We start from the raw sequence: 49851 nt of genomic DNA on the forward strand, positions 1-49851 counted from the left end.
CAAAGTAAAAGTGAAAGGGGAGGGACTTGATGCCTCCCATGTCATGTCATAAATGACTATACTTTTACCAGCTATTATGAATTAAAATTCAGCAGCCAAAAGCCTGTATAAGTCATGCCGCTATCATCGGGCTGCACTAACAAAAAATGCAATCCTTTACTCGATTGCTGGCGCTGTTGGTAAATTTCAGCCGCCGCCTTCACCTCGCTATCTTCAAAAGTAGCCACAACCCACCTATCTGCTAATCCAGCTTCCAATATCAATCCGTCGGGAGCTCCGGCGATATAATTCAATGCGAAAGGTTTGGCCTCCTGAAGCCATCTAGCCAAGCGCATTGACTGTCGCCCGCCGTCAATGACAACTCCGGGCACTGGAACTGTTGAGGCTAAGCCTAAGTTCAGGGGTAACAGCAATTCTGGCATTTCCAATATTGGTAGGGGACGCCCTGTGAAAGCTTCTTCGATGTCGCCGGCCCGTAGGGAAGCAAAACGCCAGCTATCGCCCCAGAGGTTTTCGGGTAGGGGGATGGGTGGCGGTGTGTCAAGGGCGATCGGTCTGTAAGCTTCGCCTGTATAATTAGGCAGACTGGAATATTCTTGGGCGCGCTGTTGCAGCAGGGCTTTCAGAGCGGCAGTGCGCCGAGTCGCTTCTACTTTGACACCCAAAACTTTGCCCGCAGCTTCGATTAAGCCCAGAGACTGAGGTCTAAATACTTGGATTGTGTCGGGCAATTTCTGGGTTTGAGCTTGCTGCTGGAACTGGGCGGCGAGCCAATTAGAGTTTGCTTCCGACTGGCGGCAAACGGCGCTAAATTGAAAAGTTTGTGCCGAGTCGCAGATGAGGAGTTCCCACAATGGTTTGCCGGTTTCGTCTTGGAGAGGGCGGCGGTAGAAATCGGCTTGCCAAATACGCATGGGAATTAAGAGTTAATGTCAACGTAACTCGATTATTTTAATCTGGTTTCGATTCGCCATCGGGATTTATGGGTTTTCTCACGGAAGCTTACGTTGTACGGTTGTTTCAAGCCGTAGACCGGGAAATATGGGTTTTCCGGCGCGGTTTTCCCGCTAGTCGCTTCCCTATGGGAAATTGTAGTTTCAATCCCTGATAGGGATTTATGGGTTTTCCGGCCTGGTTTACTTCTTTAATGGCGGCCAGTTTTGCTGGGTTGTTTCAATCCCTGATAGGGATTTATGGGTTTTCCGGCCGCTGGCATTTGAAACCCTTGCGGTATTTAGTTTTCAACGTTCGTTTGCGTCAGACAAATTAAAAATACCATTTCAGCCTCTACCTGTCAATACCAAATTTTGACTTGTGCCTTGAAACTCTTATCAGATAAAGGCTTCAGCAATTGCGTCTGGCTTTGGTTCCCGCTTGGGGCATCAAACCCTTACAGTAGTTGAATTACAGCCGAAAAATTCAAGCCCTCAATTTTTACACCCACCAACAGACGCACTTTTAGAGAAAAAATATAGTTCCCTCTACGCCCCAGCATCCATAAAACCCATCAACCAATTAGCCATCGTCGCCCTGCGAGTCTGTCTCGGCCCGAATTCCCCAATCTTATACCCCTTAAACCCCAATTTTTCCTTCAGCAACTGCTTGTTTTCTGGAGGAGTCGATCGCGTCAATTTCACCGTCGCAGGCCTAGAATCAATAAAATCCGGGGGTTCTGGATAATCTTCGCGCCACTCGCTAGCAACATCAGCGCTGTTCCACTTACCAGTCTCCGCATCAGGGCGGTAGCCCAGATACAGCCAAACTAATCGGTTGACAGCAGCATCGTCCATTTCTTCGTTGAGGATAGCCCAAATAGTTTCGTTGTTGAGCGGTGGCAGTTCAGACATAATTCGAGTTGGAGTGCGATCGACAATAACAACAATTTAACCTATGGCGGTCTACCGAGATGGTAGGTTCGGCGCGGGAAAATCTGGATTTATTGGTGCTTGCATTCGATCGCCCCGCCGAACCACCCTACAATACTACTTACCCAAAAGTCCGTCCTTCTCGGCCATCGACAGCATCAAATCAATCACGCGGTTAGAATAACCCCACTCGTTGTCATACCAGGAAACAACTTTGAAAAACTTAGAATTCAGTTCAATACCCGCACCAGCATCAAAAATGCTCGATCGGGCGTCGCCCTGAAAATCCGTCGAAACCACCGCATCTTCAGTATATCCAAGAATACCTTTTAGTTCACCCTCAGACGCTTTCTTCATAGCTTCGCAAATTTCTTTGTAGCTAGTTTCCTTCCCCGTTTTGAAAGTAAGATCCACTACAGACACATCCGGAGTCGGCACGCGCAAAGCCATTCCCGTCAATTTTCCTTTCAATTCCGGCAACACCAAACTAACAGCTTTCGCCGCACCAGTCGAAGAAGGAATAATATTTTGAGCCGCGCCGCGTCCTCCCCGCCAATCTTTTTGGCTCGGGCCGTCTACAGTTGGTTGAGTAGCTGTCATTGCGTGAACTGTCGTCATTAAACCTTCTTCCAAACCAAAGTTATCGTCGATCACTTTGGCAATTGGCGCTAAACAATTCGTAGTGCAGCTAGCATTAGAAACAACTGTATCTTTGGCCGAGTCAAATTTGTGGTGGTTGACGCCAACTAGAAAAGTTGGAACTTTTTCCGGGTCTTTTGTCGGTGCTGAAAGTATTACTCGTTTTGCTCCCGCCGTCAAGTGTTTTGATGCGCCTTCAAAATCCGTAAACAATCCGGTAGATTCTACAACATAATCTGCACCGACTTTATCCCAAGGCAATTCTGTCGGATTTCTAATCGAAGTACAGGGGATAAAATGTCCGTCTACGACAATCCCGTCTGGTTTCCCTTCAACTTCGCCGTCGTAGATGCCGTGGGTGGAGTCGTATTTGAAAAGATAAGCTAGGTTTTCTGGCGAAACTAAGTCGTTAATGCCGACAAATTCGATGTTGGGGTTTTTGATGCCGGCACGCATGACTAGCCGTCCGATGCGACCAAATCCGTTGATGCCGACTTTTAATGCAGCCATGTTTAAACTCCTATTGAAAATATCGCTATGTCGATCGCGCGATCGTCTGTTGTCGCTTAGAATTTACCACGCTCGCCTGTTTTTGTAACTTATTCTTTTCTATATCTTAATAATTCTGAATTCTGCCCGCGCGGCGAAGGGCAATTAATCCTGAAATGACCGTTGACTAATGGCTGATGGCTGATGATTGTAAATTTGTAAAATTGCTATAATAGACACAGATTATTTTCAACAATGCTTTTTTTAGATCGCGCTAAAGTAATCTGAAAAAACTTACGCAAAAGCTCGCTCGGCGTTTATGTGGGAGAAATCGCTGATTTCGAGCGGGTTAAATGTGCCATAGGCTAGGGATTCAGAAACCCGGTTTCGAGAGAGAAACCGGGTTTCTAATGACTAATCACCAATAACTAATGACTACCCGACGCACCTAGTAATTAGCAATTCCACCGCATCGGAAATAAAACACGACCCACCAAATTTATTGAGCACTGGTCTAATGTTTTCTGCAACTGCTGATACTTGAGCTGGTGAACAAAAAGCAAGCACATAAATGTTATCCAGTGCCGTCATTGATGAACCACGGGAAACGTGATCCCTGGTGCTTTTTCCCGCGACATCACGAATCACCGAATAACCGGGTACCCCCGCTTTGTCTAAACCGTCTAAAATCTTGCCGAGTTCCACTGAGTGGGCTATGATTTCTACTCTTTTGACTGACTCCATCATCTCACCTCCAAAACATATTGATTCCGTATAGATACATGGGAATGCCTACAATGATATTAAATGGAAATGTCACTGCTAAGGCAGTTGAAATGTAAAGACTTGGATTCGCTTCGGGAACAGTTAGGCGCATGGCTGCTGGTACTGCTATATAAGAAGCACTCGCGCACAATACGGCAAACAGCAAAGTGTCTCCCTGCGGCAGTCCGATTAATTTCGCTATTAGCAAAGCAATTACTGCGTTGAGTATGGGAATTAGGATTGCAAAGCCGATCAGAAAAATTCCTGCTTCTTGCAAATCTTTAATTCTGCTGGCCGCAACCAGCCCCATGTCTAGCAAGAAAAAAGTCAGAACGCCGTAAAACAAATCTTGGGTAAACGGACTCATAACTTCCCAACCGTGTTCTCCTGTCATTATGCCCATAATTAGGCTGCCGATGAGCAGAAAAACTGAACTGTTTAGGAATGCTTCTTGCAGCACTTCTGGCCAAACTATTTCGCGTTTTCCTTCTTCGCCGCCGAATACACTGACGAGAATTAGACCGACTATAATTGCTGGGGATTCCATTAATGCTAGCGCTGCTACCATGTAACCGTCAAAGTCTATCCCCTGTGCTGTGAGGAAGGAGGTTGCGGTGATAAATGTGACGGCGCTGATGGAACCGTAGGTGGCTGCGATCGCTGCGGCATTGTAAGAGTCGAGTTTGATCCTCAATATGAAAAAAGTATAAACGGGTACGAGCATTGACATCAGCATCGCTGCCACAATTGTCAGGGCAACTTGCTGGTCAATTCCGCTTTTGGACAGTTCGACGCCGCCTTTAAATCCGATCGCGAACAGCAGGTACAGCGAAAACAGCTTGGGGATGGGTGCCGGAATTTCCAAGTCGGATTTCAGAAAAATTGCCAGCATTCCCATAAAAAAAGCTAATATTGGGGGATTTAAGATATTTGACGCTACTAAACTCAAATCCACGATCGTTCACTCCCATTTCTTGCGTTTTTAATATTACTTCCCCAGTAATTGTTGCACGAGAATGGATCGATCGACCGATCGAACTCTGGGAATGGCGATATATCTTCCTAAAGACGGTTGCAGGTGCGCAGCGCAAACCCTACAACGAGTAAGGTGTGCGCTGCGCACCCACAGCCTAAGTATTTTTCCCTAACTAAGCGACTGCCAAATAAGACTCTAGAGCTTCCGAACCACCGATCAGCTTGCCGTCGATAAACACTTGCGGCACGGTGGTAGCGCCAGTCACGGCCCGGAGCGATCGGGTTGTGACATCCCGGCCCAAGACGATTTCTTCATAATCCAAGCCCTTTTCACTCAGCATTACCTTAGCCTTAGCGCAGAAAGGACAGCCCATTTTTGTAAACAGCGAAACTACCTTCGGCTTAGCTGCTGCGGAGTTGATGTAGTTGAGCATCGTCTCGGCATCGGACACCTTGAAAGGATCGCCCGGTTCCTCCGGCTCAATAAACATTTTTTCAACCAAGCCATCTCTGACCAGCATCGAATAGCGCCAAGACCGCTTCCCAAAGCCTAAATCTGTTTTATCTACCAGCATTCCCATGCCTTGAGTAAACTCGCCGTTACCGTCGGGAATTAACGTCACATTATCTGATTCTTGGTCTTTTGCCCACTCGTTCATCACAAAAGTGTCGTTGACGGAAATACAAACGATTTCATCTACGCCATTTTCTTTGAAAACTTTCGCCAATTCGTTGTAACCCGGGAGGTGCGTTGACGAACAAGTGGGAGTAAAAGCTCCCGGCAGAGAAAAGACTACTACGGTTTTGCCTGCAAACAAATCATCGGTGGTGACATCCACCCACTCGTTGTCTTTGCGAGTGCGAAAGGTGACTTTGGGTACTCTTTGACCTTCTTGGTTCGTCAGCATGATTTTGAATCCTTGGGTACTTGGGTTAAATTCCTTTGCTTACTTTAGCGTACTCATAACGAGTATGACTTGTCAAGGGGCAGCGGGTTTTTTCCTGGGACGTGGGCGCGGGGCAGTCAGAAACCTGGTTTCTGGGCAATACAGCACTTTTTGGGTAGGTGAAGTACAAAAGAAGCTGTTTTGATCGAGCGATCGAAATATATATTTACAAATATGACTTTTATGACTTGATGAATTTATATTCTGAATTTTATGACTTTTATGAATTGACGATATCGAAAGTTTATTTGATGATGTCAATTACAATTTTTAATCGGGGAATACATCATGGTTTTACTAACAGACCCATCAGAACCGCGCCGCTTAATTGGCGACAATACATCGGAAAGCGTTACTTTGTCTATCGCAAATGCAAATAATTTCCCTTTCGGAGTCTGGATGCTCGAAGGCGACGATTCAGTCGCCGGCTCAGCAGCTAACGATTTGGTGTATGGCAATGAAGGAGAAGATTTTATCTCCGCAGGGTTTGGTAACGATTCCTTATTCGGAGGAAGGGGGAAAGACTACCTAATTGGAGATGCTGGAAATGACTATCTCAGCGGAGGGCAAGATACAGACATTATTGGTGGCGGCGGGGGAAACGATATTGTATTGGGGGGTAAAGGCAATGACTGGTTAGTCGGCGGTAACGGGTACGACACTATAATTGGAGGTTTAGGGCGAGATTTTTTAACTGGCCTGGATGACAATTTATCTTCCCTTAAAACCATCGGCAGCAATTTGTACGTCCTGCAAGACGAACCAGGAGTTACAGACATCAATAATGCCGATATGATTGTACCTTTCAAAGTTGGTGTTGATAGAATTGGATTAGCAGGTGGTTTGACTGCCAGCGATGTAGTTTTGGAAAACTTGACAAATGTGACAGTTGTATTCGGGTTGGACGCACCACAAGCTGTGAAAAATCTTGACACGCTAGGTATATTCGAGCCTAAACCGCTTGTGAGTTCAGGAACTCTCATCAAAGTGAAAAATTCCAGCGATATATTAGGCTATGTTCCAAATGTAACGCCGGCCCAGATTCAAGGCAGTATTATCTCGGTTCAAGGATTCTAATCTCAAACGACAAGACGGTACTCAGTTTAGGGGCGGGAGTTGTCACATACCTTATTCCCAATCAAATTTTATCCCCAAATACTCCTCTAATTCCTGATTGTAAGGTCGAAAATAATCCCTCAACGAGTCGCGAACTGACTCATTTACCCGCTGATAAGAACCAGGATTAGCATTTTGGTATTCAGACAATTGATATTCCGGCAGCTCTAAAAATGCTAAAACTTGCTTGACAATCTCCGCCGCACCTGCATACAAATCTTCGCTTTTCAAAACTAACAACTGTTCTCGCGGAAAGAAAGCCAGCCAATTTTTAATAAATTCTATATACCTACCGCGAGCTAAATAATTCCCCGGTTCTTCGCCGATGATGTATTCTGGGTTTTGATTCAACCGTTCAACTTCATCGCTAATTGCCCGATCGAGCGATCGCGCTTCCCAATTCAAGCCCTTTAAGCGGTAAAAATGAGAAATCGCGCGATCGACCGGATTTCGCAAAAGCACAATCAGTTTCGCCTCTGGACACGCGCTGTAGAGACGTTCCGGGGCTTCCCGAAAGTCAAAATAGCTCGGACTTGCCTCACCCGTTACAAACTGCTCTCCCTGTGGCATTAGCGGAAAATGAGCCAAATACCAATCAATTCCCCTGTCAAAGTGCCACGAGAAAAAATCCATCTCCTTTTTAATCGGAGTCAAAATTTGCGGGTGTTGAGCTAAATAAGTGTACAGAGAAGTCGTGCCGCACCGCTGAGAACCAATAATTATAAACTTAGGAAATTTGACTGTATTTTGTTGTGGCACAGGCATCTTGCCTGTATTATTGCTAAGAATAGATGCAAAAGTTTGTTGGTAACTGACCGTTTGATAACAGCAAATCGCCTCAGCAATTTTTCCTTGTCTCGTCAAAACTTCCCCCAAATTCAAATAAGGCCAAAAAGCCTCCGGTTTAGCATCAACAACTTCGCCGCACAACTTCTCAACTTCATCCAGCTTGTTTTGCTCGATCAAAACTTCCCATAAATTGTAATAAAACCACCAAGGAAGATCGGGATTTATTTGTATTGCTTGCAAAAAAGCCGCCGCTGCTTCCTCCCCATATTTTTGGTGGCTCAAAACAGCACCTAAATTGTAATAAGACCAGCAATCATCGGGTTTTTGGGCGACTGTGGCGCGAGCTGAGGCTAAAGCGCGATCGTCTTCGAGGGCAACGCTTACGCACTTTTCTTGCTCCTGCAACAACTCCTCTAATTCCGGTGAGGCTTCGCCATAATTCGGCAGAAATGTCAAGAGGATTTTGTAAAAAATAATAGCGCTTTTTGGGCCGCGATACTTTACTAAACTTCTTCCTAAATTCAAATAAAATTTCTGATTTTCCGGTGTAACTTGCAATTGAGATTGTTTTAAGACTAAATTTAAATCAGAATCTGTTTGTCCGAGAGCATATCCCAACTTATCGTAAATTCCCGGCAAATCTCCGTCAATTTGAATAGCTTTTAAATACGCGGCGATAGCTTCATCCCAATATTCTAGTTTAGTTAAAGCGTCGCCTAAATTGCAGAAAGACCAAGCAAAATCCGAGTTGAGCGCAATCTCGCAGCGGTAAGCAGCGACAGCTTCCTTCCAGCGTTCCAATTTCAGCAAAGCATCGCCCAAATTGTGAAAAGACCACGAAAAATCAGGATTTAACTCAACAGCTTTTTTGTAAGCAGCGACAGCATCCTCCCATTTTTCAAGTTTCAGTAAAACATCGCCCAAACTGTGATAAGACCACGAAAAATCCGGCCTTAATTCAACAGCTTTGCGGTAAGCAGCAACAGCCTCATCAAACTGACCGCTTTCTTGCAGCGAACTCCCCAAATTGTGGAACTCATTATCCATGAAAAACTCCTGCAAGATTTATTAGCTTCTCCAGCGAGTTCAAATCCACCCGCATATCTTTATGTCCCGGATATTTCTGAGTTGGGTCATCCACCAAATCGCCAAGTAAATAGTAATGTTCCAAACCGCACAAATTGCTAATCATCCAATAACAATGCGGAACGTAAAGGGGAGAAAAAATTTCAATTACCTTGGTTCCCGGACTGCAAAAAACTAGATTAGTCAATCCCCCTCCGTGGGGTGCGACAACTACTTTAGCAGCAGCCAAACACCGGGCTTGTTCCGCTACCGACATCGTTTCCAATTTGACACTGCGAAACCCAAATTTTTCTACTAAGTATTTAATTACCTCTTCATCGTTGACGATGCGCCGATAGGATGCTTGTTGGCGGGTGATATAAATTCGCTCTGAATAGTCTGTATTTAGTAGCTGTTGTTCATTTAAAAATGTCTGTTTTAGATATTCACACTTCCATTTAGAAACTGCTCCCGACCCGTCATAAAATATTGACGGAACTATTAATTTATCTGCTGTAATGTGTAAATTGCAGCGACTTTCTAAAAGTTTATATTGAGAAATTCCTAAAGTCTCTAAAGTTTCTGCTTGATAGGAAGAATCCCTGGCATTGACAACAAACTTATCTATAGTTTCTATCAATCCGCTCCGCTGCAAAAGATCAAATCGCGTAATCACATCAAACATCCAATGAAAATAAGCGGCTCCACCCCAGCGAGCTGATAAAAAAGCTACATTTCCATCGACGTGTTCAGCGGGAGGCAATTTGTCGGAAGTGATTACCAATTCAGCACAACCCATTGAAATATCAGGAACAAGTTTATTGTCTGAAGTAATGACGGCGGTAGTCACAACATCTGCCCAAGCTCGTCCGTTTGGCAATACGGCAACAAAAGCTTTTCTGGAATGACTTTGATGTTCCCAAAATCTGCGGCTGCTGTCGATTGTTTTGGAATCAGATAAATTGATTTGACTCGCAGGATGGATGTCAATGCAGGTGAGGTTAGGATTTGATTCTGGTGCAACGGTCAAATCTTCTGTAAACCCACAGTATTTCTTGAGAATACTTAAGGGTAAGATTTGATTACTGCATTTTGCCCGATCGCTCTCATCGACTTCTCCTTGTTGTTCCAGAGCGTACCCTATATTATCGTAAGCTTCAAACAAATCGGGTTTAATTTGCAGCGCTTGAACTAAATTAGTGATTGCCGGTTCCCACTGCTGTTGTGCAATTAAACTCAAACCCAATCCTTCGTAACACCAGCAGGATTTTGGATCGAGATTGATGCCTTTTTCGTAAATTGCGTTAGCGGAGCCCTCGAAGAGGATCGCCCTTTCCAATTCCCCTTGATTCCGCAAAGCATCACCCAACTTTTTGTACAGCCAACTGTGCTCCGGTTCCAAATCAACAGCACGACCAAAAGCAACTGCGGCTTCGGGCCAATTTTCTTGCTTTTCCAGAACTTCCCCCAAACTATTGTACAACCAACAATCATCGGGATTTAACTCAATAGCTTTGCGGTAAGCCGCCGCCGCTTCCTCCCAGTTTTCCACAGCAACTAAAGCCTTCCCTAACCTGTCGTAAGACCAACAAAAATCGGGATTTAACTCAATTAACTTGCGGTAACTAACAGCAGCTTCCTCCCACTCAGAAAGCTCCACCAGCACATCGCCTAAATTATTGTAAGTCCAACAAAAATCGGGATTTAACTCAACAGCTTTGCGGTAAGCAGCAGCGGCTTCGGCGTATTCCTCGATCGCCTGCCAAGTTTCGCCCAAAAAGTGGTAAGACCAGCTAAAATTAGGGTTGAGTGCGATCGCCCGTTGGTAAGCCGCCGCAGCGTCGTCAAACAGTTCTTTCTCCTGCAAACTTTTACCCAACTTGTGGTAAGTAGAGTAATTGCCCGACTTAATTTTAATAGCAGTTTGATAGCGTGCGATCGCCTCATCCACATAACCAGAATTTGCCGCAGCATCGCCCAACTTTTCCCAACCTAGAGACAGCAGAGTTTGCTCTTCCCCCAAATTTTTATTATCAGTTTTTTTAACAATCAGTTGATAGCCTTTGTGAACTACTTCTAACTGACTTCCAAACATCTCCAGAAAAACATCGATCCCGATTTTAGTATCTTGCTCCGGGCTGTCGGGAAACGTAAACTCGTAATCGTCAAAAATCATCAATCCCCCAACTTTCACCAACCTCCAAGATAAAATCGCATCTTGCAGAGCGCTGGTAGGTTTGTGACAGCCGTCAACGTAAGCAATATCGTAAAATTCTGAATCCAAGTTTACTAACAAATCTTGAGAGTAACCTTCCAATTCAATTACTTTCTCGGCACCTCCCGTTTTAACAATATTGCCCTTAAAAGTTTCTTGGAAATACAAATCAATGCAAGTAATGTTTGCCGTCGGATGAGTTAAAATATTATCCAGCAGCCAGCAAGCCGACATTCCTTGAAAACTGCCGATTTCCACAACTTGAAAATCCGCAATTCCCGCCAACTGCTGCAAGTGCCGTTGCCAAATAGGAATATTGTGGGTAAACCAATCTTGGGTAAATTGATAATCTTTCGCCGCACATTCAGGCCAACCCCTCAATTCGCTCGCTTTTTGGTGGCAAACGATCGCTTCTTCCAATTCTCCTAATTGCGGTAAAATATTGCCGAGATCGTTGTAAGGCTTAGAATTGCTCGGATCTCTTTCAATTTGGTGGCGGTAAGTAGCGATTTGTGCGTACAACTCCTGTTGTTTCGCGCGAACTTCCTTGAGTTGGGCGACAACTTCCGCAGCATTCGGTTCAATTTGCAGTGCCATGCTATAAAATACGATCGCACCTTCGAGCTGCTTCTGTTTCGCTAAACTATTACCTAGATTTATAAAAAACTCGGTTCCCTCTAACTCAATTCCCAGCAATTTGTGGTAAAATTTTCCGCTGGCCAGTAGCTCAATCCCTTGACAATAAGTTGCGATCGTGCTGTCTAAACCAGATTCGCTGCGCTTGCGCAAAACATATCCCAACCTCTGATTAATTCCCCTCAAACTCGGTTCAAGTTGAATGGCGTGCAGGAAAGCAGCAACAGCTTCATCCCAGGATTTGTCGCAGGTTAAGGCCATTCCCAAATTGCAATAAAACCAAGGAATATCAGAATTTAGTTCGATCGCTTTGCGGTAGCAAATAACAGCTTCTTGCCACAGCTTTTTGTGAGCTAAAGCTTCGCCTAAATAATTGTGAGCCCAATAGGAATTATCATTAATTGCCAGAGTCTGGCGGTAACATTTAATTGCTGCATCAAAGTCGCGCTTCTGCACCAAAACATTGCCCAAACCAAGGTAAGCGCGGGCGTAATTCGGATTGAGATCCAGGCTTTTGCGGTAACAGGCGATCGCCCGATCGCATTCTCCTCGCTCCGCCCAAGTTTTACCCAAACTGTGGTAAGATTCAAAAGACTCTGGATTGATGGCAATGGCTTGTCGGTAATTGGCGATCGCCTCATCCCACCGTTTCTGTGCGACCAGCATTTCTCCCAAATTGTGATAAGCTGTTGCCAGCTTCGGGTTTAACTTAATTGCCCCCGAATAACACTCGCTTGCTTGCTGAAACTTTCCCAATTCAACTAAACTATTTCCCAGAGTGACGTGTTCGTCAGCAGTTGCCCATTTCGGTTCGATATTAAAAGCTTGATACCAACACTCAGCAGCCTCTTCTTGCTTCTGCAACTGCGTCCAAACTCTCGCCAACTGCCGGTAAGCAGCCGCAAAATTCGGTGCAAGGGCGATCGCTTTTTCACAATTTGCGATCGCCTTTTGCCACTGTTTCCCATGAGAATACAAACTGCCGAGATTAGCATAAACTTCCGGCAAATTGGGATTGCGATCCAGTGCCGCTTCATACCACTGCTTAGCCTGCTCGATTTCACCTCGAACCTGCATCACCTTTCCCAGCGTCTGACAAGCTGCTGCCAAATTCGGTTCAATTTTCAGCGCTGACTCGCAAGCAGCAACTGCCTCATTCAACCTCCCCTCGGCTAAATAAACTTCGGCTTGCCGACTCAAATCAACCGCTGCTTTTTCCATCTTCTCAATCGAGGGCATAATTAAACTTACTCCAGACACTAGCTAACCCAAACCCACCACTTCAACCATCCTTTTCAGCGAACTCAAGTTCACCAAAATATCCTCAGTCAGCGAATTCTGATACATCAACTGCCTAATAGGATAGCATTCAAAAGCCTCGCCCGCCAAAAAGTAATGTTCCAACTGCAAATATTGACTGATTCCCCAGTAATAATGGCTGATATAATGAGGCGACATCAACTCAATTACTTTAGTTCCCCGCCTGCAAAAAATTGTATTTGTCAACCCGCTGCCGTGGGCGGCAACTATCACCTCAGCGCGCTCAAAATGAGCAATTTGCTCAGCCAAAGACATCGATTCAGGCAAAATAGAAACAAAGCCAGATTGTTCCAAAACCTCAACCACATCTTCCTCATTCAAAACTCGGCGGTATCTCGCTTTGCTGCGGCTGATATAAATCCGTTTTGGATAACTAGCTTGAGGCACAATTCCCTTGAGAAACTCCCGTCTCAAAAAATCGATCGCCCACCCAGAAGGCCAGCCCAAATAGCCCGCAAAAGAAGGTACAATCAACTCTGTTGCTTGAAGGTGAGGAATGCGATCGCTCTCCAGAACTTTCTCCTCGGGAATGCCCAGAATCCTGAGACTTTCCCGCTGAAATTCGTGCTGACAACTGTTCACCACAAACCAATCAATCTGGGCCAAATCCCTACCGCTTTGCCGCAGCAATTCAATTCTCGGCAAAACATCCACCATCCAGTGAAAATAGACATTTCCCGACAAACCCGAAAGCACCACCACGCTGCCGTCAATTTGCTTTAAAGGTGGAAAGGATTCTAAGTTAAAAACGCTGTGTTTTCTCACATCGTGCTTCTCGCATCCCGGCAACAAACCCGGATAATCTCTAGACACATCAGCCAACAAATAATTATCAGGAGTAATGACAGCAATCGCCTTGCAAATCAGCCAATAATTTTGCTGCGGCACAATCCAAACTCGTCCGTCGGGAATCTGTGCCACAAAAGTTTTTGGCGCATCCACAGGTATCGGTTGCGAGTTAGACAAACGGCAAACTCCCCAACCCAAATGCACCGGATCGAACCACTTAGAAATTCGGTGCAAACACAGCCCGCAAGTTAAACCCGCACACTCGGAATTTGCCAACTGCGAATTAGTAACATAAAATTTAGAATTCTGAAGATTTTCGGCACAGGCTTCTGCGGCATATTTCCCAACAATCTCCACATAATTGCCCGCATCCAACTTAGCATTCACCAGCCAATCCCAACTCGATAAATAAATACCGCGAGGAGGTTTGAGAGAATTGCTATCTGGTAAACTAAAAGTAGATTTTTCCCACAGTTTAGGATCTCCATACCCGTGGAATTGCAATTCTAAAACCTGTTGGTAATACTCGATCGCCCTTTCCCAACGCCCCTGTTTTTCCAGCAGTTTGGCCAACTCAAAATAAACCTGGGGTAAAGCAGGTTGAATTGTCAAAGCCATGCGGTAAACTGCAATTGCCGCACCCAAGCGCTGCTGCAGCGCCAAGCAATTTCCCAGACGCCAGTAAAGCTCTGGATTTTGCGGCTGAATTTGCAAAGCTTTTTGATAATAAGCAGCCGCAGATTCATATCCGCCGTACTCTGTTAAAGCATTCCCCAAATGCAGGTAAATTTCTGCTAAATAATCGCAAATTTCAGCAATCGGTAATGTGGAATCGGTAATTAATCTTCCCTCTTCCTTCTTCCCTCTTCCCTCTTCGTTGACTTTTAAATCCGTTACATCCGTTACATCCGCTACAAAATCCGTTGCCGAACTTCCCATCAATGCTGTGAGAAATCGATCGCACGCAGCGATCGCCCTTGACAATTCATCATCCTCTACAGCAGCAACTCTGCGCCTTTCTCCCAAACGGCAGTAAGCCTCAACAAAATCGGGTCGCACAGCTATCGCTCGCTCAAAATAAGCCATGGCTTCCGCAATTTTGCCCAAAACCATCAAAGAAAATCCGGCGTCCGTACAGCCCGAAATATGCTGGGGATTCAGTTCGATTACGCGATCGAAACAAGCAACCGCCGCCGAATGTTCCCCCTGCAATTGCCAAGCTTTGCCCAAATTGTAATGAGCCAAAACCATGTCCGGCTCCAACTCGATCGCCCTGAGGTAAGATGCGATCGCCCGGGAGGGACTTTTGTCCAGCAACACCTGACCCAAATTATTGTGCAGCGTCGCCCAATCCGGCTTAATCTCGATCGCCCGCTGGTAAATCTCCATCGCCTCAGCAGGGCGATCTTCCTTCAGCAAAATCACACCCAGATTGCTGTAAGCTTCCACATAATCCGGAGCCAGAGCGATCGCCTGACGGTAGGTATCAATTGCCGCTTCTAGTTGATTATTTTCATCTAAAACCACAGCCAGATTGTAGAAAGCAAGCAGATAATCGGGTTTTTGGGCGATCGCCTGACGGTAACAGTCGATCGCGCCCAACAAATTTCCCTGGTTGTGAAAAACATTTCCCAAGTTATAATGAACTTCCGCCCAATCAGGTTTCAAATCCAGAGCTTGCCGGTAGTGAAAAGCCGCCTCATCCAGCCAGCAATACTCGCTGTAAAGTTGACCCAAATAAGCATGAGCCAGCACAAACTTGGGCGAAATCTCCAAAGCTTGCACAAAAGCATCTCTTGCCGCCGTCGGATCGCCGCTCGAAGCGAGGATTTCGCCTAAAGTGGTGTAAGCTAGCGGCGAAAATGGCTGTAGTTCGATCGCCTGATGGCAAAAATCGATCGCCTCAGTTAACTTCCCCCGCTTCAAATAAACTTGGGCTTGCCGGATGTATTCTTCAGTGGTCATTGCTTGCGGTGCAGTTGCGGTTGCTTTACCGCTTCAGGAAAATGTATAAATTCTGATTTTAAAACTTTGTATGTATATTTTAGGCGATCGGGCGCAGGACGCGGCGCCCGGCCCGAGCTGTGTCAACTTAAGCCTGAAATCCTCGATCTCTCTGGTTTGTATCAAGCGTCTCGATCCCCCTCGCATCGCCCCGGATAGTCGGGGAGTAGGGATTGACTTCGATCGCTTCAGGTCCCACCCCCTACTCCCCTTATTAAGGGGGGTGCCGGGGAGATCGAGACTCGGATGTAAACGACATTATTTATCCGGGGTTTAACGCGCTTGTTGACAATTTCCCAAAGGCCGTGCCCTGTCCAAAGCTGTATTTCATAGAATCGAAAACTGCTATATTTTGTGCGATCGGGCGATCGATTAATTTGAGCGATCGATTTCATGACTTACGGACAAAATGCCTCAAATCCCGATCCCGCTCCTAACCCCCCTTCAAAAGGGGGAACCTCAAAGCCCCCCTTTTGAAGGGGAGTTGGGGGGATCCATGCGTCCAGGAATGGATTTTTTTTAAATGCCCCTGCTTCACTTCCTGCCTTGAATAGTTCAACCTCACCCCGCTGGTGGCAGAATGAGGTTGAAATCCTTTCAAACTATCGGCTTTTGTGAGAACAGCCCCGGATAAAATCCAGTGCCGCCCCACAACTGCCAGTTGTTTTAGAACACCTCGAAGTTGTTCGAGGTAATCGTCAGGCCTGGTGTCAGTCTCGCCACCTCTAACACTCCGTTGCCACTGTTGAAGAACAGCGCACCGTTTGTGGGGTCGTAGATCAACTTGTTCGTGGTGGCTCCTGGGCTGTTAGCGCTGAAACCAGAAACGACAACAAACTCGCTGGTATCGACGCTGTTGCCCAACACAGAGAACACACCCCCGCCGGTCGTCTTCAAGCGGATCTTATCTTCGGCAGGCGTAAAGTCAGTGATCGTGTCTACGCCGAAATCGCCGCCAGCACTCGCGAAGTAGAACGTGTCGTTGCCAGCACCGCCCGTCAGGAGATCGCTGCCTCTGTCGCCAGAGATAAAGTCATTGCCAGCGCCGCCATCAACAGTATCGTTGCCTTTACCGCCGTAGACGCTGTCGTTACCGTCGCCACCGCCCACTGTATCGCTGCCTTCGCCGCCGTAGACTGCATCGTTGCCAGTTCCGCCGAGTACGACATCGTTGCCTTTTTCTCCAGAAACCACATCATTGCCAGCACCGCCGTCGAGCACGTCATTGCCTTTACCGCCAAAGATCCGGTCGTCACCGTCACCGCCAGCGACGGCATCATTGCCGCTGCCTGAAACGAGGGCATCGTTGCCGCTGCCGCCGCCGATGCTGTCATTCCCGCCACCGGAAAAAATCAGGTCGTCGCCACCGGCACCGGCTATGACATCATTGCCCTCAAAAGTCAGGAAGATATCGGCTCCTGCGGTGCCGTTCAAGTTGTTAGCGGTTGCCTTGCCGATAATGTTTAAGCCACCGCCACCTGCACCTCCAGGTAGAGTAATTGCTGGTTGTGTTGGATTAGTTACCTGTGTCATTTACACTCCTCCTAAAAGATGAATCACTTTTCTACAATACACTTTTCCCTCCAAAGGGATTCAATAAATGGAACCGGACATCGGTTGAGACCCTAATTGACCCGGCTGCTATAAGCTGTCATGTAATTTAATTTGTCAGCAGGGAGCCGGGAGGCGCGAGTTGAATCTTGTATTCGTTGAGCAGCGAGTATCGGTTGTTTTCTGCTTTGGACTCTCGACTCCATCACTCCCTCCTCTAGCACGAAAATATTCCAGTTAAACGTTTGTGAGTCTACCATAGGTCGCTTAGGTGCGGCTAGTCATTTTTCAAACTGTAGCTGGGAAATACACATAGACCATTTTTAATGGGAGTATGCTCTCAAGAAAATTGAGAATTTGCACCGCAGTCCTTGGCAACTGTCGCCCGGAAGTTCGATCGCCCCCAATGGAGCTGGAACTGAGTTGCGATTTTTCAGTAGACTCTGATTGACTTGACTTTTGAGTTCCGCCCATAGTTCCCCAGAAATCTATTTTTTTTAGCTGGCTTTCACAGCCAGCCCGGGCACGGGGCCCACATTCAATCAAACCCCGCCCCAACACAGTCCCGGACGCACTTTTGAGGCCGGGCGCCTTGATTTTTCCACCCATATTCCTCGCCCTCAACTGACGATTTTCGCGAAACCACCCGGTTTTTCAACGAAAATAGGTTATTTCAGCAATCAGCCGCATCCATCCCGACAATCAGACAATGCAGCGCTTGTGTTGTGAACTTGGGATGAAGGGTGGGCCGCTAGAGTTCTGACGGTACTGTCAGTCGATTTTAGATTTTAGATTTTAGATTTACTTGACTGATTTACTCCACAGATGAATCACCCGAGCCCGAACAAGAGTCTAAAATTTGGGGCTGCTCGCGACAGGAGTCCGAAAGCAAGTATCCGTTTTTGGGCGGGGGTAAAAGCTGAGAATAAGCTGCTGCGCCTCTTAATGGTCTGTTGGTTCTGGACGACGCAGTGTCAAACAGACAAATCTTTGACCAGCGGCCAGCGACTCTTGAGAGTGTTCTCGATCGAAGAATGATTAAGTTTTTATATAATTAGATTGGAAAATTTAATTTTACACTATTAAGTTTTCAGTAAAGATATTCTTGCTAATTGTTAACTTCGAGCGCATCGTTAACAATTAGCAATTTCCCTGAAATTTGGTTTGGCATTCATATACAAGCTGTACTATTTACCCGATCGGTGTGCTTCTAGTTGAGCTGTTGACCCGTTGGAATAGCTCTGGCTGTCGTAGCTGTAGATGTGAGCGTCGCTCTGGAAAATGTAATTGATCGAAGTAGCGGCATAGTAAGTCAGCGCTAGCAGCGACACTGCATTAAGAATTCGATAAACTCGCTTCTCAGATATTTCGTTCATTTTCACTCCTACTTTTTGTGCAAATAGCCAATTTGGATACTGTGACGGCACTTTTTTTGAGAAGTTCCCAAAAATGCAGCACCCGATCAAAATCCGATCGCTCGCCTTCTCAACTCGTGATGCCTCGCATAAGACAAGTTTTGTTTGAGATTAGCAAGAATTTTTGTTGGCTATTTCATATTGCAGTCTCTGCCTTGAATTGTCTATCTAACTGCGGTAAGAGTTCGGCAATTTTGGCGGCATCGAACTCTACGATTGCCTGTTTATAGCTGCTATAATTTGCAGTTATATAGCCGCCAAAGCTTACAGGAGAAAGAGTTTCTCGTTTTTTACACAAGCAAGGATTTTTCCAAATTCGATTAATTGCGTGCAGCGATCGGAAGTTACAAAACTTATTAATTTAGTCACCGGCACGCTGAAATATGTCTTAAGTTATACTTGGGCCAGCAACAGACCGTGTTACATTACAGATTAAGTTTGAGCTTGGTGCAGGTGGCAGATAATTTATGATTAAAAAATTGTTGCGGTCGCTCTCCGAAAATCTGGATCTGACACTTTTGACTGACAAATTTGACTGAGCGACAACCTTAAATCACGATGTAACCAAATAAAAATAGGCATCAAAAAGCAGAAGGCCGAATTGGAGAGCGACCCAAAAATACTGTTTTAGGATTCAGCATTTTTATGTGATTCTACCTTGTAGGTGCGATTTGTTGTTGTCATAAAATAAGATGATTTACCAGAAAGAACTGGTTGAAAGCCCCAAGCCCCGAGATCCCTTGAGAAATTAAAATCCGACTATTCATTACTCCAATCCTCGGACTTCCAGGTAGAGGTCGCCCTCTTGCGGTCAACCCTTCGACTTCGCTGACTGACAAGCTGTCACAGGTCAACTGTCAACTGAATCGATGCCAGGAGCGAGGAACGGGGATAATTTAGGCAAGATGACTCACTGTGCTTGAGTAAGTTAATTCCACAATTTATTAGGATTTTTGCTCGGATTTAGTAGCTTGTACAACCGACTTTCGGCTGGTAAGCTGCAAAAAGGATAGGGGCAGAACAACAGGCCAAACCAGAGGGCCGAGCAGTAAGGCTATCCAAGAGAGCAAGTCTTTTTTTGATGTCGAAGTATCGTTCCAAAAAACAATGAACCAAACAACAAAAACGATTAAGGAAATTGAAAAGTAGCCAATAATTATCATTCTTTTACCTGCCTGCCTATATATGGGATCGAAGTATTTATGATTATTGTATCTCAGGGTGCGGCTCGCCGATCGTAACTGGACGCCCTCGGCTGCAAGGGTCGAAAACCCAAAGTTTCACAGCTCTCCGAGTCCAGAGCCTGCGATGTGGTCGATCGGACGCACTCGTGGGCCAACAGCGGCGCCCGGCGCGTTCAAAGTCTGGCGCTCAAAACTTTTCGAGGTTTCGTCTAACTTTGAGGCTACTGCGGCGATCGCAGCAAATGCGATCGAGGTCTTTCTTTCTATGTGATTATACTCACGTATACTCCCAGACTTAGATCACAAGTCGAGCCAAGCAAGATCACAGAGCTTAGCCGACGGCAATCACCCTACTCTGTTCTCAAATGCTCGATATTAGAATAGTCGAGTTCAACGAGATTTTATGCAAACTCTGACTTTAAAATCCGATCGCGCGATCGCTGAACTATTCTATCAAGTCAGCCATTCAGGCAATCTGACTCGCACTGAAAGCCACGGACTGCGGGCACTGTGCAAAAACGCTCTCAGTGAAGACGACCGAGATGCCGTCAACCGCCTGCTTCACGCCATCCGCCGCGGATGGGTCAGGATTTCCGATTAATCCAGTAAAAAAAACGCAACTGTAGGAGATATCCCAACCCCGCTCTCATCAGTTATTCCCAATTCAAGAATCTTCAATGCTTCAATGCGAAAATGGTATCAGTCCCCTCAGACAGGAAGTTTAGATGAGTAGTTCTACTCTCTCTCCTGTAAAGCTTTGCCAGAAATCAGATTTCCGTGAGTATGTCGCTCCATTAACCCTCTAAAAAAAATTGTGGCGATCGTTTCGATCGAACCCGGTTTCCTAAAGAAGCCGGAATTTTTGACGTGAAGCAGTCAGTAGTCAGCAGTCAGCAGTCAGTAGTCAGCAGTTAGCACTGATTAAGTAAATCCACGGAAAAACAACCACACCAAGACACCCAGTAAATGCAAGCAAAAGCGGGTTTCTGAACACAGTCAAAGTTTGACGTTTAATTAAGTCGATTTAGTTAGCAGTCATTAGTTAGCAGTCATCGCAAAAAAACCATAGTATCTTGTAGGGGATATTAAGCGTGAAGATCGCTCCTATACAAACGAGTAGATGAGTGGTCTCACCCCCCGACCCATGTAATGTTTATTGGTCAAGACATATTTATAATTGTTTAATAACTAAATTAGAATTTATTTGTCACAATCTCTTAAGAAAAAATCCTGAGTTCGGAGTAGCCAAAAGCGAGGAATCGGGACGGGGTTTGTGTTTCGAGTTGCTCTCTCAATCGGGGCAACATCTGATCCCCAAGTCCGGCTGACTCAAATCACTAATCAAAACGGAATCGATCACATTTACTCGCGTATTTGAATCACATAAAAATTTGGAAAATCAGTCAATACTGTCAAAAGTCAGTTCAATAAGAAAACCAATGATGACCCAAACGTTTTTACCTCAATTTACGATCGCAGAGCTAGTCTTTCAGGTATATCACTCCGGTCTGCTGACTCCCACTCACCGACAACAGCTCAAGAGTGCGCTGTTAAATGACTGTCTGACCGAAGAAGATCAAACAGCCATCAACCGCTTGCTCCACGCCGTTCGCCGGGGCTGGCTGAAAGTTGTAGATTAAACGCCTGAACTCAAAATTTTTGCCGCTCCTCATTAAATTCACTGTCAATCGATCTTAGATTGTAGATTTGAGATTTTCCATTTTTCGATTTGAGATTTAGTCCACAGATGAATCTGGAGATTGAACTTCGATCTAAAATTTTTGACTCTTCACAAGGCGAGTGTAGGTGGCACAGTATCCGTTTTTGCGCTGTTTCACTAGGCCGAATTAAATCGCCTCAATAAAATCAGGAATTAAGCTAAATGTAGGGTGCGCCACAAGCACCCTGCGGTTTTAACTTATGTTTTGCGAACTTATTTACTCAGAGATTTTGCCGTCAGGCATCATCGCCTCTCTCAGATTCGCCTCCTTCAAATTTGTCCCGCGCAAAGAAGCTTGATGCAAGTTTGCTCCCCGGAGATTTGCTCCCTTCAGGGAAACTCCGCTCAAATCTGCTAGATGGAGATTTGCACAGCTCAAGTTAACTCCGCTCAAATCGGCTCCCTTCAAATCCGCTTTTTCGAGATTTGCTTCTGTCAAATTTGCCCAACTCAGGTTTGCTTGAGCTAAGTTAGCATTGCTGAGGTCAGCTTGTGTTAAGTTGGCGTCGGTTAAATTGGCTTTGCTGAGGTTGATTCCGCAAAGTTTTACCTCTGTCAAGTTGGCACCTTGCAAGTTAGCGTTAACTGCATAAACTTGAATCAAAATTGCCCGCTGAAGGTTGGCATCTCTGATGTCTGCACCCCTGAGACTCGCCCCGGTAAAATCGGCCCCGCCGAGCACCGCACTCCGCAAGATGGCTCCGCTCAAGTTCGCTCCCATCGCCTCGCATTCGCCGAAATTAGCGGACATGAGGTTGGCTTGGGAGAGATCCGCTTGGCTGATATCCGCTTGATACAGATTGGCTCTGTAGAGCGTTATGCCGATCGAATTTGCACCTTTTAAACTAGCTTGACTCAGGTCAATATCGCGCAAATTAGTCCTTGACATATTGACCCCGCTCAGGTCTACTGTACGAAAAACCCGTTCTCCGGCTGCATAGCGTCTGAGAAGTTCCTCTGCATTCATGTCATTTTTCCCAAAATATTGAATAATATCTTTGATATTTCAATAATATTAGGCATGAGCGACCTTTACGTTTCTTGGTCTGAGTACCATCGGAAAATTGAGGATTTGGCTGTAAAGATTGATGAATCTCAGTGGAAATTCGATCGCATTGTCTGTCTGGCGAGGGGAGGGCTGCGCGTGGGCGATACTCTGTCGCGGATTTTCCACAAACCTCTGGCGATTTTAGCGGCCTCGTCATACGGTGGGGCCCAGGGGAAAGTCCGGCGGGCGATCGAGTTTGCGCCTAATTTGACAATGGTGGGCGATAATTTGGGCAGCCACATTCTGCTAGTTGACGATTTGGTGGATTCGGGAATTAGTTTGGAGCAAGGAATCGTTTGGCTAAAGAAGCGCTACGGCGAGGATATTCAGGAAATTCGGACTGCTGTGCTTTGGTACAAGGCTTGCTCTGTTGCGAAGCCGGATTATTATGTAGATTATTTGGCTGACAATCCTTGGATTCACCAACCTTTTGAAGTGTACGAAAAGATGAGTGCGGCTGATTTTGCGGCGAAAGTGGGGAGACGGGTGTTTAATACAAAGTAAAGAGGGCGGGTTTGTGTAGATATCGGGTGAAAGTCAAAGATTGTGGGTGAAACCCGCCCCTACGAGTCTTTGGTTTGTAGTTGCTCTTTTACCCAAGCTCGAAATGCTCTGATTGTCGGGCTTCTTCCTTGGGTGTTGCTGCGATCGACATATTGGGGAATTACATCAATAATGGGAAAATCGGGAAAACTTGGGCTGCTATCAGACTCAATATATTTTCCGTCTAGAAGCCGATAGATTTTCAGGATTCGCCCGTCATATCTCCAAAGTTCCGGCACTTTCAAAGCTTGATAGCTGTTTAAACTGGTTGGTGAGGAGTTGTCAATCCCGATCGCCAAATCGGGAGGCGGATCTACTGTTAAATCTATTCTATCCTTACCTCTGATAGCAGCTTCGTGCTGAATGTAGAAACAATCGTCAGGTTCTACGCCGCTCTGCATTTCTTTGCTTTTGAACGTAGTAGAACCTAAAACATCACAATCAATATTAAGTTCTTCCAGAAGCACGTTGACAAAGTATCCAATCAATGATTTAGCTTTTTCATGTTTTGGTAGTGGCATCCTAATTTCCAGTGTTTCTTTGTAATAAGTAAGTCGAAGTGCGTAACCTTCGCCTAACTCATCTAGGATAGACGAGTACATTTCCCAGCTAACGTTTTGTAACTTTATTTTATTGCCGGGTGGGATAATTAGTTGACTTAGTTCAAATACTGTTGGTTTGGTTTCTGTTTGCATCGGTTGCTTCCAGGAATGGGACTTATAGCTCTATTCTATCAAGGGATTCAAGAATCGATCGCCCAAAACTTTGATTAGCCTCTTTTCAATGTTTGGCATTTACACAAATCCTGAAAAGTAGGGACACGGCAATCCCGTGTCCGGCTTAGGTTCGTAGTGAGGACTTTAGTCCTTTGGTTTTTATGCGGACTAAAGTCCTCACTACGAACCAAAGAATTAGCGAACCGAAAGAATGCGATCGCCCAATTGCATACTTTGTGCCAAAACTTCCTGCCGCGCCCACTTGTCCGCCGCCAAAATATCATCTAAAGCAGGACTTTCACAGTTGTCAGCTTGATGTTTGTCGCAGGCTTTCTCAATCAACTTCGGAATATCCAAAAACGTAATTTTTTCCTCCAAAAATAGCGCTACAGCCTGTTCGTTTGCCGCATTCAGCACCGCAGGCATTGAACCGCCCGCACGTCCCGCCGCATAAGCCAACTGCATACAAGGATACTTTTCGTGGTCGGGTTCTCGGAAAGTCAAATCACCGCATTTTACCAAATCTAGCTGCGGCCAATCTGTATGAATTCGCTCCGGCCAAGACAAAGCGTAAAGCAGCGGCAACCGCATATCCGGCCAGCCCAATTGTGCCAAAACTGACGTATCTTGCAGCTCAATTAACGAGTGAATTATGCTCTGGGGATGGATGACAATATCAATGTCGTCATAATCCATCCCGAACAAGTAATGAGCCTCAATTACTTCTAATCCTTTATTCATCAAAGTAGCAGAATCGATGGTGATTTTCTGCCCCATCGACCAATTCGGATGTTTCAAGGCATCGGCGACTGTTACTTGTGCTAATTTGTCGATCGGCAAATCTCGAAAAGAACCGCCCGAAGCTGTGAGAAGAATTCGGCGCAACCCTCCCGCCGGTATGCCTTGGAGGCATTGAAAAATTGCCGAATGTTCCGAATCAGCCGGCAATATTCTAACGGCGTGTTTTTCGATCAGGGGGTTGACAACGGGGCCGCCTGCGATTAATGTTTCTTTATTGGCTAAGGCAATATCTTTGCCTGCTTTGATGGCGGCAATTGTTGGCAGCAAACCGGCACAGCCAACTATGCCGGTGACGACGGCTTCAGCGTCGCCGTATTTGGCAACTTCGACAACGCCTGACTCGCCAGCAAGTAAAATAGGTTGAGGGTCGAGATCTGCGATCGCCTCCTTCAATTCCTGTAATTTATCTGCGTCGCAAATCGCGACAATTTCCGGTTTAAACTGGCGAATTTGCTGTGCCAGCAAGGTGACATTTCGTCCGGCGGTTAAGCCGACAATCCGAAATTGTTCCGGGTATTCAGCTACAATATCCAGAGTCTGAGTGCCGATGGAGCCTGTGGAGCCGAGAAGAGTTATTGCTTTCACAATAGTTTAAGGTTTTGTGGGATGTTCTAATATTACGATTACTGGAACTCAAATTAGTAAAAGTTTGCCACAGTAAATTCCGATCGGCACCTAAAAGCGCGCACTAGATAGGCAAGGTGCGCCCATAAGCACCCTACATTTAGATAGTCAGTTATACATAACTTACACAAAAAGTGGTTTTATGCGCTACCTTATAGCCGTAAGGTGCGCCACAAGCACCCTACATCTAGATAATTAAATCCTTCTTCCGACTTCCATTTCTCTTCTTCCTTCAACATCTGCTAGTGTCAGCTTTTATGCAAAACTCCTCAGAAAATCTTGCCATCTCCGGCGAGGAAAGCCGCAGCGCACTTGCGGACAATTTACCCCCAGCTAAATTATTTGGGCCGCCGAGTGTAGTTTGGATGGCTGGTGCGGCGGCTGCGATTTTCTTTTTGTGCAGCAGTTTGCGGCACGCTTTGTTTCAATCAACCGCTTGGGATTTAGGAATTTTCGACCAAGTTATCTATTTAATCAGCCGGGGAAAGCCACCGATTTCCTCATTTTTGGGCTTTCACATTATGGGCGATCACGCTAGTTGGATTTTCTATATTTTAGCATTATTCTACAAAATTTATCCCGATGTTCACTGGCTTTTAGCAGTGCAAGCTGTGGCTTTAGCTGCGGGTGCTTTGCCTGTTTGGAGTTTGGCCGAGTTGGCTGGTTTGAATCGAGAAAAATCGGCATCGATGGCAGCGGTTTACTTGCTTTATCCGGTAGTTTTCAATATCAATTTGTTTGATTTTCACCCGGAAGTTATTGCTTTACCCGCTATTTTGTGGGCGATTTTGGTGGCGCGTTTGAGTCAGCCTTGGCGGTTTTGTGCGGCGGTGATTGTGATTTTGGGCTGCAAGGGTGTTTTGGCTTTGACTGTGGCGGCGATGGGTTTGTGGCTGCTGTTATTTGAGCCCGAAAGTTTATCTGGGGGGAAAAAAAGGGTGAGAATGGCGATCGCACTTTTTGCTATTATCATCGGCACAGCTTGGTTTTTGATTGTTACCCAAGCAATTATTCCCGGTTTTCGGGGGACTGAATCCGGCGGCGTCGGGCGCTACGCTTATCTGGGAAGTTCGGTATTAGAAATTGCCGGAAATTTGCTATTAAAACCTGGGTTGGTTTTAGGGAAAATCTTCTCATTCGACACTTTCAAATATCTATTTTTATTGATTTTACCCGTGATTTGGGGGCTTTCACCTCGACATTTAACTCCTCTGGTTGGCGCGCTGCCGACTTTAGTTTTGAATGTGCTTTCCCAAGAACCGTTTCAGCGGAGTTTAGCTTATCAGTATTCGCTCCCAGTAATCCCATTTCTCTTGTTAGCAGTTATCTCAAAGGAAGAAGGAAGTTCGGCAACGGGCAATGTACGGGATTTAACGGATGTCACTGATAAAGGTTCGGCAACGGGCAATGTACGGGATTTAACGGATGTCACTGATAAAGGTAATCATGAAGAAGGAGAAAAAATACCGATTACTAATTACCAATTACCAATTACCCATTCCCAATTACCGATTCCCAATTTAAAATATCCAAAAACAGTTATTATTTGGTCGTTCATAGTTTTCTTGTTTTTGGGCGAGTCTAAGGATTTTTGGCTGTATCTCAATCGCGCCGACACTGCGCCAGCCTCGCGGGAAGCTGTCAGCCAAATTCAGCCGCAAGCTAGCGTTTTAACCGACAACCGACTTGCGGCCCACTTGGCTCACAGGCCAACAATTAAGGCACTTTCGCAAATATCCTCCGAGGCGGATGCAGTGAATTTTGACTCTGTACTGTTGAATTTGCGCCATCCGTGGCCCGATACGAAGCAATTGGGCGATCGCACGGCAAATTACCTCAAAAAATCTCCCAACTTTAAATTACAATATCAAAAAGATGATATTTTGCTATTTCAAAAAATTGGTGAAAATCGATAAAAAGTTAAAATGCTCGATTTAAAACACAAAACAATTCACCCTGTAGCCTGGATGATAGGTGCAGCAACCCTCATCATGTTTGCCGCCAGCAGCGCGCGGCACGCATTGTTTCATTCAACTGCATACGACTTAGCCATTTTTGACCAAGCAATTTACTTAATTTCTCAAAATCAGACGCCATTTTCCTCATTAATGGGAATCAATATTTTAGGCGATCATACGGCGTTTATTTTCTATCCGCTAGCTTTACTTTACAAAATATATCCAGATGTTCACTGGCTGTTATTCCTGCAAGCTTTTGCCCTAGCGTTAGGTGCTTGGCCTAGCTGGAGTTTAGCACGTCTAGCGGGATTAAACGAAGCAAAGGCAATAGGAATTGCAGCCGTATATCTGCTTTATCCCGCAGTATTTAACGTCAATCTTTTTGACTTCCACCCCGAAGTAATTGCCTTACCCGCAATCTTAGCAGCAATCTTAGCCGCTAGACTCGATAAAATATTGTGGTTTTGTGCCGCCATTGTATTAATTTTAAGCTGCAAAGCCGTGCTATCTTTGACAGTTGTGATGATGGGTGTTTGGCTATTTTTCTTTGAAAAAACGCGCAGGTGCGGACTCATAGCTATATTTCTCGGCGCGGCTTGGTTTTTGATCGCAACTCAAGCTATTGTACCGTATTTTAATCAAGGCAAGCAGCACGCAGGTGTCGGGCGATATCAATATTTAGGAAACTCTGTTTTTGAAATAGCGATTAATTTAATTCTCAAACCGCATCTAGTAGCGGGGCGGCTGATTTCAGCCGATACTTTGGGATATTTAATTTTGTTATTTTTGCCTGCTATTTGGTGGCTTTCCCCGCGCCACCTGTCGCCATTAATTGCTGCTTTACCCATGCTCTTGATGAATATTCTTTCGGATATTGAGGCTCAGCGAGATTTGATTCACCAGTATTCTGTGCCGATATTTCCGTTTTTATTAACTGCTGTAATTTATACTCTAGCAGACAGACAGAAAAGAGGCAGCAATTTCGGGAAAAATGCAATTAGTTATCTGGGGAATCACCGCCCATGGATTCCTCGCATCTGGAATCGCATCACACTTAATCGCATATCTATTAAATCTGTTAAACATATCTGGACTAACCGCATTTGGGTTCGCCGGAGTTGGAAAGGTGGAAAATTGCTCTTTGCCAATTCTTTGCTGGCAAAGTTGTTAATTTTGTGGTCGCTGTTAACCTTCTTAATTTTAGCTAAGTACGGCTATTTTTGGACGGTTTATTTAGACTCTCTCGATACTTGGCAAGCGACGCGGCAGGCCATTAACAGAGTGCAAACTAAAGGCAATGTGTTAACAGATAATTCCCTAGCAACTCATCTCGCCCACCGTTCAACAATTAAATTGCTGCATCAAGTTGCCAACGGACAAAGTTTGAATGAATTTGAGTATGTCTTGCTAAATCTGCGCCATCCTTGGCACGATACTGCTGATACTGCTGTCAGTGTCGCTGCTCAACTTAAACAATCTCCTGGGTTTAAGATTAGCTATCAGCAAGATGATGTTTTGTTATTTCAAAAAATCCGCGATTAGTATGATAATAAGTAATAGTCGCGGAGGTATCCATACCAAAGAAACCGGGTTTTTCACTTTTTTTAACGGCTAGGATGCAATATTTTGTAAAAAAACCCAGTTTCTGCCTCCAGGATTAAAGTAAGATACAACCCGGTGAATCAACCGTAATTCCTGTAGGGGCCCGTGAGCCAATATCTTTGAAAAACCGCATCAATCCAATAAACCGGCCCCGACCAAGACTATGAACAATTTTAAGCTAAAATATCATCCAGTAATTTGGCAAATCGCCCTTTTTGCCCTCGTATTTTTCCTGTGCAGCAGTACACGCCACGCCCTGCTTGAATCCAACGCTTTTGAACTGGGAATTTACGACCAAGTAGCGTACTTAATCAGTCAAGGACAAACGCCGTTTTCCTCATTTCTCCAAATTCACCACATGGGAAATCATGCCGCTGGGGTGATGTATCCCGTGGCTTTGCTGTACAAAATATATCCCGACGTTCATTGGCTGTTGCTAGTGCAAGCAGTAGCCCTAGCATTGGGTGCTTTGCCAGTTTGGAGTTTGGCCTGTCAAGCCGGATTAAATAATAGCATATCTCGGGCGATCGCCTGTATATACCTCCTCTATCCATTAGTCTTCAATGTCAACCTCTTCGACTTCCACCCAGAAGTAATTGCTTTACCAGCACTGCTAGCAGCAATCCTAGCCGCGCGGCTGAATAAAACCCTGTGGTTTTGTGCTGCCACCGTCTTAGTTTTGAGCTGCAAAGCCGTGCTATCTTTGACTGTGGCGGCGATGGGACTGTGGTTGTTGTGTTTTGACAAAAAACGCAATTGCGGGCTGATAGCTCTATTTCTCGGTGCGGGTTGGTTCCTCGTAGTTACTCAAGCAGTTATACCGTATTTCAATCAGGGAAGAGAACACGCGGGAATCGGGCGCTATGGATATTTGGGACATTCCGTTTTAGAAATTGCTGTTAATTTAATCTTGAAACCCAATCTAATTTTAGGGCGTTTGTTTTCCGCTGATACTTTTGAATATTTAGCCTTATTAATATTGCCTGTAATTTGGTGGATTTCGCCACGGCATCTGACACCTTTAATTAGTGCGGTGCCGATGTTGGCGATGAATATTCTTTCGGATATCCCGGCTCAGCGAGATTTAATCCATCAGTATTCTATTCCTATATTGCCATTTTTGTTAGTTGCCGTAATTTCGACTTTTGCAGCTAGGAATCAGCCACAGGTAAAGACAATATTTGATAGATTGCCAATTCCTAAATATCAATTGCCTAGAGTCATTGTAATTTGGTCGCTGATTGGGTTTTTAGCTTTAGCGAAATACGGCTATTTTTGGACTATTTATTTAGATTCGCTCGACACTTTGCCAGCTACCAGAGAAGCCATCGCCCTAGTCAATACAAAAGGCAGCGTTTTAACAACTTCTCACATTGCTCCGCACTTAACGCACCGCCCTGTCGTAAAACTAACTCAGGCTCACGCGCCGCCCGCAAATCTCGCAGAATTTGAGTATGTCTTGCTGAATTTGCGCTATCCTGGCTGGATGAGCGATCGAGCTTTTGTGCAAAACCTAGTAACTCAACTAAAAAATTCCCCTCAATTTCAACTAAAATATCAGCGAGACAACATATATCTATTTACTAAGAGTCAGTAGTCAGTAGTCATCAGTCAACAGTCATCATTCAACAGTCAACAGTCAACAGTCAACAGTCAACAGTTAACTGTCAACAAATTCGCGCTAATCCTCAACTTTCAAAGCCCTTCTTGCCAACTTCACATAAGTTTTCACAGTTTCATAAGGCATTTCCAAATCAGCAGCAATATCAGACAAAGATTCCCCCAAATCCCGGCGCGCCAAAATCGTCGCCCAAGTTTCCGCAATCTCAGCAGCCCGACTTCCACCTGTACGCTTTCTGTGCGCCATAAATTTCTCTGTCAATTCATCTATTCGCGCCGCCAATACGCTTTGTATCGACACTTCTGGTATCGCTTCTGTCAACCATTGCGATCGCGTTTGTCCCAATCCAAAAGTTGTTTTGTGCCCCGTGCCGCAGTAAGGCGCTAATCGCCCCAAAGCATAAAATAATTGTACAAAATCTGGGCGCAATGCGGCCGATCGCCCGAGCGCAAATTCCACAGCCCCAGTAAATCCCGTTACCATGCCTTTTTTGCCCGCCGCCACCTTTTGCGATTCCAATTTGTGGCGGCTAATAATTACATTTTCATCAATCCAATGCAAAAAATCTGCTTGGTCAAAATTCATCCCAGAAAAGTTATTCCAGCGGCGCAAATAGCTGTGAAAAACATTTTCGGGAACTGGGAGGGGGAAGTGATGGCCTTTGCTGCGAAAGCTTGTAGGAGTCACAAAACTAAGTTTTATGTTTCGCGATAATGGATGTTCTGCTGTTAGTAATTGCTGGTAAGTTGTGGGAGCAAAAGCAATCTCCCAAGAGCGAATTACCAGCGGAGCATTTCGCAAATCAATCTCTTGGGGCAAATTTTGCAGCCACTGACTCAGCCACTGCACTACTCGCTGGGAAAGTCCTGTTACGTACCAGCGATAAATTCGATCGCCCAAAAGCTGAAATTCCTTACCGGCTGGGAGCAAATCACCCTCCAATCCCGAAATAGTAAAGGCTTTTTCTGACTGCTCGCCGTGCAAAAGCTGCGATAAATCCGGGTCAGTTTCCTGTACTTGATGCAAAAACCAAGCGTGCAAACCTATAGCATACTGCGCGTACAGATAGCTAGCAGCGCGGGGGGTCAATTCAAACACTAATCCGACTAACTCGGTCTCAGCGGGCCAAATCAGCCCAGAGGAAGGAACTTTTTTGGTGCGGGTGGGGGGCGGGGAAATTGCCATGAGATTCCGGAAACAGGGACAGCGGTGTCATATTTTATCTGATTTGTATCCCCTTTGGGGGATGATTTTTCAGGGCGGGCGATCGCCCAAATCTTTGGGCCGCTCCAAAAACCGGGTCAGCCGTCAGTTTCCCGAACCGTCCGGGATGCAGAAAAATCACTAAAAAACCGACAACCTAAAACTCAATTTTTGTCAAGGTTTTGCTCTTTGTAACTAAACAGAAATATACAAGTGTTTAAAATCACATTGTGCGCTACAATTGTCAAAAGCTCGTAGCATCCTCAACTCCGATCCTAAACTATGAACACAACAGAAAAATCCAAACTCTCCAACGAAAAAACTTTGGAGGCAATGAAGAATTTCTCCGAAACCTACGCCAAGCGCACCGGAACTTACTTTTGTTCCGAGCCTTCAGTCACTGCTGTCGTCATAGAAGGACTAGCAAAACACAAGGACGAACTAGGCGCTCCCTTATGCCCTTGTCGCCATTACGAAGATAAAGAAGCCGAAGTAAAAGCCGCCTACTGGAACTGTCCCTGCATTCCCATGCGCGAGCGCAAAGAGTGTCACTGTATGTTATTTCTGACGCCAGATAACGATTTTGCTGGAACTAATCAGGAAATTGGCATGGATCAGATTCACGCTGTCAGAGATACCATGTAATCGGTTAAGTAGGCGGTCTTCAGTTGACAGTTGACAGTTGACAGTTGACAGTTAAGAGCGACCTCTACTGACAGTTGACAGTTAACAGTTAACAGTTAACAGTTGACAGTATTGTTCCTATTTTGAAGACTTAGCTATTAACAAAACCGATCGCCGCCTACTCAAACACGCACCCAATCGAAACTCCCCAATCTCCAATCAATGACAGAGGAAATGCCGATCGAGTTTTGGCAAGGTATCGAACAGTTTAACAGCCAAGATTTTTACGCTTGTCACGATACCTTAGAGGCTTTGTGGATGGAAGCTGGCGAGCCAGAAAAAAAGTTTTATCAGGGAATATTGCAAATTGCCGTCGCGCTTTATCACTTAGGCAATCAAAACTGGCGGGGTGCAGTAATCTTGCTGGGAGAAGGCATAAATCGGCTCAATTATTATCAGCCGAGTTATGCCGGAATTGCTGTTGCAGATTTGCTCGGACAAAGTGCTAAACTTTTGAGCGCTTTGCAGCAAGCTGGCCCGGAAGCAGTAGCTAATTTTATACCGTTGTTCGCCGGTACAGAAATTGCAGGCTTGCAATTGCCGCGAATTATCAAAGTAGAACCAATTTAAATTGCCGGCCACTTGCACAATAAATTATTAGACACCCTTTTATTTGATTATTTTGTTCGATCGTTCGGAATGCAAGTCCTGATTAGACCTTTTCTAAAAGTCGCTTTCCAATGAGGAAATTATCTGCGTTAATCTCCGTCGAGCTGCGGTGGATCTATCAATCAAAGATTTATGCAACAAGTTTATTGACTAAAAGCCACGCTAGAGAGGACGCTCAGTCCGATGCGGAGAACCGTTTGGAGAGGACGCTCAGTCCGAACGATCGAACTGTAAATCAGCCAAACACGTCGTGAAAGTGGCTGCTGTCTTGCTAGGATAATTGGTTGACGCTCTCGGGCAGGTCGATCGACCTCACGGGAATTTTTCACGGCCGTTAAGATAAAATACCTAACTATCGCGTGTGGTAGATCTAATCTCCATAGAGAAAAATCTGGGGGTGAGATAATGCCCTTCAGCAATTTCACAAATTTTGAGGCTTGCAAGCTATGATGCCCTCCGCTAAACTGCTCAATTCCCGAATATTCAAAGGATTATCGCTGCTGTTGCCGCTGACTCTGGCCGGCGCGATCGCCTCTCCCACCTACCCGCAAGCCGCGCCGCCCCGCACTCTTTCCGTGCGATCGGACGTTCAAGAAGCCGACTCCAAAACCGGCATCGTGACAGCCCGCGGCAACGTCCAAATCAACTACCCAGCCCGCCAAATACAAGCAACCGCAGCCCAAGCTCAATACTTCAGCCGCGAGCGCCGGATCATTCTCAGCGGCGACGTGTACGTATTGCAGCAGGGCAACAGCCTGCGCGGCGAAACCGTGACATACTTGATCGATGAAGGCAGGTTTATTGCCCTGCCAGACAACCCAGGACAGGTAGAATCCGTCTATCTGGTTGCCCCGGAACAAGATGCAGCAGCCCAAAACGCGATCGGTCCCAAACCGGCCCCAGTTAATCCCAATCGCGGTGTTAAACCGCCCGCAAGTCCCCGAACAGCTCCTAAGTAACAGCCCCCGGTAGCAGCAAAATTTCGCATCGGCAAAAACATACTACTTGGGATAGATGCGAAATTTCGTGTTTTAAATAGCAAAAAGTTTGAGAATGTAGAATATAAACTTGAAACGCGATCGCACAAGCCCGCAGTCTGAAATTTAACTGGTAGAATTTGCCTCGGCGAGCATGAAAATTGTACTCGAAAATATTCACAAATCCTACGGAAAACGCAATGTAGTCAGTCGCGTCAACCTTTCCGTAGCCCAAGGAGAAATCGTCGGACTCCTCGGCCCCAACGGTGCCGGCAAAACCACAACATTTTACATAGCAACCGGATTAGAAAAACCCAATCAAGGGACTGTTTGGCTCAACGATTTAGACATCACTAAATTGCCGATGCACAAACGAGCCCAGTTGGGAATAGGCTATCTCGCTCAAGAAGCCAGCATTTTCCGCAACATGAGCGTGCGCGACAACATTTTGTTAGTTTTAGAACAAACTCAAGTGCCCCGCTGGGAATGGAACGATCGAGTCGATTTCCTGTTGCAAGAATTTCGCTTAGAAAAAATAGCATCCAGTTTGGGAATTCAAATCTCCGGGGGAGAAAGGCGGCGGACTGAACTGGCGAGAGCCTTAGCCGCTGGGCGAGACGGGCCGATGTTCCTATTTTTAGACGAACCGTTTGCAGGCGTCGATCCGATCGCAGTTGACGAAATTCAGACGATTATTGCCAAACTGCGCGATCGCAAAATCGGCATCCTGATCACGGATCACAACGTCCGAGAAACCCTCGAAATTACCGATCGAGCCTACATCATGCGAGACGGCCAAATTTTAGCCTCCGGGGCTGAAGAAGAACTCTACAGCAACCCTTTAGTGCGGCAGTATTACTTAGGCGACAACTTCGTGCGATAGTCTTTTATAACAACCGCCAAGGGATTAGGACAAATTAAGTAGGGGCTCACTTCGCCTAAATATAAATATCCCATCCCAGATATCGATAAACCCGCCCCCCTCGACTATAAAAACACAAGACAGAATTTGACAATTTAAAATTTAAATTTTAGCTTGAGGAGCAAACCGCAAAAACGCCAAAGTTATGAAAATAGCAATGTCCAAATCTTTCAATCCCCTCAACTGGCTGCCGAGAATTTCAGTAATGGACTGGTACATTACCAAAGAACTAATCGGCCCATTTCTGTTTGGCGTCGGACTATTTACATCCGTCGCCGTCACCGTTGGAGCCTTATTTGAATTAGTACGCAGAGTAGCAGAATCAGGCCTCCCCTACGGCGCCGCCATGGAAATTTTCCTGCTGCAAATTCCGTACTTTGTAGTATTAGCTTTCCCCATGTCAATGCTGCTAGCAACCTTAATGAGCTACAGCCGACTTTCCAGCGACAGCGAACTCATCGCCCTCCGCAGTTGCGGAGTTAGCGTTTACCGATTGATAATGCCCGCAGTCATTATGAGTTTAATCGTTGCCGGCTTCACCTTTGCTTTGCAAGAGTTAGTCGTACCCGCCGCCAGCTACAGAGCTACTTTAACTTTAGACAGAGCTCTGAAGCGAGAAAAACCGACATTTCAAGATCGCAATATTATCTACACAGAATTTCGCAAACCCGAAAAAGGCGGTGAAGAAATCCTGTCCCGCTTTTTTTATGCAGAACAGTTTGACGGCCAGCAAATGAAAGGTTTAACAATTATCGATCGCTCCACCCCAGGCCTCAATCAAATAGTTTCTTCAGAATCAGCTACTTGGAATCCCACAGAAAACACCTGGGATTTTTTCAACGGAACCGCTTATATAGTAGCTCCAGACGGCTCTTACCGCAATATAGTTAGGTTTCAACACCAGCAGTTGCAGCTCCCCCGCACGCCCTTAGATTTAGCTGCCAGAGTCCGAGATTTCAAGGAAATGAACATTGCTCAAGCTTTAGAGCGTTTGGAAATCATTAAAAACAGCGGCGACGCACCCCAAATTCGCAAACTCAAGGTACGAATTCAAGAAAAATATGCTTTTCCTTTCGTGTGCCTGGTATTTGGCTTAGTGGGAGCCGCTTTGGGAACTCAACCGCGCCGCTCCGGGAAAGGGACGAGTTTTGGTATTAGCGTAGTTGTAATTTTCACTTACTACGTATTTTCTTTCATCACCAGTTCTATGGGCGTGAAAGCTGTTTTGACACCGATTCTGTCGGCTTGGCTGCCGATCGCGTTTGGCTTGGGAATCGGCGGATTGTTGTTGGGACGGGCAGCCTCTAAATAATACCATTTTCCCAAAATAATGCAACTGTCGGGCCGCGATCCAAACCCTTATCCAGTAGACTTGCATTGCATTCCCAAGCTCGTTATTCCTAAAATTATCTGCGTTAATTTGTGTGGCATCTGCCTTCAATCTGCGGTTCACCGATCGATCGAAGATTTATGCAATTGCTCGTCCAGTAATATCATGTCCGGTGGATTGACCACAATAAGATTGGTTTGTAGTGCGCCCGAACGTCCGCTCTCAGGCTGCGGACTTCAGTCCGCACAGATCCGTTTTTGTTATGGTAATCGACCGGACATGATATATAGCAACCGCCACATCTGGCGCGGACATAAATAACCTCATCAATAGCTCCCTGAAACCGCTAGCATAAACAGTTTGATTAGGGTACATAGTAAGCTGTCAACTGTCCCCGGTCAACTGTCAACTGAAGGAACAATTCTTTCCCAGAACGGAGGCGATCGCCCCAATCAGTTCATCCGGTTCGATCGGCTTTGCCAGATGTCGTTGAAATCCAGCTTTAAGAGCTTGCTGTTGGTTAAAATCCCCCGCATAGGCAGTTAACGCGATCGCCGGAATTTGCCCGCCTAGGGATGGTGGTAAAGCTCGAATCTGCCGCATCAGCATATAGCCATTCATATCGGGCATTCCAATGTCGCTGAGCAAGACATCGGGCTGGCATTCCAGGAATGCTGCAAATCCTTCACGCGCCGTCGTGGCGGTTGTCACGAACGCTCCCGCCTGCTCTAGGACAAACGCCACAAACTCCCGCGAATCAATTTCATCATCGATCGCCAAAACTCGAACTCCATGCAAATCAAGCGACGGTTCAGAAGATGGACGATCGACCGCAGCGGCAGATGGGACGGGCATCAACGGCAGTTTCACGGTAAAGGTGGCTCCCAAACCTTCGCCAGGACTCTCGGCCTCAACGGTGCCACCGTGCAGTTCCACGATTTGCCGCACGATCGCCAGCCCTAACCCCAAGCCGCCAAATTTGCGAGTTGTCGAGCCGTCTTCTTGCCGGAAATACTCAAACACGTGCGGCAAGAACTGCGGATTGATGCCCGATCCTGTATCCATCACCCGAATCTGAGCCTGTCGCTCGACTTGCCTGAGTTCAACGGTAATAGGGGAGCCGTTGGGCGTGAACTTGACGGCATTGGCGAGCAAGTTCCACACCACTTGCTGCAAGCGCGCAGCATCGCCAGAGACGGGGGCGACGCGCAAGTCGAGGTCAAGCGCGATCGGAATATTCTTTGCTTCTGCTGCCAAACGCACCGTTTCAAGGGCACAAGAAATCACAAACGTCAAACTCACCGGAGCCGGTGTTAGGGTCAGCTTGCCCTGCATGATGCGGGAGATGTCGAGCAAATCTTCGATCAGTTGCGATTGCAGTTTGGCATTGCGCTCGATCGTTGCCAGTGCTTCAGCTTGACGGGCTGTGTCGAGTTTGCCGTTTTGCAGCAAGCGCGTCCAGCCCAAGATCGGGTTGAGGGGCGATCGCAGTTCGTGGGACAGCACCGCGAGAAACTCATCTTTAATGCGGTTCGCACGTTCGGCTTCTTCGCGGGCAGCTTGTGTTTGTTGCAAAAGTTGCTCGCGATCGCTCTCAAGCTGCACGCGATCGGTAACATTCCTAAAATAAATGGTGATTCCCGAAGCCGCAGGGTAGCTGCGAACATCGTACCAACGGTTGTGGTCCGAGTAAAACGCCGTGACTGACAAAGCCACGCGCTCGCTTGCCGCGCGCCGGTGAACTCGCTCAAACTCGCTGCCATTGAGTCCTGGGAATTCTTCCCAAAAATTCTTCCCGATCAGATCGCGCGGAGTGCGGTCTAGCAGAATTTCGGCTGACCGATTCACGTAAGTGAAACGCCAATTCTCATCAAGGGCAAAGAATCCATCATCAATGCTCTCCAGAATATTCCGGCTTTGCTCCTCGCTGGCGCGTAAGGCTGCTTCGGCAAGCTTGCGATCGGTGATGTCGCGGCTTGTTCCTGCGACTGCTTCTACTGCACCACCGGCATCGAACAGCGGCACGAAAATGTACTCGTAAGCTCTTGTGCCCGAAGCGCTGGTGTAGGTCATTTCGTCTTTGAGCGGTTGGCGCTCGCGGATGACTTGTTGAATCTGTTGCTGAAGTCGGGCGGCTAACTCCGGCGGGTAATCCAATTCAAAAAAGTTTTTGCCGATCGCTTCAGCGTATGTTTTCTGCCAGAGGTCGAGCAGCGCTTGGTTGACATAGGTGAACCGTCCCGCCAAATCCAAGGTGTAAATAAAATCTGAAACCGAAGACACAACCGCATCGATGCGGCGGCGCGCTGCATTCGCGCGCGATCGTCCCTGTTCCAAGTTGGCAGCGACACGGGCAAGCAGTTCGCGGGTGCTAAACGGCTTCACCAAATAGTCATTGGCTCCCGCTTCGAGCCCCTCGACTGCCGATTCTTCTCCGGCACGAGCAGACAGCAGCAAAATCGGAATTTCGCGCGTTTGCGGATCGAGCCGCAACTGCCTGAGCAACTCAAAACCATCCATACCCGGCATCATCACATCACTCAGTACCAAATCTGGGGTGCGAGCCCGGGCAGCGACTAGAGCGGTTTCACCATCTGCAACCCTCTCCACTTCATAGAATTGGCTCAAGATGCCGGATAAGTAGTTCCGCATATCTGCATTGTCATCGACTAGCAGAATCCGAGCCGAAGCTGAGAATTGAGCAGCGGTTTTCTTTGGCAGGCTCAGGGCTTCGCTGTCTTCTGAATTTTCTGAGGGCAACCAACCTAACGCTTCTTCAACATAAGATTTCCCCGAAGTTAGAGCCTCGCTTTCGATCGGGCGGTTTGCTCTCGGCGCTGTGCCCACCGGCAACCGCACGCGAAAGGTACTCCCCTTGCCCAGGGTACTCTCAACGGCGATCGTCCCAAACAGCAAATGCACGAGTTCCTGCACTAGAGATAGCCCAATGCCTGTCCCCTCAAAGGTGCGTCCGCGCGCGCCCTCAACGCGGTGAAACCGCTCAAACAATTTGGGAAGCTCGGCTGCTGGGATGCCTGTCCCCGTGTCGCGCACGCTCAGTTCCACCTCGTTTCCCACCGAATGCAGAGCAACCGCTATCTCTCCTTCAAACGTGAACTTAAACGCATTCGAGAGCAGATTCAACACAATTTTCTCCCACATCCCCCGATCGACATAAATCGGTTCCGGCAAGGGAGGACAATCAACCGCGAGTTGCAGTCCGGCTTGCTCGACGGCAGAACGAAACAGACTTGCTAATTGGGCCGTATAGGTTGCTAAATCAGTTGGCTCGTAGTTTGCCTTTTGCCGTCCGGCTTCAATGCGCGAGAAATCGAGCAGCGTATTCACGAGCTTCAGCAGACGCAGGCTGTTGCGGTGCGCTAGGCTGACTTGCTCTCGTTCAAAAGGCGGTAAGCTACCGCTTTGCAGGACATCTGCCAGCGGATTGAGTATCAAGGTCAGCGGTGTCCGAAGCTCGTGACTGACATTTGAGAAGAAAACTGTTTTTGCCCGATCGATCTCGGCGAGCATCTCGGCACGCCGTCGTTCCTCCTCATAGGCACGAGCATTGCGGATGGAAACCGAAACCTGACCGACCAAAAGCTCGTAGAACGATCGGTATCCCTCATCCAGTGCCCGATTCGGGCTAATTCCGGCAACCAGCACTCCCAAGGGGGGGGTTTGTCCTTCGGAGGCGATCGGCATGGCGAGGGCAGAGCGAACAGGCTCGTGCCACGGCCCGCCGGGCACTGTAATGCGGCGATCGATTGCCTCGACTAGAACCGTTTCACCTGTCGCCGATCGATCTAAAGACCAAACATCATCACTAATTGCTAAATCTACTGAGCGCGGGCGTCCGAGTTCCTCTGCTGATAGACCCACAGCAGCTTGCAGGATGAGAGTTGTGCCGTTTGGTTCGCGCAAATAGAGGAGCGCAAAGGGAACGTCTAACGGACTCGCTGCGATCGCGGCCATCAGATCCTGGCAGGTTGCCTCAACACTTTGTGTTTCGCCTGCCTTGGAGGCTAGATCCCGCAGCAGCCGCAATCGCCGTTCTCCTAAGACTTGCTGCGTCACCTCACTACAAACAGCGAGCATACCGACAATCTGTCCGAAATCATCTTCTGCCGGGGCGTGCGAGACGCTGAAGTAAGACTCTTCCCGATAGCGGGCCCGAAGGAGCACCAGCAACAGCGCAGGAGTCCAGTTTGCTACCCCCGTTGCCATGACCCGCTGGATCATTGGCCCGAGAGTATCCCACGCTTCCGCCATCGTCTCCCGGATGTCGGTACCCAGTGCAGCCGGGTGCTTGTCGCCGATCAATTCAGAGTAGGCATCGTTGTAAAACTGCGCGAACTCTGGCCCCCATGTCAGCACCATTGGATACCGCGATGTGAGTAACGTCTTGACCAACGATTTGAGACTTTGCGGCCAAGCTTCGATCGCTCCGAGAGAGGTTTGCGACCAGTCAAAGGAGCGAGTGCGCGAACCCATTTCGCCCCCACCCACGAGCCATGCTGCTTTGTTGTCACCCGCTTGAGTCATCGCCGATCCTTTTGCTAATTCGATTTGGGATTGACACTCCCCGCGCTCTTTGCGACGGGGATTCTTAAGGCATTTCGGCCCTAATATCCTTGTTGCCAAGGTTCCCAAACTCATCACGTTTGCTCTTTGAGCGTGATGATATTTTTTGGGCGTTTAGGTGACAAACACCAAGTTTCGCGTCCTGGCCCACGTACTATTTCCAAGGCTCGATCTCTGATGGTTTTTGCTGCACCAATATCAGCGTGTTCGTGATACCCACATTCAACACAGATGAATTTTTCACCATCTCTATTTGATTTGTCAATGTGTCCACAGCTTCTGCATTCAGTGCTGGAGTATTTGGGGCTAACTTTAATTACGACCTTTCCTTGCTTTGCAGCTAAATACTCGATCTTCAGAATCAAATCACCCCAACTCGCATCAGAGATAGCACGGTTCAATCCTTTCTTTCTTGATTGTCCATTTTTAAGAAACCTCCCTGTTTTTTCATCGGTTTTTACTTTACATCGGCGCATCATCCCAGAAATATTCAAATTTTCTAAAGCGATTGCGTCAATATTGCGAGACACAACTTTATTCGCAATTTTCCATTGATGTGCTTGACGTTTGTTACTAATCTTTTGATAAAAACGCCCTACTTTTTTGATTGCCTTTTGGCGCTTTTTACTTCCCTTAGCTTTGCGACTAACCCGTCTATGTCTGACTTTCAGAATCCGCTTAGTTTTTTTAGCATTGGAGAATTTAGGGTTTTTAATCTGATATCCATCTGACAAATGAACCAATTTGGTAATCCCTAAATCGCACCCAATTACCTTTGTCACTTGTTCGAGAGGTCTACCCTTGTATTCAGGGACGGATTTATCTTCTATCCTGAGAGAAATATGCCAACCATCTTGACGCTTTCTAACGGTGCAAGCCTTAATGGTAAACCCATTGGGAATTTGACGTGAGTTATAAAATCCCATCCAACCTAATTTAGGAAGATAGATTTTATTTGCTTGTATTTTTACACCCATTAGGCAGGTAAAAGATGTAAAATTACTTCGGTTTTTGAATTTAGGAAAGCCCCTACCTTCAAAGAAATTCTTGTAAGCAGTGTCTAGGCGTTTAACGTTCTGCTGTAGAACAGTTGAGTCTACCCCGCTGTACCAAAGTCTAGCCTTTTTCAGTTCTGGTAGCGCTGTAATCTGAATGTCCGTCGCACTTCGACGGGGATTCCTAGTGTTGCCATCCTTATCAGATTTAGAATCTTTCCAAGGATTCCCGGTTGCACCGTTCTTGCTGACAAAGCAAGTTAGCGGTGAAGCTTCGCCACGAGTTGTAATGTTGCAGTAATTACCTTGGATGAATTGTTGATTGTATTGGACAATTCTGTCATTTAGACACCAGTTGTAGTGGCTTCTAAGCATATCCACCCAAGCTGACATTCTTGAGGCTTGCGTTTGATTGGGACGCAGCTTGTAAACGTAGTTGGTCAACAATTGCAGTTCACCTCTTGTCTTTGTCTTGCGTTTAATATACAGTAGACGTAAACAGAAGTCAATGAATATGGCTAAATTTTCTCCTGATGAGTACAGACATGAGAGCAACGCCGTCTCTCTACTAAATTATCACTTTGTTTTCATTCCCAAAAGACGAAAGAAAGTGTTAACTGGTTCAATTGCTGAGCGACTGCAACAGATTATTTGCGATGTCTGCAATGAAAACCGATGGCGCATCATCGCGATGGAGATTATGCCGGATCACGTTCATTTGTTTATCAATGCTAAGCCAATAGATGACCCGGCTACAATTATCAGGAAGATTAAGGGAAGAGCGTCACATCATTTGAGAAAGGAGTTTCCTGAACTCCTTAAATTGCCTACTTTGTGGACACCTAGCTATTTTGTTTCGACTGCTGGGATTATTTGCACGGAAACCGTTAAACGTTACATTGAGGCACAAAGAGATTAGGCAGGATAAATCCTGCAACGCCCTTTCATCCCTAGACTAAAGTCACAGGGTTTTCAGGGTATGTTTTATAATTAGTAGCTGTCATGAGTGTTCTTTCCCAGAACGGAGGCGATCGCCCCAATCAGTTCATCCGGTTCGATCGGCTTTGTCAGATGTCGTTGAAATCCAGCTTTAAGAGCTTGCTGTTGGTTAAAATCTCCGGCATAGGCAGTTAACGCGATCGCCGGAATTTTGCCGCCTAGAGATGGCGGTAAAGCTCGAATTTGCCGCAGCAGCATATAGCCATCCATATCTGGCATCCCAATGTCGCTCAGCAGCACGTCTGGCTTGGATTGCATTAACGCCACCAATGCTTCGCGTGCTGAGTTTGCCCAGATTACACTTGCGCTTGCCTGCTCCAACAGAAAAACCACAAACTCCCGTGTATCGGTATCATCATCCACCACTAAAACTTGAACGCCTTTCAAATTGAGCGATGGCTCTGAGGATTGCTCCTGGCGATCGGCGGCTGGCTTTGGAGGCATCAGCGGCAGTCTGACGGTAAATGTGGCTCCTAACCCTTCGCCTGGGCTGTCTGCCCCAACGGTGCCGCCGTGCAGTTCAACGAGGTGACGGACGATCGCCAATCCTAATCCCAATCCCCCAAACTTGCGCGTGGTGGCACTATCGGCTTGACGGAAGTAGTCAAAGACGTGTGGCAGAAACTCTTGAGGAATGCCGTTGCCGTTGTCGCTGATGGTGATTTGAGCTGACTCGCCCGCTTGCTCTAATCGCACCTGGACTCGACCGCCTGCTGGAGTAAATTTAACAGCATTGGAAAGCAGATTCCACACCACTTGCTGCAAGCGGGTTGAATCACCTGACACAGAACCCGCGTTACGATCGAGGCTTACCTCTAGCCCAATGGATTTGGCAAGAGCCGCCAGCCGCACTGTTTCGATCGCCGCTCTTATAGTCGATGCCAAATCGATCCGAGCGACATTCAGGCTGAGCTTTCCTTGCAAAATCCGGGAGACATCGAGCAAGTCTTCAATCAATTCTGATTGCAATTTAGCGTTCCGTTCAATTGTGGCGAGGGCTTGTGCCGTCTTCGCTTCGTCGAACTTGCGAACTTGTAGCAGCTTTGACCAGCCCAAAATGGGATTGAGGGGCGATCGCAGTTCGTGGGACAATACTGCCAGAAACTCGTCTTTCATGCGATTAGCTTGTTGGAGTTGTTGGGCTTGCTGCTGTAATGAACTTGTCAGGTTTGCCCGTTCCAGAGCGATCGCTACCTGATCGCAGGTTACTTGCAGCAGGTCAATTTCTTCTGAAGTAAAGCAAGTCCGGGTGCGACTGGCGAACGAGAGCATCCCCAACAACCGTCCCTGAGCAATCAGCGGTTGACCGGCATAAGCGGTGATACCCATTGAGCGGATTAGTTGAGCATGAGGATCGGTGGCAATTTGCTCTCGATCGAGAACAATTTGTCGCCGCTCCCGGGCAACCAGTCCACAGGTGTATTGACCGAAGTCGATCCATTCCATCGCTGCTGCCACTTCCTCAGAAATCCCGCTAGAGCTGCTCAAATGCAGGTGCAGCCGATTGTCTTTCTCCTCAACTAAGAAGTTGTAGTAACAATGGAGGTCTAGCTGGGCCGAGAGCTTGCTAAACAAGGTGTTCATCAGCGCTAGGGGTTGTTCTGTCGCAAGCAAATCACTGGTCGTTTCATACAGCAGGTGTAGCCGTTGGTCTGCCTGCCGCTGCGCGGTCTTGTCTTGCAAGATATTAACAAATCCTTGCGTGTTGCCCGTTTCATCCTGTAACGGCATCATTAAACCGCTCGCCCAAAAGCGGCTGCCGTCTTTCCGCACGTGCCAGCGTTCGTTCTCTGCTTGTCCCTGCTTAGCAGCAATTTGCCTCTCCCTCTGTGCTCGTCCCTGTTCCTTGTCTTCGGGGGTGAATATGATGCTACCGCAGCAGCCGATCGCCTCTGCGTCAGTGTAGCCCAAAAGCCTTTGGGCGCCTGAATTCCAACTAGCAATCGTGCCACCGGGATCGAGAGTGAATATGGCGTAATCTTTGGCACTCTCAATAATCAGACGGAGGCGGGATTCACTCTCGCGCAATGCGACTTCTGCTTGGAAGCGATCGGTGATGTCAATACAGGAACCGATGTAGCCCAAGAAATCGCCTTGTAATGTAAACCGGGGGATTCCTGTGTCCATAAACCAACGGTAGACTCCATCAAAGCGTCTGAGGCGATACTCCATCTGAAACTTTTGCCGAGCATCAAAGGCAGTGACATAAGTATCTAAGCAATATTGGAAATCATCCGGATGGACTCCTTGAACCCAACCATTGCCCATTTCTTGCTCCATCGTCCGTCCAGTAAAGTCCAGCCACGGCTGATTAAAGTAATTGCAGAGTTTATCAGTTCCCGACATCCAGATGAGAACAGGAGCGGTATCTGCCAGTTGCCGAAAGCGAACTTCACTCTCGCGCCGTTCAACTTCTGCTTGTTTGCGATCGGTAATGTCAATGATAAATTCCACGCCCTCTGCTTCATTGAACTGCGTCGCAGCGAACAATGCCCACCAGCGCGAGCCGTCTTTGCGGATGTATTCCTTTTCATAAGGAGTCGTGCGCCCGGTGGCTTCAAATTCCTCGACTGCTATCAGGGAATGGGGCATCCACTCCAGCGGTGTCATTTCGTCCCAGCGCACCAATCCTTGCTCAGTATCCTCACGGCTGTAGCCGCTCATGCGGAGGAAAGCGTCGTTGGTGTCGGTGATAGTACCGTCGGTTTTGAAGAAAATGACCCCGACGGTTTCGATCGCGATCGCCCGACGCAGACGCTCTTCGGATTCGCGCAAGGCTCGTATCGAGCCCTCGCGCTCAAATACGATGCTGGCGATTTTGGTGCCGAACTCGGACAGCCGGTACTCCCAATCAGTCGGCATCCGCGCCTCGTCGAAGCACAGCATCAGAGACCCGAGGGGCTGGTTGTCGCCGTCCAGTACGGGCGCCGAATAACACGCCAGCACGCCGTGAGCCGCGCATAAGTCTCGCCAGGGTTGCGACCAGCGATCGTCGTTGGCGATGTCCGCACAGGTGACAGGTTTGCCGCAATACACTGCCTCGCCACAGGTACCGATGGCAAGCTCATTAATCGGGGCATCCTTGAGTCCTTGACCGAATGACGGCTCAAAATCCGGGGTGATGGAGTAGGGAAACCTCAGTCGCTGGGCATCGGCTACCAGGATGCAGGCTCGCGTGCGCGGATTTAGCTGGGACACCGAGGCACACAGGGATGAGAGACATTCGTCCAGCGGGTGTCCCGATGCAGTTAACTCCAGCAGTCTCTTCTGCTCGACCAGCACGAGTTCCGCCTGTTTGCGATCGGTAATGTCAGTTGCAAAAATTGTCAGTCCATCGGGCGAGGGGTAAACCCGGTAATCAAACCAGCGATTCCAAGGCAGATAAAGATACTCAAACTGGATAGGCGTTTGTTCGCTCATCGCCCGATGGAATTGAACGCAAACATCGGTGTCAACGGCATCGGGAAACAAGTCCCAATGGTTATAACCGAGCAGTTCTTCTGGCGGCTTTTGAGCCATTTCGCACAGGCGATCGTTGGCGTAGGTGTAGCGCCAATCGCGATCGAGAGCAAAGAAACCATCACTGATGCTAGAGAGAATGCTTTCAACCTGCTGATAAGCTGTTTCTGCTTCTCGCCGCAGCACCTGTTCCTGCTGCATTGCTTCCCGCCGCAGTTGCGCCAGCTTCAAGTTTGCTTCCACTCGTGCTAACAATTCACGGGCAGAAAACGGCTTCGTCAAGTAGTCATCGGCTCCGGCTTCCAATCCCTCAATTCGGGCTTCTTCTCCCGCACGGGCAGACAGCAGGATAATCGGAATCTCTTTGGTTGTTGGGTCTGCTCGCAACTCCCGTAACAGCCCGAAGCCATCGAGGCGGGGCATCATGATATCTGTCAGGACGAGATCGGGCGTTTGTTGCCCAATTGCAGCTAACGCCGCCATGCCATCTGCTGCCGTTTCCACCGCATACCCTTGATTCAACAACAACCGCCTCACGTAATCGCGCATATCGCTGTTGTCATCGACAAAAATAATTCTACTAGAGAATTTATTTTCAGCGCGGACAGACGGCGGGCTTTGCCCGCCGTCTGTCCCAGCAACCATCTCGTTGCTCTTGTCTGGGAGCCAGCGCAAGAGTTCTTCCACATAGGTTGCAGCACTCGTTGAGGTGGAGGTGAGCGTGCCGGCCCGATCGATCTCAAGGGGCGGCAAGTGAGCAGATCCAGCAGGAATCGATACGGTGAAACTTGTCCCCCGATCGACCGCGCTGCTGACTTCGATCGTGCCTCCATGCAGCCGCACCAACTCCTGAACCAGCGATAACCCAATGCCGGAGCCTTCGTAAGTTCGTCCCTTGGCTCCTCGCACTCGATGAAACCGCTCGAAGATATGGGGTAGCTCCTGGGCCGGAATGCCTGTTCCCGTGTCCCTCACCTCTAGTTCGATCTGGTCGTCGCGATCGCGCAAAATAACGGCTATCTCCCCCTCAAACGTAAATTTGAAGGCATTGGAGAGCAAATTCAGCACGATCTTTTCCCACATCTGGCGATCGACACAGGCAGGTTGAGAAAGCGGCGGACAATCGACGGCGAGGCGCAGATTTGCCCCTTCGAGCGCTGAGCGAAATACACTCGCGAGTTCGGCGGTAAACGCTGCCAGATCCGTCTGTTCGTAGCAGGCTTGAATCCGTCCAGCTTCTATGCGGGAGAAATCGAGCAGCGTGTTGACCAGCTTCAGCAAGCGTTGCCCGTTGCGCTGCACCGCCTCCATCCGTTCTCGATGCTCAGGGGGTAGCGGCACGTTTCGATCGGTGAGAGCTTCCTCAGTTGGACCTAATATCAGGGTGAGGGGTGTCCGAAATTCATGGCTGACGTTATTGAAGAAAACTGTTTTGGCGCGATCGAGTTCTGCGAGTGTCTCGACTCGTTTTCGCTCTTGTTCGTAAGTGCGGGCATTGTTTATGGCTGTTGTCACCTGCCCTGCGAGCAAGTCAAAAAAGCCTTTGCAATCATCATCAAACACTCTGAGCGGACTCACTCCGGCAATCAAGAACCCGAAGGTTTCTCCGGCTCTTGCTAGCGGTAGAATGACCGCTTGATGGGGAGATTCAGACCATGCGCCGCCCGGTAAAAGTCCAAATCGCGCTTCTAAATCCTCAACAATCTTGCTTTCACCCGTCTCCATGACTTGCGCCAGTTGCCACCCGCAGGCCGTTTGGCCGGATGTCAGATCGATCGCCTCTGGGCTGGCGATCGTTCCGGCTGCTAACCTGGTTGTGCCTGCAAGTCGTGCTTGAGTGCGATCGCCATCGAGGAGATACAGCAGCGCAAACGGGATGTCGTGGGCGTTATGGGTCAATACGGTGGCCCAAACAAGGCAGGCGGCTTCTACCGTCAATGCGGTGACTGTTTCTGCTGCTAATTCGCGGAGCGTTCTCAATCGGCGATCGTTCAACACTCGCTCAGTTTCTTCGGTGACAGCGCAAAACACACCACCTGGTCTACCATCATCGCCGGGAACAGGACTGTAGGAGAAGGTGAAGTACGTCTCCTCTGGATACCCGTTTCGCTCCATGATGAGCAAGGCTTCTTTATTCCATGACGATTTGCCTTCATTTAAGACGGCTTCAGCTTGAGGCCCAACGACCTCCCAAACGTCTGCCCAGACATCAAACGCAGATTCACCTAGGGCCTCCGGATGACGCTGACCCAGGACAGGGATGTAAGCGTCGTTGTAGAGGTTAATCATCTGGTGTCCCCACCAAACAAACATGGGGTAGCGGGAACCCAAGACGATCCCAATTGCGGTTTTTAAGCTCTGCGACCATTTCTCGACAGCACCTAATGGCGTTTGCGACCAATCGCGCGATCGGATCAGCGCCGACATCTGGCCGCCACCGGCAAAAAGCTCGCTCGGAATTTCCCCTGCTCCCTTAACACTCATACTTTTGCCTTCCCCATAGAAATATATTTTGTTCGCAGTGCCCCACCGCTAAATCCTAACTGATTGAGTAGGGCTCAAGTACAGTGAGCGATTTGCTAACAGATATTCACAATCACCTATAAATGCTGTAGTGTATGTAAATGCCATACATACCACTCAGATTCATGAGTCGAATTTCTGGGTTTGCATCCAAACACCTTACGAAAGTCCTCCGATGAAGGGAAAATCTAGAGCATCAAAAACGAAGCAGGGCAAAGACTTTTTGATGTCGAGTACGAACAGCGCGGTGCAATTGGAGCTACCAATATTTGCTACTGTCGCGTCAGTTCAACTTTCGCAGCGAGACGACCTTGCAAGGCAAGTTGAATTTATGCGAGAACGACACCCAGAAGCCGAAATCATCCAAGACATCGGATCTGGACTCAACTTCAAAAGGAAAGGATTGCAAGCCTTACTGGTCAGACTTATGCGCGGAGCTCGGCTCAAGATTGTTGTTGCCTGTAGAGACAGATTGTGCAGATTCGGATTTGAATTGTTCGAGTTCATGGTCAAACAAAACGGTGGAGAAATGTTGGTTCTCTCAAATCCTGTTCACTGCCCAGAGAGCGAACTCACCGCCGATCTTCTTGCCATCCTTCACGGCGACCGTTGCAGGATGCACGAACGGCGAAGCTACCGCCCGTAAATCAAGAAAGATCCGAATATTCCCCAACCCTGAGCAAAAAGCCATTCTCAAGAAATGGTTTGGCGTTTCCCGGTTTGTCTTCAACACAACAATTAAATACTTGCAGGAACCGGGAACCAAGGCAAATTGGCTGGCAATCAAGACAGGAATTCTCTACTCACTACCTGACTGGGCTTCATCGGTTCCATTTCAAATTAAGTCAATTGCTATTAAAGATGCCTGTCAAGCTTTCAAAAAAGCCAAAGCAGATTTCAAGAAAGATGGGCAAGTCCGTCGCTGTAAATTCCGCAGTCGCAAAGATACAAAGCAATCTGTTTTTATTCCCAAAACTGCCGTCAAAAACTGTGGTATCTACCACACAATCTTGGGTCAGTCAAAGCTGAAAGAGGCATTACCCGAAGTTTTCAGTGATGGGCGGTTGACGCTTGCCTACGGTGAGTATTACCTTTAGGACTTACGCATTGACAAAATAACTCTATTGTGTATATCTGGAACAGAGGTGAATTCAATTCCCAAAACAAAC

General features: G+C 47.3%; 35 protein-coding genes. 16 read left to right on the forward strand and 19 right to left on the reverse strand.

The genetic code is table 11. The features are described 5' to 3' along the window. Nucleotides 1–74: 74 nt before the first annotated feature. The 6 genes from QUB63_RS32640 to QUB63_RS32665 form a co-directional block, all read right to left on the reverse strand. The gene (locus QUB63_RS32640; protein ID WP_332949534.1) at nt 75–914 is read right to left on the reverse strand and encodes a Tab2/Atab2 family RNA-binding protein; all 840 of its coding nucleotides are present in this window, start codon (nt 912–914) and stop codon (nt 75–77) included. 567 nt (nt 915–1481) lie between these two features. Continuing rightward, complete coding sequence (locus QUB63_RS32645; RefSeq protein WP_332949535.1) at nt 1482–1847, reverse strand: DUF1823 family protein; 366 nt, start codon at nt 1845–1847, stop codon at nt 1482–1484. Between the two features lie 135 nt (nt 1848–1982). Then, complete coding sequence (gene gap, locus QUB63_RS32650; RefSeq protein WP_332949536.1) at nt 1983–3014, reverse strand: type I glyceraldehyde-3-phosphate dehydrogenase; 1032 nt, start codon at nt 3012–3014, stop codon at nt 1983–1985. Between the two features lie 414 nt (nt 3015–3428). Continuing rightward, entirely contained in the window at nt 3429–3740 is a 312-nt protein-coding gene (locus QUB63_RS32655) for a P-II family nitrogen regulator (protein ID WP_242728729.1), read from the reverse strand. 1 nt (nt 3741) lies between these two features. Then, nucleotides 3742–4713, reverse strand: a complete 972-nt coding sequence (locus QUB63_RS32660) for a sodium-dependent bicarbonate transport family permease (protein WP_332949537.1) — start codon at nt 4711–4713, stop codon at nt 3742–3744. A gap of 193 nt (nt 4714–4906) precedes the next feature. Beyond that, on the reverse strand, nt 4907–5641 hold the full coding sequence (locus QUB63_RS32665) for a glutathione peroxidase (protein WP_332949538.1): 735 nt from the start codon (nt 5639–5641) through the stop codon (nt 4907–4909). A gap of 327 nt (nt 5642–5968) precedes the next feature. On the opposite strand from QUB63_RS32665, the gene QUB63_RS32670 reads away from it, so the two are divergent. Beyond that, nucleotides 5969–6757: a calcium-binding protein gene (locus QUB63_RS32670; protein WP_332949539.1), complete on the forward strand. Its 789-nt coding sequence runs from the start codon at nt 5969–5971 to the stop codon at nt 6755–6757. A gap of 51 nt (nt 6758–6808) precedes the next feature. On the opposite strand, the gene QUB63_RS32675 is transcribed toward QUB63_RS32670, so the two are convergent. The 5 genes from QUB63_RS32675 to QUB63_RS32695 all read right to left on the reverse strand — a co-directional run bounded on the left by QUB63_RS32675 (nt 6809) and on the right by QUB63_RS32695 (nt 18541). Continuing rightward, nucleotides 6809–8632, reverse strand: a complete 1824-nt coding sequence (locus tag QUB63_RS32675; RefSeq protein ID WP_332949540.1) for a tetratricopeptide repeat protein — start codon at nt 8630–8632, stop codon at nt 6809–6811. After that, complete coding sequence (locus QUB63_RS32680; RefSeq protein ID WP_332949541.1) at nt 8625–12740, reverse strand: tetratricopeptide repeat protein; 4116 nt, start codon at nt 12738–12740, stop codon at nt 8625–8627. Before QUB63_RS32680 ends, QUB63_RS32675 begins: the two co-directional genes overlap by 8 nt. Nucleotides 12741–12764: 24 nt before the next feature. After that, on the reverse strand, nt 12765–15575 hold the full coding sequence (locus QUB63_RS32685; RefSeq protein ID WP_332949542.1) for a tetratricopeptide repeat protein: 2811 nt from the start codon (nt 15573–15575) through the stop codon (nt 12765–12767). A 705-nt stretch (nt 15576–16280) separates the two neighbouring features. Continuing rightward, nucleotides 16281–17147 (reverse strand): calcium-binding protein, encoded by an 867-nt coding sequence (locus QUB63_RS32690; RefSeq protein WP_332949544.1) that lies wholly within the window; start codon nt 17145–17147, stop codon nt 16281–16283. A gap of 1205 nt (nt 17148–18352) precedes the next feature. Further along, on the reverse strand, nt 18353–18541 hold the full coding sequence (locus tag QUB63_RS32695) for a hypothetical protein (RefSeq protein ID WP_332949545.1): 189 nt from the start codon (nt 18539–18541) through the stop codon (nt 18353–18355). A 1626-nt stretch (nt 18542–20167) separates the two neighbouring features. Between QUB63_RS32695 and QUB63_RS32700 the strand changes: the two genes are divergently transcribed. After that, entirely contained in the window at nt 20168–20365 is a 198-nt protein-coding gene (locus QUB63_RS32700; protein ID WP_332949546.1) for a hypothetical protein, read from the forward strand. Nucleotides 20366–21203: 838 nt separating this feature from the next. Continuing rightward, nucleotides 21204–21404 carry a hypothetical protein gene (locus QUB63_RS32705; RefSeq protein ID WP_293175457.1) on the forward strand — a complete coding sequence of 67 codons (201 nt, stop codon included), beginning with the start codon at nt 21204–21206 and terminating at the stop codon, nt 21402–21404. Nucleotides 21405–21701: 297 nt separating this feature from the next. On the opposite strand, the gene QUB63_RS32710 is transcribed toward QUB63_RS32705, so the two are convergent. Continuing rightward, nucleotides 21702–22451 (reverse strand): pentapeptide repeat-containing protein, encoded by a 750-nt coding sequence (locus QUB63_RS32710; RefSeq protein ID WP_332949548.1) that lies wholly within the window; start codon nt 22449–22451, stop codon nt 21702–21704. Nucleotides 22452–22505: 54 nt separating this feature from the next. Here QUB63_RS32710 and QUB63_RS32715 point away from each other — a divergent pair, with 54 nt between their 5' ends. Further along, nucleotides 22506–23036 (forward strand): phosphoribosyltransferase, encoded by a 531-nt coding sequence (locus QUB63_RS32715; protein ID WP_332949549.1) that lies wholly within the window; start codon nt 22506–22508, stop codon nt 23034–23036. Nucleotides 23037–23095: 59 nt separating this feature from the next. On the opposite strand, the gene QUB63_RS32720 is transcribed toward QUB63_RS32715, so the two are convergent. Further along, complete coding sequence (locus QUB63_RS32720) at nt 23096–23770, reverse strand: Uma2 family endonuclease (RefSeq protein WP_332949550.1); 675 nt, start codon at nt 23768–23770, stop codon at nt 23096–23098. A gap of 216 nt (nt 23771–23986) precedes the next feature. Continuing rightward, on the reverse strand, nt 23987–25177 hold the full coding sequence (gene dxr, locus QUB63_RS32725) for a 1-deoxy-D-xylulose-5-phosphate reductoisomerase (protein WP_332949551.1): 1191 nt from the start codon (nt 25175–25177) through the stop codon (nt 23987–23989). A gap of 296 nt (nt 25178–25473) precedes the next feature. On the opposite strand from dxr, the gene QUB63_RS32730 reads away from it, so the two are divergent. From QUB63_RS32730 to QUB63_RS32740, 3 genes are all read left to right on the forward strand, one after another. Continuing rightward, nucleotides 25474–27132, forward strand: a complete 1659-nt coding sequence (locus tag QUB63_RS32730) for a DUF2079 domain-containing protein (RefSeq protein WP_332949552.1) — start codon at nt 25474–25476, stop codon at nt 27130–27132. A gap of 9 nt (nt 27133–27141) precedes the next feature. Beyond that, complete coding sequence (locus QUB63_RS32735; RefSeq protein ID WP_332949553.1) at nt 27142–28716, forward strand: DUF2079 domain-containing protein; 1575 nt, start codon at nt 27142–27144, stop codon at nt 28714–28716. Nucleotides 28717–28939: 223 nt separating this feature from the next. Next, nucleotides 28940–30373, forward strand: a complete 1434-nt coding sequence (locus QUB63_RS32740) for a DUF2079 domain-containing protein (protein ID WP_332949554.1) — start codon at nt 28940–28942, stop codon at nt 30371–30373. 84 nt (nt 30374–30457) lie between these two features. Here the strand turns inward: QUB63_RS32740 and cas6 are convergent, their stop codons facing one another. Continuing rightward, nucleotides 30458–31582 carry a CRISPR-associated endoribonuclease Cas6 gene (cas6, locus tag QUB63_RS32745; RefSeq protein WP_332949555.1) on the reverse strand — a complete coding sequence of 375 codons (1125 nt, stop codon included), beginning with the start codon at nt 31580–31582 and terminating at the stop codon, nt 30458–30460. Here cas6 and QUB63_RS32750 point away from each other — a divergent pair. The 3 genes from QUB63_RS32750 to QUB63_RS32760 all read left to right on the forward strand — a co-directional run bounded on the left by QUB63_RS32750 (nt 31581) and on the right by QUB63_RS32760 (nt 32854). Continuing rightward, on the forward strand, nt 31581–31745 hold the full coding sequence (locus QUB63_RS32750; RefSeq protein ID WP_332949556.1) for a hypothetical protein: 165 nt from the start codon (nt 31581–31583) through the stop codon (nt 31743–31745). The genes cas6 and QUB63_RS32750 overlap by 2 nt on opposite strands. A 137-nt stretch (nt 31746–31882) precedes the next feature. Beyond that, complete coding sequence (locus tag QUB63_RS32755) at nt 31883–32245, forward strand: ferredoxin-thioredoxin reductase catalytic domain-containing protein (protein ID WP_332949557.1); 363 nt, start codon at nt 31883–31885, stop codon at nt 32243–32245. A 201-nt stretch (nt 32246–32446) separates the two neighbouring features. Further along, entirely contained in the window at nt 32447–32854 is a 408-nt protein-coding gene (locus QUB63_RS32760) for a DUF309 domain-containing protein (protein WP_332949558.1), read from the forward strand. A 182-nt stretch (nt 32855–33036) separates the two neighbouring features. On the opposite strand, the gene QUB63_RS32765 is transcribed toward QUB63_RS32760, so the two are convergent. Beyond that, nucleotides 33037–33222 (reverse strand): hypothetical protein, encoded by a 186-nt coding sequence (locus tag QUB63_RS32765; protein WP_332949559.1) that lies wholly within the window; start codon nt 33220–33222, stop codon nt 33037–33039. A 117-nt stretch (nt 33223–33339) separates the two neighbouring features. Between QUB63_RS32765 and QUB63_RS32770 the strand changes: the two genes are divergently transcribed. The 3 genes from QUB63_RS32770 to QUB63_RS32780 all read left to right on the forward strand — a co-directional run bounded on the left by QUB63_RS32770 (nt 33340) and on the right by QUB63_RS32780 (nt 36104). Then, entirely contained in the window at nt 33340–33852 is a 513-nt protein-coding gene (locus QUB63_RS32770; RefSeq protein ID WP_332949560.1) for an LptA/OstA family protein, read from the forward strand. A 172-nt stretch (nt 33853–34024) separates the two neighbouring features. Beyond that, the gene (gene lptB / locus QUB63_RS32775) at nt 34025–34753 is read left to right on the forward strand and encodes an LPS export ABC transporter ATP-binding protein (protein ID WP_332949561.1); all 729 of its coding nucleotides are present in this window, start codon (nt 34025–34027) and stop codon (nt 34751–34753) included. A gap of 184 nt (nt 34754–34937) precedes the next feature. Beyond that, nucleotides 34938–36104 carry an LptF/LptG family permease gene (locus tag QUB63_RS32780; RefSeq protein ID WP_332949562.1) on the forward strand — a complete coding sequence of 389 codons (1167 nt, stop codon included), beginning with the start codon at nt 34938–34940 and terminating at the stop codon, nt 36102–36104. A gap of 423 nt (nt 36105–36527) precedes the next feature. Here the strand turns inward: QUB63_RS32780 and QUB63_RS32785 are convergent, their stop codons facing one another. Together QUB63_RS32785 and QUB63_RS32790 are read right to left on the reverse strand one after the other, a co-directional pair. After that, nucleotides 36528–40667 (reverse strand): ATP-binding protein, encoded by a 4140-nt coding sequence (locus tag QUB63_RS32785; RefSeq protein ID WP_332949563.1) that lies wholly within the window; start codon nt 40665–40667, stop codon nt 36528–36530. A 113-nt stretch (nt 40668–40780) separates the two neighbouring features. Then, nucleotides 40781–42145 carry an RNA-guided endonuclease InsQ/TnpB family protein gene (locus tag QUB63_RS32790; protein ID WP_332949564.1) on the reverse strand — a complete coding sequence of 455 codons (1365 nt, stop codon included), beginning with the start codon at nt 42143–42145 and terminating at the stop codon, nt 40781–40783. 70 nt (nt 42146–42215) lie between these two features. Between QUB63_RS32790 and tnpA the strand changes: the two genes are divergently transcribed. Continuing rightward, entirely contained in the window at nt 42216–42620 is a 405-nt protein-coding gene (gene tnpA, locus QUB63_RS32795; protein WP_332949565.1) for an IS200/IS605 family transposase, read from the forward strand. 71 nt (nt 42621–42691) lie between these two features. On the opposite strand, the gene QUB63_RS32800 is transcribed toward tnpA, so the two are convergent. Continuing rightward, nucleotides 42692–48643: a PAS domain S-box protein gene (locus QUB63_RS32800; protein WP_332949567.1), complete on the reverse strand. Its 5952-nt coding sequence runs from the start codon at nt 48641–48643 to the stop codon at nt 42692–42694. Nucleotides 48644–49013: 370 nt separating this feature from the next. Here QUB63_RS32800 and QUB63_RS32805 point away from each other — a divergent pair, with 370 nt between their 5' ends. Both QUB63_RS32805 and QUB63_RS32810 read left to right on the forward strand, forming a co-directional pair. Continuing rightward, nucleotides 49014–49328, forward strand: coding sequence for a recombinase family protein (locus tag QUB63_RS32805; RefSeq protein ID WP_332949569.1), 315 nt, complete (start codon nt 49014–49016; stop codon nt 49326–49328). After that, the gene (locus QUB63_RS32810) at nt 49270–49779 is read left to right on the forward strand and encodes a helix-turn-helix domain-containing protein (RefSeq protein WP_332949568.1); all 510 of its coding nucleotides are present in this window, start codon (nt 49270–49272) and stop codon (nt 49777–49779) included. The genes QUB63_RS32805 and QUB63_RS32810 overlap by 59 nt, the downstream gene beginning before the upstream one ends. Nucleotides 49780–49851: the final 72 nt, after the last annotated feature.

The sequence above is a fragment of the Microcoleus sp. ARI1-B5 genome, assembly GCF_036705795.1.
In the GTDB taxonomy this organism is placed as follows: Bacteria; Cyanobacteriota; Cyanobacteriia; order Cyanobacteriales; family Microcoleaceae; genus Microcoleus.

Coding starts and splice junctions, on each gene's coding strand:
- QUB63_RS32805 (WP_332949569.1), top strand. CDS start 49,014: ATGCGAGAACGACACCCAGAAGCCGAAATCATCCAAGACATCGGATCT.
- QUB63_RS32680 (WP_332949541.1), bottom strand. CDS start 12,740: ATGCCCTCGATTGAGAAGATGGAAAAAGCAGCGGTTGATTTGAGTCGG.
- QUB63_RS32750 (WP_332949556.1), top strand. CDS start 31,581: ATGAGATTCCGGAAACAGGGACAGCGGTGTCATATTTTATCTGATTTG.
- QUB63_RS32670 (WP_332949539.1), top strand. CDS start 5,969: ATGGTTTTACTAACAGACCCATCAGAACCGCGCCGCTTAATTGGCGAC.
- QUB63_RS32800 (WP_332949567.1), bottom strand. CDS start 48,643: ATGAGTGTTAAGGGAGCAGGGGAAATTCCGAGCGAGCTTTTTGCCGGT.
- QUB63_RS32720 (WP_332949550.1), bottom strand. CDS start 23,770: ATGCAAACAGAAACCAAACCAACAGTATTTGAACTAAGTCAACTAATT.
- QUB63_RS32685 (WP_332949542.1), bottom strand. CDS start 15,575: ATGACCACTGAAGAATACATCCGGCAAGCCCAAGTTTATTTGAAGCGG.
- lptB (WP_332949561.1), top strand. CDS start 34,025: ATGAAAATTGTACTCGAAAATATTCACAAATCCTACGGAAAACGCAAT.
- QUB63_RS32690 (WP_332949544.1), bottom strand. CDS start 17,147: ATGACACAGGTAACTAATCCAACACAACCAGCAATTACTCTACCTGGA.
- QUB63_RS32705 (WP_293175457.1), top strand. CDS start 21,204: ATGATGACCCAAACGTTTTTACCTCAATTTACGATCGCAGAGCTAGTC.
- QUB63_RS32755 (WP_332949557.1), top strand. CDS start 31,883: ATGAACACAACAGAAAAATCCAAACTCTCCAACGAAAAAACTTTGGAG.
- QUB63_RS32770 (WP_332949560.1), top strand. CDS start 33,340: ATGATGCCCTCCGCTAAACTGCTCAATTCCCGAATATTCAAAGGATTA.
- QUB63_RS32710 (WP_332949548.1), bottom strand. CDS start 22,451: ATGAATGCAGAGGAACTTCTCAGACGCTATGCAGCCGGAGAACGGGTT.
- tnpA (WP_332949565.1), top strand. CDS start 42,216: ATGGCTAAATTTTCTCCTGATGAGTACAGACATGAGAGCAACGCCGTC.
- gap (WP_332949536.1), bottom strand. CDS start 3,014: ATGGCTGCATTAAAAGTCGGCATCAACGGATTTGGTCGCATCGGACGG.
- QUB63_RS32735 (WP_332949553.1), top strand. CDS start 27,142: ATGCTCGATTTAAAACACAAAACAATTCACCCTGTAGCCTGGATGATA.
- QUB63_RS32665 (WP_332949538.1), bottom strand. CDS start 5,641: ATGCTGACGAACCAAGAAGGTCAAAGAGTACCCAAAGTCACCTTTCGC.
- QUB63_RS32730 (WP_332949552.1), top strand. CDS start 25,474: ATGCAAAACTCCTCAGAAAATCTTGCCATCTCCGGCGAGGAAAGCCGC.
- cas6 (WP_332949555.1), bottom strand. CDS start 31,582: ATGGCAATTTCCCCGCCCCCCACCCGCACCAAAAAAGTTCCTTCCTCT.
- QUB63_RS32675 (WP_332949540.1), bottom strand. CDS start 8,632: ATGGATAATGAGTTCCACAATTTGGGGAGTTCGCTGCAAGAAAGCGGT.
- QUB63_RS32695 (WP_332949545.1), bottom strand. CDS start 18,541: ATGAACGAAATATCTGAGAAGCGAGTTTATCGAATTCTTAATGCAGTG.
- QUB63_RS32700 (WP_332949546.1), top strand. CDS start 20,168: ATGCAAACTCTGACTTTAAAATCCGATCGCGCGATCGCTGAACTATTC.
- QUB63_RS32715 (WP_332949549.1), top strand. CDS start 22,506: ATGAGCGACCTTTACGTTTCTTGGTCTGAGTACCATCGGAAAATTGAG.
- QUB63_RS32760 (WP_332949558.1), top strand. CDS start 32,447: ATGACAGAGGAAATGCCGATCGAGTTTTGGCAAGGTATCGAACAGTTT.
- QUB63_RS32785 (WP_332949563.1), bottom strand. CDS start 40,667: ATGACTCAAGCGGGTGACAACAAAGCAGCATGGCTCGTGGGTGGGGGC.
- QUB63_RS32740 (WP_332949554.1), top strand. CDS start 28,940: ATGAACAATTTTAAGCTAAAATATCATCCAGTAATTTGGCAAATCGCC.
- QUB63_RS32780 (WP_332949562.1), top strand. CDS start 34,938: ATGAAAATAGCAATGTCCAAATCTTTCAATCCCCTCAACTGGCTGCCG.
- QUB63_RS32655 (WP_242728729.1), bottom strand. CDS start 3,740: ATGATGGAGTCAGTCAAAAGAGTAGAAATCATAGCCCACTCAGTGGAA.
- QUB63_RS32640 (WP_332949534.1), bottom strand. CDS start 914: ATGCGTATTTGGCAAGCCGATTTCTACCGCCGCCCTCTCCAAGACGAA.
- QUB63_RS32645 (WP_332949535.1), bottom strand. CDS start 1,847: ATGTCTGAACTGCCACCGCTCAACAACGAAACTATTTGGGCTATCCTC.